44 protein-coding genes (2 of these 44 only partly in view) are annotated in these 57,671 nt (G+C 45.7%); 14 read left to right on the top strand and 30 right to left on the bottom strand.

Translation table 11 applies throughout. The annotated features are described in order from the left end of the window. Positions 1 to 943: the 5' portion of a stage II sporulation protein M gene (locus C1N53_RS10090; protein ID WP_137759189.1), read on the bottom strand. Its footprint begins 20 nt before the window's first position; the window shows 943 of its 963 coding nt (coding positions 1-943); its start codon is at positions 941 to 943; its stop codon lies off the left edge, out of view. 73 nt (positions 944 to 1,016) lie between these two features. Between C1N53_RS10090 and C1N53_RS10085 the strand changes: the two genes are divergently transcribed. Then, positions 1,017 to 1,739, top strand: coding sequence for an RDD family protein (locus tag C1N53_RS10085; RefSeq protein WP_137759188.1), 723 nt, complete (start codon positions 1,017 to 1,019; stop codon positions 1,737 to 1,739). A gap of 23 nt (positions 1,740 to 1,762) precedes the next feature. Here the strand turns inward: C1N53_RS10085 and C1N53_RS10080 are convergent, their stop codons facing one another. The 4 genes from C1N53_RS10080 to C1N53_RS10065 all read right to left on the bottom strand — a co-directional run bounded on the left by C1N53_RS10080 (position 1,763) and on the right by C1N53_RS10065 (position 4,016). After that, the gene (locus C1N53_RS10080; RefSeq protein ID WP_137759187.1) at positions 1,763 to 2,500 is read right to left on the bottom strand and encodes an EcsC family protein; all 738 of its coding nucleotides are present in this window, start codon (positions 2,498 to 2,500) and stop codon (positions 1,763 to 1,765) included. A gap of 31 nt (positions 2,501 to 2,531) precedes the next feature. After that, positions 2,532 to 2,942 carry a DUF6157 family protein gene (locus C1N53_RS10075; RefSeq protein ID WP_137759186.1) on the bottom strand — a complete coding sequence of 137 codons (411 nt, stop codon included), beginning with the start codon at positions 2,940 to 2,942 and terminating at the stop codon, positions 2,532 to 2,534. A gap of 4 nt (positions 2,943 to 2,946) precedes the next feature. Continuing rightward, the gene (locus C1N53_RS10070) at positions 2,947 to 3,360 is read right to left on the bottom strand and encodes a GNAT family N-acetyltransferase (protein WP_137759185.1); all 414 of its coding nucleotides are present in this window, start codon (positions 3,358 to 3,360) and stop codon (positions 2,947 to 2,949) included. A 122-nt stretch (positions 3,361 to 3,482) separates the two neighbouring features. Further along, complete coding sequence (locus C1N53_RS10065; RefSeq protein WP_137759184.1) at positions 3,483 to 4,016, bottom strand: DinB family protein; 534 nt, start codon at positions 4,014 to 4,016, stop codon at positions 3,483 to 3,485. A gap of 237 nt (positions 4,017 to 4,253) precedes the next feature. On the opposite strand from C1N53_RS10065, the gene C1N53_RS10060 reads away from it, so the two are divergent. The 3 genes from C1N53_RS10060 to C1N53_RS10050 all read left to right on the top strand — a co-directional run bounded on the left by C1N53_RS10060 (position 4,254) and on the right by C1N53_RS10050 (position 6,437). Then, positions 4,254 to 4,967: a bifunctional 2-polyprenyl-6-hydroxyphenol methylase/3-demethylubiquinol 3-O-methyltransferase UbiG gene (locus C1N53_RS10060; protein ID WP_137759183.1), complete on the top strand. Its 714-nt coding sequence runs from the start codon at positions 4,254 to 4,256 to the stop codon at positions 4,965 to 4,967. Positions 4,968 to 5,097: 130 nt separating this feature from the next. Further along, positions 5,098 to 6,006: a YihY/virulence factor BrkB family protein gene (locus tag C1N53_RS10055; RefSeq protein WP_137759182.1), complete on the top strand. Its 909-nt coding sequence runs from the start codon at positions 5,098 to 5,100 to the stop codon at positions 6,004 to 6,006. Between the two features lie 59 nt (positions 6,007 to 6,065). Continuing rightward, the gene (locus tag C1N53_RS10050) at positions 6,066 to 6,437 is read left to right on the top strand and encodes a hypothetical protein (protein WP_137759181.1); all 372 of its coding nucleotides are present in this window, start codon (positions 6,066 to 6,068) and stop codon (positions 6,435 to 6,437) included. Positions 6,438 to 6,491: 54 nt separating this feature from the next. Here C1N53_RS10050 and C1N53_RS10045 read toward each other — a convergent pair whose 3' ends face one another. Further along, complete coding sequence (locus C1N53_RS10045; protein WP_240773450.1) at positions 6,492 to 7,811, bottom strand: glycoside hydrolase family 140 protein; 1,320 nt, start codon at positions 7,809 to 7,811, stop codon at positions 6,492 to 6,494. Between the two features lie 123 nt (positions 7,812 to 7,934). Beyond that, positions 7,935 to 10,874, bottom strand: a complete 2,940-nt coding sequence (locus tag C1N53_RS10040) for an FAD-binding and (Fe-S)-binding domain-containing protein (protein ID WP_137759179.1) — start codon at positions 10,872 to 10,874, stop codon at positions 7,935 to 7,937. Between the two features lie 273 nt (positions 10,875 to 11,147). On the opposite strand from C1N53_RS10040, the gene C1N53_RS10035 reads away from it, so the two are divergent. Then, complete coding sequence (locus tag C1N53_RS10035) at positions 11,148 to 13,400, top strand: PQQ-binding-like beta-propeller repeat protein (protein ID WP_137759178.1); 2,253 nt, start codon at positions 11,148 to 11,150, stop codon at positions 13,398 to 13,400. Between the two features lie 91 nt (positions 13,401 to 13,491). Here the strand turns inward: C1N53_RS10035 and C1N53_RS10030 are convergent, their stop codons facing one another. The 3 genes from C1N53_RS10030 to C1N53_RS10020 all read right to left on the bottom strand — a co-directional run bounded on the left by C1N53_RS10030 (position 13,492) and on the right by C1N53_RS10020 (position 17,827). After that, positions 13,492 to 14,193: a hypothetical protein gene (locus C1N53_RS10030; RefSeq protein WP_137759177.1), complete on the bottom strand. Its 702-nt coding sequence runs from the start codon at positions 14,191 to 14,193 to the stop codon at positions 13,492 to 13,494. A gap of 141 nt (positions 14,194 to 14,334) precedes the next feature. After that, positions 14,335 to 15,162, bottom strand: coding sequence for a Cof-type HAD-IIB family hydrolase (locus tag C1N53_RS10025; RefSeq protein ID WP_137759176.1), 828 nt, complete (start codon positions 15,160 to 15,162; stop codon positions 14,335 to 14,337). A gap of 163 nt (positions 15,163 to 15,325) precedes the next feature. Further along, positions 15,326 to 17,827, bottom strand: a complete 2,502-nt coding sequence (locus tag C1N53_RS10020; protein ID WP_240773449.1) for a penicillin-binding protein 1A — start codon at positions 17,825 to 17,827, stop codon at positions 15,326 to 15,328. A 388-nt stretch (positions 17,828 to 18,215) separates the two neighbouring features. Between C1N53_RS10020 and C1N53_RS10015 the strand changes: the two genes are divergently transcribed. Further along, on the top strand, positions 18,216 to 19,403 hold the full coding sequence (locus tag C1N53_RS10015; RefSeq protein ID WP_168194006.1) for an OprO/OprP family phosphate-selective porin: 1,188 nt from the start codon (positions 18,216 to 18,218) through the stop codon (positions 19,401 to 19,403). 81 nt (positions 19,404 to 19,484) lie between these two features. On the opposite strand, the gene C1N53_RS10010 is transcribed toward C1N53_RS10015, so the two are convergent. Together C1N53_RS10010 and C1N53_RS10005 are read right to left on the bottom strand one after the other, a co-directional pair. Beyond that, the gene (locus tag C1N53_RS10010; protein ID WP_137759174.1) at positions 19,485 to 20,900 is read right to left on the bottom strand and encodes a sugar MFS transporter; all 1,416 of its coding nucleotides are present in this window, start codon (positions 20,898 to 20,900) and stop codon (positions 19,485 to 19,487) included. Positions 20,901 to 20,982: 82 nt separating this feature from the next. Further along, the gene (locus C1N53_RS10005) at positions 20,983 to 21,372 is read right to left on the bottom strand and encodes a VOC family protein (protein WP_137759173.1); all 390 of its coding nucleotides are present in this window, start codon (positions 21,370 to 21,372) and stop codon (positions 20,983 to 20,985) included. Positions 21,373 to 22,129: 757 nt separating this feature from the next. On the opposite strand from C1N53_RS10005, the gene C1N53_RS10000 reads away from it, so the two are divergent. The 3 genes from C1N53_RS10000 (at position 22,130) to C1N53_RS09990 (ending at position 24,299) form a co-directional block, all read left to right on the top strand. After that, positions 22,130 to 22,516: a response regulator gene (locus tag C1N53_RS10000; RefSeq protein ID WP_137759172.1), complete on the top strand. Its 387-nt coding sequence runs from the start codon at positions 22,130 to 22,132 to the stop codon at positions 22,514 to 22,516. Positions 22,517 to 22,698: 182 nt separating this feature from the next. Beyond that, entirely contained in the window at positions 22,699 to 23,463 is a 765-nt protein-coding gene (locus C1N53_RS09995) for an oxygenase MpaB family protein (protein WP_137759171.1), read from the top strand. A gap of 80 nt (positions 23,464 to 23,543) precedes the next feature. Beyond that, positions 23,544 to 24,299, top strand: a complete 756-nt coding sequence (locus C1N53_RS09990; RefSeq protein WP_137759170.1) for a Mut7-C RNAse domain-containing protein — start codon at positions 23,544 to 23,546, stop codon at positions 24,297 to 24,299. Here C1N53_RS09990 and C1N53_RS09985 read toward each other — a convergent pair. Next, entirely contained in the window at positions 24,262 to 25,563 is a 1,302-nt protein-coding gene (locus C1N53_RS09985) for an NCS2 family permease (RefSeq protein ID WP_137759169.1), read from the bottom strand. The two genes, C1N53_RS09990 and C1N53_RS09985, sit on opposite strands and share 38 nt — an antisense overlap. A gap of 109 nt (positions 25,564 to 25,672) precedes the next feature. Between C1N53_RS09985 and C1N53_RS09980 the strand changes: the two genes are divergently transcribed. Further along, positions 25,673 to 26,449 (top strand): TIGR02757 family protein, encoded by a 777-nt coding sequence (locus tag C1N53_RS09980; protein WP_137759168.1) that lies wholly within the window; start codon positions 25,673 to 25,675, stop codon positions 26,447 to 26,449. 158 nt (positions 26,450 to 26,607) lie between these two features. Here the strand turns inward: C1N53_RS09980 and C1N53_RS09975 are convergent, their stop codons facing one another. The 3 genes from C1N53_RS09975 to C1N53_RS09965 all read right to left on the bottom strand — a co-directional run bounded on the left by C1N53_RS09975 (position 26,608) and on the right by C1N53_RS09965 (position 31,741). After that, the gene (locus C1N53_RS09975) at positions 26,608 to 29,970 is read right to left on the bottom strand and encodes a ThuA domain-containing protein (RefSeq protein ID WP_137759167.1); all 3,363 of its coding nucleotides are present in this window, start codon (positions 29,968 to 29,970) and stop codon (positions 26,608 to 26,610) included. Between the two features lie 255 nt (positions 29,971 to 30,225). Continuing rightward, positions 30,226 to 30,684, bottom strand: coding sequence for a YhcH/YjgK/YiaL family protein (locus C1N53_RS09970; protein ID WP_137759166.1), 459 nt, complete (start codon positions 30,682 to 30,684; stop codon positions 30,226 to 30,228). A 163-nt stretch (positions 30,685 to 30,847) separates the two neighbouring features. Continuing rightward, the gene (locus tag C1N53_RS09965; protein WP_137759165.1) at positions 30,848 to 31,741 is read right to left on the bottom strand and encodes an SDR family oxidoreductase; all 894 of its coding nucleotides are present in this window, start codon (positions 31,739 to 31,741) and stop codon (positions 30,848 to 30,850) included. Between the two features lie 352 nt (positions 31,742 to 32,093). On the opposite strand from C1N53_RS09965, the gene C1N53_RS09960 reads away from it, so the two are divergent. Continuing rightward, positions 32,094 to 34,499 carry an endonuclease MutS2 gene (locus C1N53_RS09960; protein ID WP_137759164.1) on the top strand — a complete coding sequence of 802 codons (2,406 nt, stop codon included), beginning with the start codon at positions 32,094 to 32,096 and terminating at the stop codon, positions 34,497 to 34,499. A 70-nt stretch (positions 34,500 to 34,569) separates the two neighbouring features. Here C1N53_RS09960 and C1N53_RS09955 read toward each other — a convergent pair whose 3' ends face one another. The 9 genes from C1N53_RS09955 to C1N53_RS09910 form a co-directional block, all read right to left on the bottom strand. Further along, on the bottom strand, positions 34,570 to 35,064 hold the full coding sequence (locus C1N53_RS09955) for a hypothetical protein (protein ID WP_137759163.1): 495 nt from the start codon (positions 35,062 to 35,064) through the stop codon (positions 34,570 to 34,572). A 208-nt stretch (positions 35,065 to 35,272) separates the two neighbouring features. Continuing rightward, positions 35,273 to 36,571, bottom strand: a complete 1,299-nt coding sequence (locus C1N53_RS09950; RefSeq protein WP_168194005.1) for a DUF4302 domain-containing protein — start codon at positions 36,569 to 36,571, stop codon at positions 35,273 to 35,275. 4 nt (positions 36,572 to 36,575) lie between these two features. Further along, positions 36,576 to 37,421: a putative zinc-binding metallopeptidase gene (locus C1N53_RS09945; protein ID WP_137759161.1), complete on the bottom strand. Its 846-nt coding sequence runs from the start codon at positions 37,419 to 37,421 to the stop codon at positions 36,576 to 36,578. 16 nt (positions 37,422 to 37,437) lie between these two features. Continuing rightward, on the bottom strand, positions 37,438 to 38,895 hold the full coding sequence (locus C1N53_RS09940) for a RagB/SusD family nutrient uptake outer membrane protein (RefSeq protein ID WP_137759160.1): 1,458 nt from the start codon (positions 38,893 to 38,895) through the stop codon (positions 37,438 to 37,440). A 15-nt stretch (positions 38,896 to 38,910) separates the two neighbouring features. After that, a complete protein-coding gene (locus C1N53_RS09935; protein ID WP_137759159.1) occupies positions 38,911 to 42,342 on the bottom strand; it encodes a SusC/RagA family TonB-linked outer membrane protein in 3,432 nt (1,143 codons plus the stop codon). A 267-nt stretch (positions 42,343 to 42,609) separates the two neighbouring features. Further along, positions 42,610 to 43,212: a collagen-like protein gene (locus tag C1N53_RS22525; protein WP_168194004.1), complete on the bottom strand. Its 603-nt coding sequence runs from the start codon at positions 43,210 to 43,212 to the stop codon at positions 42,610 to 42,612. 447 nt (positions 43,213 to 43,659) lie between these two features. Continuing rightward, entirely contained in the window at positions 43,660 to 44,112 is a 453-nt protein-coding gene (locus C1N53_RS09920) for a copper resistance protein NlpE (protein ID WP_137759156.1), read from the bottom strand. Between the two features lie 95 nt (positions 44,113 to 44,207). Continuing rightward, positions 44,208 to 45,224: a UDP-N-acetylmuramate dehydrogenase gene (gene murB, locus C1N53_RS09915; RefSeq protein ID WP_137759155.1), complete on the bottom strand. Its 1,017-nt coding sequence runs from the start codon at positions 45,222 to 45,224 to the stop codon at positions 44,208 to 44,210. A 233-nt stretch (positions 45,225 to 45,457) separates the two neighbouring features. Further along, positions 45,458 to 47,215 (bottom strand): sodium:solute symporter family protein, encoded by a 1,758-nt coding sequence (locus C1N53_RS09910; protein WP_137759154.1) that lies wholly within the window; start codon positions 47,213 to 47,215, stop codon positions 45,458 to 45,460. A 234-nt stretch (positions 47,216 to 47,449) separates the two neighbouring features. On the opposite strand from C1N53_RS09910, the gene C1N53_RS09905 reads away from it, so the two are divergent. Next, positions 47,450 to 48,622 (top strand): class I SAM-dependent RNA methyltransferase, encoded by a 1,173-nt coding sequence (locus tag C1N53_RS09905; RefSeq protein ID WP_137759153.1) that lies wholly within the window; start codon positions 47,450 to 47,452, stop codon positions 48,620 to 48,622. A gap of 78 nt (positions 48,623 to 48,700) precedes the next feature. On the opposite strand, the gene murA is transcribed toward C1N53_RS09905, so the two are convergent. The 3 genes from murA to C1N53_RS09890 form a co-directional block, all read right to left on the bottom strand. Beyond that, on the bottom strand, positions 48,701 to 50,005 hold the full coding sequence (gene murA / locus C1N53_RS09900) for a UDP-N-acetylglucosamine 1-carboxyvinyltransferase (RefSeq protein WP_137759152.1): 1,305 nt from the start codon (positions 50,003 to 50,005) through the stop codon (positions 48,701 to 48,703). Between the two features lie 3 nt (positions 50,006 to 50,008). After that, positions 50,009 to 50,662, bottom strand: a complete 654-nt coding sequence (locus tag C1N53_RS09895; protein WP_137759151.1) for a DUF4290 domain-containing protein — start codon at positions 50,660 to 50,662, stop codon at positions 50,009 to 50,011. Between the two features lie 215 nt (positions 50,663 to 50,877). Then, a complete protein-coding gene (locus tag C1N53_RS09890) occupies positions 50,878 to 53,118 on the bottom strand; it encodes an ATP-dependent helicase (protein WP_137759150.1) in 2,241 nt (746 codons plus the stop codon). 325 nt (positions 53,119 to 53,443) lie between these two features. On the opposite strand from C1N53_RS09890, the gene C1N53_RS09885 reads away from it, so the two are divergent. Then, positions 53,444 to 55,264, top strand: a complete 1,821-nt coding sequence (locus C1N53_RS09885) for an ankyrin repeat domain-containing protein (RefSeq protein WP_240773448.1) — start codon at positions 53,444 to 53,446, stop codon at positions 55,262 to 55,264. Between the two features lie 48 nt (positions 55,265 to 55,312). Next, the gene (locus tag C1N53_RS09880) at positions 55,313 to 55,891 is read left to right on the top strand and encodes a DUF3109 family protein (protein ID WP_137759149.1); all 579 of its coding nucleotides are present in this window, start codon (positions 55,313 to 55,315) and stop codon (positions 55,889 to 55,891) included. 156 nt (positions 55,892 to 56,047) lie between these two features. Here C1N53_RS09880 and accC read toward each other — a convergent pair whose 3' ends face one another. Continuing rightward, a complete protein-coding gene (gene accC / locus C1N53_RS09875; RefSeq protein ID WP_137759148.1) occupies positions 56,048 to 57,394 on the bottom strand; it encodes an acetyl-CoA carboxylase biotin carboxylase subunit in 1,347 nt (448 codons plus the stop codon). A gap of 128 nt (positions 57,395 to 57,522) precedes the next feature. Further along, positions 57,523 to 57,671, bottom strand: partial view of an acetyl-CoA carboxylase biotin carboxyl carrier protein gene (accB, locus tag C1N53_RS09870; RefSeq protein WP_137759147.1) — the final stretch only. It continues 355 nt past the right edge of the window; only the last 149 of its 504 coding nucleotides appear in the window; its start codon lies beyond the right edge, outside the window — the gene reads right to left on this strand; the stop codon is at positions 57,523 to 57,525.

Genomic DNA, 57,671 nt, shown 5'->3' with positions numbered 1-57,671 from the left:
GAGAATTTCTGTTAAGCAAAAGGCGAGGGTATATGATAAAGTAATATAGAATAAAAACTGCAGAAATAAGAATGATTCCTATACTCAGGGGCATAGGCATTTCGGTATGTCTGGTAACAAAGCCTTCCAGAAAGCCTGCAGTAATGAAAATGGGGACCAGGCCTACCACTATTTTTAACCCGTTTCTGGCTCCCTTTTTAAAGGAAGTAAGGCGGGAGTAGGTTTTCGGAAACAGGAGGCTGTTACCCATCACAAAACCGGCACAACCTGCCAGTATAATGGCCGATATTTCGAGTGTGCCGTGTATCCAGATGGTAAGCACAGAGGTTAGCAGCAAGCCCTGCTTGTAAAAGAAATACTGGAAAGCACCCAGCATAATGCCATTCTGAAAAATTACCCAAAAGGTGCCTATCGAAAAAAAGACTCCGAATACAAAGGCAAGAAAAGCCACCTTAATATTGTTGAAGGTTATCATCAGGAACATTTCTGTTTCACCGGACTGCTTGTACACAGCCATCGGGTCGCCGCTTTCGATGTAGGCGAGGGTGCGGTTTACATACTCATCTCCCAGGATCAGGCGCACAAACGTATCGTCTAGCGCTGCGGAAAGAGCACCTATAAAACAGGCGACTGCAAAAATCAGGAAAGCGTAAAGCAACTGGCGGTGATGTTGGGCTACCAAAAAGGGCAGGCGGTACTTCCAGAACTCCGCAAAGCGGTTTCCTTTCTCTTTTTTGTTTTTGTAGATGGCCTGGTGAAATTTACCTGTCAGGTTGTTCAGGTAAGCTGTCATTTCGGACTCAGGGTAAAAGGTGCGGGCATAGGAAAGATCATCGGTAAGTTCGATAAACCTCTCAGCCAGTATATCGGGATTAGAAGTTATATCAGTCTCGTATAACTTCCACTTTGGCCGGTTTTGTTTTATAAAAGCTGCTTCCCGCACTGAATTTTATTTTTATTGTTTTCAAATATAGCTATCTTTCCATAATTAATAAAGTGTTTATTTTATATTAAATATGGATACGATTAAAGTCAGAACAACCCAGAATGTGGAGGTGGAGTACCAGGTGGCGAGCATAGGGGACAGGGTGCTGGCACATATAATCGATTATGCTATTTTTTTCGGCTGGGGTATTATTGCTTCTGCTATCGTGGTGGGTTTGCAATCCATTACATATTCTCCCATTGTGTTTTTCCTGCTTTTCCTGCCTGTTGTGTTTTATGATCCGGTTTGTGAGATTTTTCTGAACGGCCAGAGTATAGGAAAGAAGGCGCGTGATATTAAAGTGATCAAACTTTCGGGAGAGGCACCCACTGTTGTGGATTACCTGTTACGCTGGCTTTTCAGATTAGTGGATACTCTGCTTTCTTCCGGGATTATTGCTGTTGTTACGGTGGCCGCTACCGGCAGCGGGCAAAGGCTCGGCGACCTGGCAGCGGGCACTGCTGTTATTCGTACAAAACCTGTTACCAGGCAGCATTATGTGCGGGTTAAGGTCGAAGAAAACCATGTCCGCACTTTTGAGGAGGTAAGCCTGCTCACCGACAAAGACGTTGCCCTTATCCGGAAGTTACTGTACAAGGCACTAAAGTATCAGAACCAGGCCTTGCTGGATAAACTGGCTGATCGAACCAAAGAGGTTATGGGGGTGCAGACTACTTTGGATAACGCCACCTTTCTGAAAACGGTGATAAAAGATTATTACCACCAATCGCTGGAGCTGGAAGCAACTGTATAGCTAAACAGAAGGCGCTGCGTTTACTAGCCCAGCCTTTGCCGCTGCTCTTCCTGCCAGCGCAGGCGGTAGGCATTCATAGCAGTTTCACCAAGTTTGTTAATGAGCTTATAGTTCACCACAGCGCCTATCGGGGCACCAACCACCGGAATGAGCTGCACCAGTTTGGGCAGATCTATATAATCGCGGTATTCCTGCTGAAAGGTTCTCCAGTCGAAGGCATGAATATCATCTGGCAGATACTCTTTCTGTGACTCCCAGTCTATCATCTGCACGTAAACATGGTTGCGTTGTTCCTGGCTGCTAAAGGCCAATTGCATAATGTGGAGGAGGTAGAGGCGCTCTTTGTAGTCTTTTAAAGAGTAGCCGTAAAAGGCAGCAATATCGTATAGTAGCTTTAGTTTCAGGCCGAGCAACAGCGGGAAATCCGCAAAGCCCAGTAATATACCGCCAGCACCTGTTACACCTCCCTCAGCGGCGGCGGCTTTATTATAAAACCTGATCCGATCCCTTACCAGCTTCTCGCGCAGTTCCAGCGGAGAGTGCAACAGCGGCTGCTGTGTTATTTTTTCGGCACCGAATAACACGGCCCGTATCATCTGTTTTATGGTAGTTGTAATAACCTGGTGTACCTTCTCCGGAATATAACTGTTTACTTTATGCTGGAGCTTTTTGGTAAGCTGGTTGGCCAGCGAGGGCGAGCGCTGCATAGCACTTTTCCACCGTTCCAGTTCTACTAGAGCATTTTCTTCATAGGCAGTCATGGGAGGAGCGGGTTAAAGGTACAATCTGTTTTTACGCACGTTTAGAGCGCATGGCTTTTATATTTTTCAGGCTTATATCTTCTGAAAGTTTTTTGTATTCATCAGAATCTATGGCATAAATGGCAACTTTGCCTTCTGCATTGCTGTGAATACCCCAGCCATAGCGTTTCCCCAAAGGAGAAGATCGGAAACAAGCCTGCCCTTTTGAAAAATACTTTTCACGTTCCTCTTCCAAAGCCAAGCTGCTTATTTTGTTTTTAGCTGCATACACACCAAAAAGCACATCATCAGAAGTATAGGCATATGGGTTATTGTAAATCATCTCGAACTGCAGTGTGGCTACCGTTTTGTCCTCCTTTTTCTGGGGCGGCATTTCAGCCGCCTGCACAGGGCAATCTTCGGCTACCTGTATAAAGGTGTTGTAGTAGTTGGTTGTCTTCATTGTTTTACTCCTGACGATTTACAAGCTCCATTATAATAAATTCTACTCCTTCTTTCAAGAAAACATCCTTCGTTTTTACAAGACCAAATTTTTCATAGTAGCTGCTTTTGTCTTTTCTGGCATTGCACCAGATCCTGCCGATGCCTTTTTTCCGGGCTATACCCAAAATGTGCTTCAGCAGGTAGCTGCCACATCCCTGTCCCTGTGCTTCTGTTAAAGTTGCGAACTTACGGAATTGCATTTCCGATTCTTTTTCGAAACAGGAAATAACAGATGTTAGCGTGCTGTTCTGAAAGAGTCCGTAGTGAGTGCCCTGGTCATCCTCTTTAAGTTGAACAAATCCGAGGGGTTTATCCGGCCACATCACCTGCTGCCGGATAGGCCAGGTATTCTCTGGTTTAATTTTTTGTATGAGCAAGGTTTTCCTGTAAAAATAAAGGCTCTAAAAGCCAGTCTCCTAATGATTTTGTGGCAGCCTCATGCATGATTGCTGCCGAGCTGTTCGTAATGGAAGGAGCAGCTAAAATTGCAGTGTAACCCTTACCTGCTTAGTTTTTGCTTTTGGTTAATAATCTGAGGAAGGTGGTGGTGAAAGTGATCGTGCAGGAAAGAGAGCGTCTGCTGGACAGTCATAGGGCCGGCAATAGGATGCTTAAATAAATATTTGTTCTGGAACGTATCAGGTAGGTCGGTGAGAAGGTCTTCCAGCTTATAGCGGGTTTCATTCCATTGATGGCGCAGCGATGAGAAATTTGCTTTATCAGGTACCGTGGCAACCACAGCCGGCGCTTTAAATTTAAAGGGACTAAGCAGAGCAAGTTTAACGAGTGCCGTTTTTACAGTATTGGAGAAAAGGGAGGCCTCCAGTTCCTCTTCTTTCTGAATTTTTCGCTGTATATAGCTAACCGTAAATTGCTCTACCTGCAAAAGATGACTCAGCACCTGGTTGATAGACCATTTAGCCTCTGTGGCAGGTGTGTTCAGTAAATCATCGTCTAAACCTTCCAGCTCATCTAAAAGCTGGTTTCTGGATTTTTCCAATCTCAGATACTTAACTTCCAATCTGGGGTTCATAAGCTTAATATGGCTGAACGCAATTGAACTCATAAGGCTGTTTCTTAGTGGAGAACTGTTGTTAAAGCTACTAAATATTTTGTATAATCCAAGTATTTTGGCTTGTTATTTTTGTGTAAAGGCTTGTGAAACAGTTAAGTGATAGTGCTAAGTGTTCTATTGATAATTAGTTAAGTTCAATTGGTGTTTTAAATTAGCAGAAATTGCCTTTCTTTGTGATTTGGATTAATATAATATATGGTGAAAAATGATCCGATAGGCGCTGCATTGAAAGACTATATGCAAGGTGCCGCTGGTGTTCAGATTGTGGTAGAAAGCAATATAACCGAAGATGATACCATCCCGGTAAGCTATCTTTTCAGGGAGTACGAGGCGATGCCTGAACTGGAGCAACTGGCGCTGAAGGAGTGTAAGGGAGTGATACTCGACATAGGGGCAGGTGCAGGTTGCCATAGCCTGGCGCTACAGCGAATGGGGCTACAGGTAACAGCTTTAGATATTTCGGAGGGTGCCATAGCTGCCATGAAAGAAAGAGGCATACAGCAGGTGCTGGAAAAGAATGTTTTTGATCTGCATGACCTGCAGTTCGATACCCTGCTGATGCTCATGAATGGAATTGGTATTGCCGGTGACCTCTACGGCTTAACACGGTTTCTGAAGCATGCCAGAACCTTGCTTCGTGCGGGTGGCCAGATTTTGCTGGAATCGTCGGATATACTTTATATGTTTGAAGAGGAAGACGGTTCTGTACTGCTGGACCTGAATGCCGGCTACTACGGAGAGGTAGTGTACAACATGCGCTACAAAGAGCACGAAACAGGTTCATTCAAATGGCTGTTTATTGATGCTGCCATTTTACAGGATTATGCTGAAGAACAAGGCTTCGGATTCAGGCTGCTCTATGAAGGCGAGTTTGGAAATTACCTGGCACAGCTTACGCTTATCAACTAGCTTTTCTGGCCGGAATCATTTGATTTTCCGGTTGCAGGTATCATACAGGTACATGTTTCGTAAGAAAATGTGATGGCTTCTGTAAAAGGAAGGCCTCCTTTTCTTGAAACTATGTAAAAAAGATACTCTGATGCTTGAAAAGCTTAAACCTGCCTGGACATTAACCAAAAGTACTTTTCAGGAATTTTTCGATGACCGGCCAATGGATTATGCCGCCATCATCGGTTTTTATACTATTTTTTCATTACCGGCTGTACTCATTATCACCATTCGTATTGCGGGGGCTGCCTTTGGGCAGGAGGCTGTAAAAGGAGAGGTGGTGAGGCAGATAGGCGGTATAGTGGGGCAGAACAGTGCAGAACAGATACAAGTTATCATCGAAAACGCCAGCCAGTCAGAATCCAGCACTATTGGCACAGTTGTAGGCATTGCAACAATGGTTTTTGCGGCTACAACGGTTTTTGTAGCCATGCAGAATTCCATCAACTCTATCTGGAATGTAAAAGCAAAGCCGGAGAAAGGCTGGTTAAAACTGATCATCGACAGGGTGCTTTCGCTGGCGATGGTGGTTAGTTTAGGCTTCCTGCTGCTGGTTTCCTTATCTGTAGATATTGTATTGGGTGTTGTAAACGAATACCTGCGGCAGGAGCTTTCGGGGCTGGCTGTTTACCTGATGAACATCGCGCATATGCTTGTATCTATCCTGATCAGCGTTGCCATTTTTTCTGTTATGTTTAAAATGCTGCCCGATGCCGATATCAGGTGGCGCAATGTATGGGTAGGAGCTATCGTAACTGCCGTTCTTTTTGCTATTGGTAAGTATGTGCTTAATGTCTACTTCCAGTATAACTCGATGAGCGATACCTATGGCGCTGCGGGTTCTATGGTGCTGATCCTGGTTTGGGTTTATTACTCTTCGATTATTTTATTGCTGGGCGCTGAATTCACGCAGGTTTATTCCCGTATGCACGACAAGGGTATACGGCCATCCGATCATGCTGTTAAGGTAGAAACGAAAGAAATAGAATCAGATGAATAGCATTACCTTCCGGCTTAAATTCCCGTTTAAAACTATCCGGAACTAAAATTTAAAAACTCATGGGAAACAACGAAAGCACCGATATAACCATATTCAGGCAAATATGTGAAGTAAACGACCTCAATCCGGAAATGATTATGGAGGAGGTAGAAGCACGCTTTGCTGAAAAAGCAGCGGGAGATACCAAGGCAGAACTGCTGATCAGAACTGCTTTCGAACATAAAGCAAACCAGCTGTTAGAAAGTGTTATACAGGAGCACATTGCTGAAGACGGCAGCTATACGCAACGGAGTGAGTATAAGATTGATGCCGATCCTGTAGCCCCCAGCTTTTTGATTAATGAAGATTATATTCGGAGTTCTTATGGCGATGCCGAGGCCGAAAGAATTATTGAGGTACTTGGGCAGGTGAAGCTTCCGATAAGAGCATAAGCAAAGGTTTAGTGGTAGTGTATGAACACCTCAAAAGCATGGCAGTAAAAATTACTACGGTGCTTTATACCTTTGCCGGGCATCATCTAAAATAAGGACCCAGTCGTTGTCAGGGCCGCTGCCGGGTGGTGTGAAGGTGTGGGTGCCAGTGTTTTTAAATTTACCGATAGCTGTGGTTTTACCTGTGCGCGGATCATACCAGGCAGCTTTCAGCGTCTTACCGGAAATCCTGCCCAGGTTAGCTTCTATGGGTTTACCGGCGGTAGTATAAATAAAAGCATAGTCATGGCCGCGTGTTGCTTGTATAAGCTCTTGTCCTTCATACGCAGCATTTACCAAACTCTGGTCTGGTACTCTTTCAAGCATCGGCCTCGATTCCAGTAGCTTTCGTACATATTGCATTTGTGTTGCACCCGGAAGATCAAGGGCATCTTTCCAGTATGTTCTGGCGACACTGACCGGCTGCCGGCCTGGTGCATACATTTGCCAGATGCCGTGGCACCCGTAAGTATGGCCGTGAGAACCTGCAAACAGACTTTGATAAGCTGCGCGCCTCACATCTCTTGCTTCGGAATAGCCATTCTTCCGGGCATCGAAAGCGATGGGATGATCCTCGTAGATTGGCTCTGCATCCATGGTTGGTTTTGTCGGCTCTAACTGGTAATCGCCTGTAATTTTATCATAGATGTTAATGAAACGGTTATGACCGGTCTGGAACATGTTAAAATCTAACCAGTCGTCCTTGTGGAACCAGGTAGATGAACCCCCTTTTACCTGTGGCTGCGGATGAAAGGACATCAGAGCATTGTCCTGGCCTCCGACGCCTGCCACAATGCCAGCTGCCATCGCACGCCAGATCTCCACATCCTGCTCCCCCCGTGGATTACGATCGCCGCCAAGTATCCAGATCACAGGCTTGTTTTTGTACCTGCGCCCGATGTACTCTCCAAATACTTTTGCATTAGCCGTGTTAAAAATTTCTGGGCCCACTCCCCATGAATTCCTGTAAATTTTATCGCCCCAGGTAGGAAGCATGCCTATGTACAGTCCCAGTGCCTCAGCTTTATTTACAATGTAATCCACATGCTCAAAATAGGCTTCGTTAGGCTGTGCCGGGTCTTCATTCAGTAGCGGTAAATTTCCGTAAGGATTCGGATCGCGCAAGCCATTCAGCTCAGCCAGTACAACAGCCTGAATAACTGTAAAGCCCTTTTCTTTTCGGTTCTGAAGATAAAAGTCTGCTTCTTCGCGGTTCAGGCGGTGAAACAGCTCCCAGGCGGTGTCGCCGAGGTAAAAGAATGGTTTGCCGTTGCCATGCACCAGATAACGCTTGTTGTTACTTACTTTTAAGTGCTGAGCCTGCGCTTGTGCCATGCAAAATAAAAGTACCAGAAACCAAACATATTTTATGATCGGGTGCAGCATCATTTTTTTGTTAATTAGCCGGAAAAAAGACCTTTAAGCGTAAGCCCGCAGCGCCATTTGCTCCTTAAAAAATTACTTTAGCGCTTCATATAACACCTCCACCGGGTGAAGGGCCGTTCTGCTGGTGCCATCATGAATCTGATGGCGGCAGCTGGTGCCAGGGGCGGCAATAATCACCTCTTCCGGTTGCTGACGTACTGCCGGAAATAAAACCAGCTCCCCAACCTGCATAGACACATCATAATGTTCTGCTTCGTAGCCGAAAGAGCCTGCCATGCCACAGCATCCCGAAGGAATTACCTCCACTTTATAGTTGACAGGCAGTGTGAGCATCTGTTGCGTGTACAGAACCGACGAAAGTGCTTTCTGGTGGCAATGCCCATGTAGTTTAATCAGGCGCTGCTCCTCTTTGAATAGGCTTTGGTCGATGTGGCCATTGATAATTTCACGCGCAATAAATTCATCGAAGAGCAGGCAGTTGATCGAAAGCTTTTTAGCGTCCTCTTCCTGGTCTTTCTCTACCAGGTCCAGGTACTCATCCCGGAAGGACAGAATGCAGGAAGGCTCTATCCCGATCAGAGGTGTTTCGTTTGTAATGATGTCTTTTAACAGCGCAACGTTCTTCTGGGCCAGTTTTTTAGCTTCGCGCAACAGGCCTTTCGACATATAGGTGCGGCCACTTTCTTCGTGCTTTGGTATCTCTACCTGGTAACCAAGCTTCTCAAGCAGCAGCACGGCTTTTATACCAACAGGTGTGTCGTTAAAATTAGTGAACTCGTCGCAGAACAGGTATACTTTCTTTTTGCCGCTACCAGCCCTTTTGTTCCGGCGCTGGTGCTTTTTAAACCAGCTGCGAAGGGTGGTTTGGTGCAACAGAGGTAAAGAACGCTGCGGCGCAAAGCCCATCATTTTTTTGGCAATGGCAGCCGTACTTTCATTTTTAAACATGAAGTTATAGATGCCGGGGGCAATAGCGGCCAGGTTGTTGGCTTTGTTAAAGTTACTGATCATGCGGGTGCGGAATGGAATGCCGTTCGCATCGTAGTAATGCTGCAGAAACTCCGCTTTCAGTTTGGCCACATCTACATTAGACGGACATTCGGATTTGCAGCCTTTGCAGGACAGGCACAAATCCATCGTCTCTTTTATCTCTTCGTGATCAAATCTGTTTTGCTTTGGCGAGCGGGTCAGGAACTCGCGCAGCGTATTGGCTCGGCCACGGGTTGTGTCTTTTTCGTTTCGGGTTACCATATAGCTCGGGCACATGGTACCTCCCGTTAAATGTGTTTTGCGGCAGTCGCCGGAGCCGTTGCAGAGTTCAGCGGCCCGCAGAATGCCATCTTCATTTTTGAATCGGAAAACAGTGTCAAATGCGGGTGTTTCCTGCCCCGGTTCGTAGCGCAGGAACGTGTTCATAGAAGGCGTATCTACAATCTTACCCGGGTTAAAAATGTTGCCGGGGTCCCAAACCCGCTTCACTTCTTCCAGCAGCTTGTAGTTCTCCTCGCCAATCATAAAGGGTATAAACTCGCCTCTTAAACGGCCATCGCCGTGCTCGCCACTGAGAGAACCTCTGTATTTCTTTACCAGGCTGGCAATTTCTTCGGCAATGGTTCTGAATAACCTGTTTCCTTCTTCTGTTTTCAGGTTGATGATCGGGCGCAGGTGTAACTCACCGGAGCCGGCATGGGCATAATGTACACAATAGAGGTTATGCTTTTCCAGGGTCAGGTTAAACTCCCGGATGAAATCAGGCAGGTCCTGCACGTCTACTGCCGTGTCTTCAATTACAGCAACAGGCTTGGCATCTCCCGGAATGTTGGAAAGCAACCCTAAGCCGGCTTTGCGCAGGTTCCATACCTTTTTTGTATCGGGGCCAAACACCAGTGGGTAGTGGTAACCCAGTCCGGCGGCCTGCAATTCGTTGATCAGTTGCCAGGCTCGCTGCTCAATGGCTTCTCTGGTCTCAGCGGCGAGCTCTACTACCAGGATAGCACCAGGGTCGCCCTGCACAAAGAACCTGTTCTGGCTCTGCTCTATATTGGTTTTGGTGCATTCCAGCACATAGTGGTCCATCAGTTCGCTGGCGCTGGGGCTATAGTTCAGTGCTACCAGGTTTGCCCTGAGCGACTCATCCACTGTATGACAATGGATGCAAACAAGACCGATTTCTTTTGGCGGGAGCGGGTTTACATGCAGCTTTATCTCTGTCAGGAATGCAAGCGTACCTTCGGAGCCTGCTAATAATTTGCAGAAGTTAAAAGGTTCTGTATCCGGGGTAAAAGGCTCCGACTCAAGCAGCATATCTATCGCATAGCCTGTGTTTCGGCGCTGTATGCTGGGCTTCGGAAATTCGGCTCGGATACCGGCCTTGGTGGGGGCATGCGAAAGCATGGCTTTGGTAGCCTGGTATAGCCTGGTTTCCAATGGCCCGGAGGTGTTTACACCCTGGCATTTCTCCTCGAATTGCTCTGTAGTTAATGGGCCGAACTCTGTTTCGGTGCCATCGCTTAACAGGGCTTTCACCGAAATCAAATGTTCGCGGGTGCTGCCGTAAACCACCGAGTTGGAGCCGCAGGAATTATTGCCTACCATACCGCCAATCATGGCACGGTTGGCGGTAGAAGTTTCAGGACCAAAATAGAGTCCGTGAGGCTTCAGGAAATAGTTCAGTTCATCTCTGATAACGCCAGGCTGTACACGCACCCACTGCTCTTCAGCATTCAGTTCTAATATCTGGTTAAAGGTGCGTGACACGTCCACCACAATGCCGCTTCCGACAACCTGCCCGGCAAGCGAAGTGCCTGCGGTACGAGGGATAAGCGACGTTTTTTCTTGGCGGGCAAACGCAATAAGTTTCTTTATATCTGCAATGTTTTTCGGAAAGGCAACAGCCAGTGGCATTTCCCGGTAAGCCGAAGCATCTGTTGCATACAGGGTACGCATAGTGCTGTCGTAGTGTAATTCTCCTTCCAGTTCCCTGGATAGTTGATGCAGTTTTTCCTGATCCATATAAATTGTTCCGGCTACAGGAGTGGGTAATCGGTATGATACCGATTCCACCCGGCGGTCAAAAAGGCAATGCTAAAAATTAATTTATACGATCATCAAAATGAATTCTGATGATTAACAAATTCTTAACCCGAAGTTAGGATGTGTGCCTGTAATGTCAAAGAAGGTGGTGAAATAAACTGAATTTATAAATGAACGGCTTCCAAATAAAAGAATATTTATACCTGCCTTTTTATATCTTTAATAGCGTGTTACACAAAACTGATCCTGCTTATGCGACTCAAGCTTATCTGTACAGTATTTCCCTTGGCTGCTATGCTGTTGGCATGTGGTAGAAATGCAACAAAAGAGCCGTTGGATGTACGCAGTTATAACGACTGGACTGCCTATGCCGGTGCTAAAGACGGAAACAGATACTCTTCCAACGATCAGATCAGTACCCGGAATGTGGCACAGTTGGAGGTGGCATGGTCGTATAGTTCCAACGATAAAGATCCTGAGAACCGTTCTCAGATGCAGTGCAACCCGATAATTATTAAAGGAACCATGTATGCCACTTCGCCACAACTTAAATTACTGGCCTTAGATGCTGGCACCGGTGAAGAAAAATGGGTGTTTGATCCGTTTCAGAAGCAGACAGGTTCTAACCTGAATAGCGGAATTTTTAATGTTAGCAGAGGTGTTGTTTACTGGCAGGATGAAAGGGAAGAAAACGGACGCATACTTTATACTGTAGGAGCGAAGCTATATGCCATAGATGCTGCAACCGGTACTCCGGTAGAAAGCTTTGGCAGGAGCGGCTCCCTTGATCTAAGGGAAAACCTGGACCTGGAATGGGATGCCTCCACTGCCTATGCTGCCGGTACTTCACCAGGCATCATTTACAAGGATCTGCTGATTATCGGCATGCGGCTTTCGGAGGGACCTGATGCGCTGCCGGGGCATGTCCGGGCTTTTGACGTGCGTACCGGAGAAAGAAAGTGGATATTCCATACCATTCCACACCCGGGAGAATTGGGCTACGATACCTGGGAGAACCCTGAAAGCTGGAAAAGGATTGGCGGAGCGAATAGTTGGGCAGGTATGTCTTTAGATGAAAAGACGGGAACTGTTTATATTCCGACCGGCTCTGCTTCTCCTGATTTTTATGGGGGCGTGCGGAAGGGGCAGAACCTGTTTGCCAATAGCCTGATTGCTTTAGATGCTGCCACAGGTCGTTATAAGTGGCATTACCAGGTGGTGCACCACGATCTGTGGGATCGCGACCTGGCAGCTAACCCGAACCTGGTGCAGGTAAAACATCGTGGTAAAACTGTTGATGCAGTAGCCCAGATCACCAAACACGGCTATATTTTTTTACTGGACCGGGAAACAGGGCAGTCCCTCTTCCCGGTTAACGAGGTGCCGGTACCGGCCTCTGAACTGGCAGGAGAAGAAGCCTGGCCTACACAACCAATACCTACTTTGCCGGAACCTTTTGCAAGACAGAGATTTGAAGAAGAGGATGTGACAGATCTTTCTCCTGAAACGCATGCCTACATGTTGGAGCAGTACAAAAAAGTAAAGCACCGTACCATGTTTGCTCCACCCAGCAAAGCCGGCAGCTGGATTTTTCCGGGTTTTGATGGAGGAGGTGAGTGGGGAGGGGCCGCGGTAGACGTGGAATCCGGTATCATGTATGTCAACAGCTCCGAAATGCCCTGGGCACTCACAATGGTAGATGTTCCGAAGCATGCGCTTAAAGATGCCTCTCTGGCAGGTTTAGGAAGAGCGACTTATGATAAATACTGTATGACCTGCCATGGACCGGAACTCAAAGGGAATAGCCCCTCTTATCCTTCTTTGGTAGATCTGCACAAGAAGTACAAAAAGCAGGATTTAATGCGTGTGCTGGATAATGGAAAAAACATGATGCCCTCGTTTAGGCACATCCCCGCTAATGAAAAACAGGCTTTGCAGGTATTTCTGCTGCACCTTGACGAAACAGATGTTTCTGCACAGGTAGTGGCTTCCTCAAAACCGGGTGGTGCTGAAGCCAGTAATGCAAAAGAACCTTCTGCAGCGCAGGCAGGGGTAAGGAGCGTGCAGGACGAGGTGCATTATACCATGACAGGGTACAACCGCTTTGTAGACAAAGACGGCTATCCGGGTATAAAGCCACCTTGGGGTACCTTAAATGCCGTTGATCTTAACTCCGGTAAGCTGCTCTGGAAAGTACCCCTGGGGGAGTATGAAGAGTTAACCAGAAGAGGGATAGCACCGACAGGCACAGAGAACTACGGCGGCCCGCTTGTAACCAAGGGAGGAGTGATTTTTATAGGAGCTACAAAAGATGCTAAAATCAGGGCGTTCGATAAGCTAACGGGCAAGGTGCTTTGGGAGGCGCAACTACCGGCACCAGGCTATGCCACGCCAGCGACCTACACTGTTAACGGGAAGCAGTTTGTCGTAATTGCTTGCGGGGGCGGCAAGATCGGCAGCAAGTCCGGTGATCAGTATGTGGCTTTTGCTTTGCCGGAGAAGTGAGTGCATGTTTAATTTTGTTGCATTGCTGGCATTGCAACAAATAAAGGATACACAGGTTCTGAAGCAGACGCCGAACATGCCAGCTGGTTGTTTAGTTATTTATCTGAATAGTGATACCATGTGCATTGTCGCTGCCTGGCGACGGGAGAATGGCTCCGACAGATAGTTGCCAGTTACCCGGAAGCTGAAACTCTACTCCCAGGTTGAACACACTTCTTTCGTTGGTGCCAGAGGTATAGTCGCCAATAAGCTTAAATTTATCTTCAACAAGGGGTACGTCAAATCCAGCCATAAGGCCTATATTGTTACCTTCTCCCAAAAAGGTGCTGTTGCCATAGTAGCCACCCAGGATCAGCTTACTTTCACTCGGCAAAGCAGCCGAAAGATTAAGGTAATTAAAAGAAGACAAATTTACTTTACTGGCAATGTTGGTGCCCGACCAGGTGCCAATGCCCAGCTCAAAAGTTTTACTAATTTCAACGCTTTTCTGAAAGTTCAGTAACACATCAGGGTTTTCGGCAGGCGCTACCGAGTCATAAGGAAGTACGTTATGGCGGGAAGTGTAATTTATAGTGAGGTCGTTCAGGTTTATTCCTGCCTGAAATCTTTTGCCTAAGCCGTAGGTGAGAATGTTGCTCAGCTGTATATTATCACCGGTAATCTGAAAACCAGGTTGCAGGTACAGCTTGCCTCGTTCTACAGGTTCCGGATCGGGAATGGTAAAAATATTCTTCTGACTTACTGCAGAGAAACAGATAAAGGAAAAGAAAAAGAGTAAGTAAACTTTTTTCATTGTAAAACAGGAAATATAGGTTAATAGCTAAAACCGGAAACCGGCAGCTGAATTTAAATTTCCCTATTTTACTGTTTTGAGCAAAAAGAAGCTGAAAATTGCGCTATTTACTCTTTTCCTGTAACGGAAGGTATGGCAGGCTTACTTAAAGTATTTTTCTATTGCGATGGCTACACCGTCTTCTTTACTGTTTGCTGTAATCTCCTTTGCTGCTGCTTTAACCTCATCGCGGGCGCTGCCCACTGCTATGCCCATTCCTACTGCTTTCAGCATCTCGATATCGTTATAGTTATCGCCGAAAGCAGCCATGTCGGCCATCGTAATGTGGCTGAACCTTTCCTGTAGCAAACGCTCCAAGCCACTGGCTTTGGAGATACTTCGTGGGGCCAGTTCCAAGTAGGTTGATTTAGACCGGTAGATGTGAATCTGTTCACCAAACTTTTCTTCCAGCTCGTTCCCCATCTGCTCTATTTCCTGCTCGTCGCCCATGCACATTATTTTATGAGCTCCATTTTCAGTTTCACGCCACATGTTCAACACCTCCTCATTTCTCATAATAATCGCAGAAGCCTTGGTAATGCGTTCTTCTCTTTCCGTCCAGTTATCTACTTTGGGGGCGTACCAATTATCTTCTGAGAAAAGGCTGATGTGTAAGCTGGTTTCATTTGCCATGCCTATGATTTTAGAACAGATGGAAAAAGGGATCTTAACTGTTTCGAGTACGACAGGTGTGGGAGAGCTACTTTCGTAGTGGATGACATAACCACCGTTATAACAGATCATGGGATGATGCAGGATATCCAGTTCTTCCTGTAGATGCAGCATGGCACTTGGCATGCGCGACGAAGCCAGAATAACAGGTATGGTTTTGCCTAAATTTTTAATGGCAGCAATAGTTCTGGAAGAGAGCTGTCTTCTGCTGTCGAGCAAGGTTCCGTCTATATCGGTGCAAATACCAAGTAACTTCATGGGTGCTTATTTAATTAACAGAGATGCGGGTTGCAAACAACCGCTTTAGCCTGCAATTTAGGCAGAAATACGCAATGGAAAAGATCTGGCCTGTATTTTAAGCAGGCTAAGCTGCGGCTTAAAATACAGGCCAGACTTTATGGGTGTCCGGTATGGGCTTAAATTACCGTTGTCTCTGCCGCTTCTTGTCTTCACGGGCCCGCTTACGTTCTTCGCGTCTTTGTTTAGCCCGATCTCTCCAGTTTTCAAATGTCTGCACAGCTTTATCGGTGACATGATCTACGATGCGGTCCAGGAAATTCTTTTCAGCTTCAGGAGGCGGCGCGGCGCGGTAAGACTCGCAGTTCAGGTAACCCTGCAGTTCAGCCGGTAAGGGTTTAAAGCGACTGTTGTAGTAGCCTTTATAGTCCGGATCGCGGGCTATTCGCCTGATATAGTCGCCCCAGATAGGCAGCGCTGTGTTTGAGCCCTGCCCCAGTGCCAGTGTTCTGAAGCGAATGCTTCGACTTTCACCTCCAACCCATACGCCGGTTACCAACTCAGGGGTAATGCCAATAAACCAGCCATCGGTTTGATCCTGGGTGGTGCCGGTTTTCCCTGCTATGTCCATGGCCAGGCCAAATTCGGAGCGTAGTTTGGCCGCACTTCCTTCTTCCACCACACCCCGCATCAGGTGCAGCATTATGGCAGCATTGGCTCTGGATAAAGCCCGGCTTTTTACCTCCTCCGGCCTGTGCTGCCTGATAACATTTCCATTCCGGTCTGTAATTCGCTCAATGTAAACCGGCGTGGTTTTATAGCCATCGTTTGCAAAAGCGGCATAAGCGCCTACCATTTCGAAAAGAGATAAATCTGCTACTCCCAGGGCCAGTGCAGGAACTTCAGGCAGATCGCTCTGTATACCTAACCGCTGTGCCAGCCTGACTGTACGATCTACCCCGGCCTGCATAATAAGCTGTGCTGAAACTGTATTAACCGAATGTGCCAGGGCACCGCGCATGGTATACTCTCCTCCGTATTGCTCATTCGCGTTTCGGGGCGACCAGTTGTCGTTGGTAGGATAGGTTATGCGCTCATTCGGAAAAAAAGCACAGGGTTCCACGCCCTGTTCGAGGGCAGCTGCATACACAAACGGTTTAAAGGTAGAACCAACCTGCCGCTTCGATCTGACGTGGTCATACTTAAACACATGATGGTTTATGCCTCCCACCCAGGCCCTTACATAACCTGTGGCAGGCTCCATAGAAAGTAAGCCTGTGTTCAGGAAGCGCTGGTAATAGGCCAGCGAGTCGTAAGGACTCATATCTCGCCGTTTACTGCCGCCCCAGCTATACACAGTCATCGGCACTGGTTTCCGGAATACCTCCCGTATTTCTTCATCCGATTTTCCGGCGGCTTTCAGCTTTTTATATCTGTCGGAGCGTAACATGGCATTCTGAAGAACAGAAGCATTATTTCCCCAGGGGCTACGGCCTTTCCAGTGTGCATCAAACTGCTTTTGCAATGCGGCCATCCGCTGTGTTATTGCCCGCTCAGCATGCAACTGCATACCTGCATCAATGGTAGTGTATATTTTAAGCCCGTCGGTGTAGAGGTTATAGGGCTCTCCGTTCTTTTTTTTCTGTGATGCACACCATTGTACCAGCTCCTGCCGCAGCTGCTCTCTGAAATAAGGGGCCATGCCATCGTTGTGTGTAACATAGGTATAGCGAAGCTTCAAAGGTAGTTGCTGAAGAGAATCTGCTTCGGCCGGGCCTAAGAAGTTATACTTTGCCATCTGGCCCAACACAACATTGCGTCTGCGCCTGGACCGCTCCAGGTCGAGTCTCGGGTTATATGTAGTGGTTGCTTTCAGCATGCCTATCAACACGGCTGCTTCTTCTGTTTTTAACGAGTCGGCGGTAGTGTTAAAGAAGCGCCTGGAGGCACGTTCTATGCCATACAGGTTACCACCCATAGGCACTGTGTTCAGGTAAAGCTCCAGAATTTCTTCTTTGGTATAAATGCTTTCCAGTCGCCGGGCAATAATGATTTCCCGGAGTTTATTGATGGGCATATCCCAGAAGCGGTAATCTTTCCGGGGGTACATATTTTTGGCAAGTTGTTGGCTCAGCGTACTGCCCCCGCCGGAGCTTTCGTTCTGGAGTAGAAGCGATTTAACAAGAACACGGCCCATGCTTCGGATATCGAGGCCCTGGTGTTTGTAAAACCGCACATCTTCCGTAGCAATAAGCGCATTTACGGCCGAAGTCGCTATATCATCGAACTTAACGTTAGTCCGGTCCTGGATGTAGTATCTTCCAAGCAGCACACGATCGGCAGAATAAACTTCTGAAGCAGCGCTATTCTGTTTTGCCCGTAGCTCCCGGTGGGACGGCATATGACCGAAAAAGCCAAGGTATACGGCAAAGTAAAAGCATACCAGCAGAAGAATAACCACCAGCCCAATTTTATAAGCTCCTTTCAACAGGAAAATGAGATCAGCTTTCTGCCACTTTAGCTGCTTTATCCTGCTCCACTTATCTTTCCAGTAAGCTGCAGTAAATTTTGGTTTCTGGCTTTGAAAGAAATGAGAAAATTCTGTTTTGAAAAACTGCAGTACAGGGAGCACCATCCCGTACATCAACAAGCGAAATAATTTCAACAGGGCTCTTTTTATATTCATTTAATGGTTTTCTATGCTGCAAAATGCCAGGTGCCAATGCTCCCGACGCAGCCTTAATCTTTTGTTAGATACAGCTGTAAAGCTGCTTTTTCTCAGCCCGAAGGCCATAACATTACCTATATTCTGTCGTGTAAGTTACATACATTCCGGTTCTATATCTTGTTTGTTGTATTGCACGTTCATCTGGTGCAGGTGCCACGGCAAAAATGAGGCCAGTACAGCTGCTTGTTATCATTCAATCTTAAATGCATACTAGCCTGCCATGGCTGCATGCTTGTTTTAAAACTAATTGCCGATTATAGAGTAGTGTAAAGTGGTTCAGGCCTTGGAATTGAAGGAAAGGCAAAGGATTCTCTAACTAATCTGTATGAGGCGACAGCTACTATTAATGATTTTCCTGCAATTTATCAGTTTATCTCTTCTGGCACAGTCTACTGACCTGGAGGCGAAGTGGGACGAGGGGTTAAAGTTTGAAAGCCGCGACGGTAATTTTAACATACGGGTAGGAGGCAGGGTGCACTATGACATGGCTTTTTTACGACAGGCATCGGCACTGGATACAGTTGAGGGAGGGGCAGGAAGTAGTGTGGAGGTGAGGAGGGCACGCCTGGCATTTAGCGGTGCCATCAATAATCGGTTTGAATACGAGTTTGAATTTACGTTTGGTGAAACTGTATCGTATGCCGACCTCTACGTCGCCTTTTTACGGGTGCCTGTTGTGGATCGTGTCACCATCGGGCATTTTCGGGAGCCCTTTGGCATGGAAGAGCAGATAAACAGTAACTACATTGTGTTTATGGAAAGGTCGCTTACCAGCGCTTTGGGTATATCCCGGAATACCGGTATTATGCTGCAGAAAAAGCTCCTGAGGGATAAGCTTCACATTTATACAGGCATTTACAGAATCACAGATGAACTGGCCGAAGACCTGGAAGGAGATGGAAACCACTCATTGAGCACCCGCTTCGCATATAATCCTTTGTATGACAGTACCGCTAACCGGGCACTTCATATAGGTCTGGCTTTAAATACCCGCACGCCAAATGATAATGAATATGAAATTAAATCTTATAACGAGACTAATACCGGTGCCCGCTATATAAGAACCGGCATGCTGGAGCATGTAAAAAACGTGCGGCAGATCGGAGGTGAACTAGGCTATTCAGAAGGAAACCTGTGCCTGCAGGGGGAGTATGTGCATGCTTTTGCCCGCCTTTCTGAAATAGAAGATGAACTGACAGAGCAATATAACAGGGAGTTTAATGCTTATTACCTGATGGCCTCTTACTTTCTGAAGCGTGGCAGCCGGAAGTATAATGTTAACAGCAACGAATTTTCCTCTGTATCACTTGATGAGCACGAAAGGCTGAAAGGTGCCTGGGAACTTGGGCTGCGCTACTCCCGCATTAATCTACTACACACCGACAGGCAGTTTTCGTCTCTGGCTGATGTTACGTTGGGACTTAACTGGTATTTTAACGCTTCTACCCGTATGATGATGAACTATGTTTACAGCCGGATTAATGGTAATTATACGGCCAACTCGTTACAGTTCCGGGTGCAGGTGAGCTTTTAACGGTGGTACAAAAGCAAATGGCCCATGCGGCAGGTGAATTGCTGCATGAGCCATTTGCTATAAGGTTGTGCCAGTTGTCGGTTATTCTACGGTTTTAGGTTTAGAGCCGATAAAACCATAGTATAAAATGTACAGGTAGCAAAACAGCGGAATCAGGAATGAAAGCTGCAGGTTGCCTGTTACGTCTGCTACAACACCCTGCAGTGGCGGCACAATTGCTCCACCTACAATAGCCATTACAAGCAACGACGAACCCTGGCTGGTATGAATTCCCAGGCCTTTGATGGCCAGTGTAAAGATAGTAGGGAACATGATAGAGTTGAACAAGCCTATTGCTATAACTGACCACATGGCTAACTGGCCTTCGGCAAAGATGGTGATCAGCAACAAGCCCATAACGCTGGCAGCAAAGAAACCTAAAGTGCGACTCGGTATAAAGCTGCCTATCAGCAACACGATAAAGTTAACAGCTACCAGGCCAATGGTGATCAAGGCTTCGTTCATGCCATAGATACTGTAAACGGCAGCAAAAGTAATAGCACCAATCAGGGCAAAGATCAGGTATTTGTAAGAGTTGTTCTTAAACTGAGCAAGGGCAACGGCTCCAAAGAACCTGCCGATCATGGCGCCTCCCCAATAAAAGGCCAGAAAGTGTCCTGCTTCTGTTTCTCCTAAACCTGCTATCTGCGGTAATTTAAAAAAGTTGATCAGTGCACTACCGATAGACACCTCACCTCCAACATACATAAAAATACAGATGATACCCAGAACCAGGTGGCGGTGCTTCAGAGCGCCAGCGTCTGCAATAATTTTACCTTCACCGGTTACATGGGGCAGCTTCGCCAGTTTAATTAATACTGCTATCAGCAGCAAGGTTGCTGCAAGGCCCAGGTAAGGCATTTTAACAGCATCGGCACCAGATGCCTGTAACTCCTGTACTCCTTCAAAAATAAGATAACCTCCTATAACAGGTGCTACAGTCGTACCCAGCGAGTTAAGTGCCTGTGTCAGGTTCAGGCGGCTGGCAGCTCCTTCAGGTGCACCCAGGATGGTAACATAAGGGTTAGCGGCAATCTGTAGAATGGTGATGCCGGAGGCCAACACAAAAAGCGCCACCAAGAAGAAGGCGTAGCTCTCGAGGCTGGCGGCCGGGAAGAAAAGCGTGCAACCAATGGCCGCTACAATCAAACCAACGATAATGCCGTTTTTGTACCCGATTTTCATAATCGGGTCGCCTTTTGTTATGGAAAAAAGAAAGTAAAGCAGCGAAATAATAAAGTATGCTCCAAAGAATGCCGTCTGGATAAGCATTGCCTGCCAGAGTTGCAGGGTAAATACCTGCTGCAGCTTCGGTATCAGGATATCATTCATGCAGGTGATAAAGCCCCACATGAAAAAGAGCAGTGTTACAATAGTAAGAGGCCCGGAAAAATTTTGCCTGCTATCGTAGGGCGTTTCAGTAGGCGTGGGTTTGGTAGACGGAGAAATTCCAGCCATGGTATAAATGTTTAAAAATTATGAATAGTTTTAATTAAAAATTTGACTCAGCTTACCTGGTGCTATCGCAAAAGGTTGTGCTTCATCGTTCGTAAAATTCTATGGGTAACTGGTCAGGATCTGAAAAAAATACAAACTTCTTCTGGGTAGTCGGATCTATTCGTATGGCTTCCACGGGCACTCCTTTTTCTTGTAGAGCCGCTGCGGCTGTCTCTATGTTTTCAACTTCGAAAGCCAGGTGCCTGAGACCTGTCGCCTCTGGTTGAGATGGCCGTTGTGGCGGGTCAGGAAAAGAAAACAACTCAAGTATATAGGCACCATTCAGCGCCAGGTCCAGCTTATAGGACTGCCTTTCTGCGCGATAAACTTCCCTGATGATCTCCAGCCCAAGTACCTGAGTGTAAAACTCCTTCGATCTTGTATAGTCTGAACAGAGAATAGCTATATGATGGACCTTGTTAAGTTTAAGCATTGGTTAAAATATCCGAAGAAAAGTATGCAGGCACTTTAATTTTGCACTTACAATCTTGTTAAAGAAAACTATTTAAACCTGTTTTATCAGATCGGCATCTAAAGTATAAAAATTTACTTAACATAAAGTAAGTGGTTACACATTTATTTTAAGCGTTATTATGACATTTATCTTATTTTCCCATCCCAAATTCAGCTGACAGACTACTTTTTTTCAGCTTCTTCAATTACTCATTACTTTATAGTACAAAAGCATACTGGCAAGCATTTTTTGCGTATGCTAAAAAGCACTTAAACCTTATATTTTTTAAATCTATGTTTGGGTTTTGGCCTATAGAACTAGCCCTTAATGGTTTAAGAAGTTTTAAAAGAAAGTCTGTCCGTTTGAAGGAGATAATCTGAGAAATAGTTTAAGAAGCTGATATAAGATAAAGTGCAGAAATTATAAGTTTTTAATGATTGTTATAACGCTGTTTTTACTAAATTTGACGAAGCTTATATATTCGGAATAGCTAATTTATAGTGAAGGGTTATATCGGTTAATTTTAATAATGTTTTTAATATACATTTGTCAAAGTAAAACCTGAAGAAAGTAAACATTTTTACTTAATGTTAGTTGTTTTAGCCAAATCAGCTGTAGTAGTTGTACACTTGCAGAAATAAAGCCAAGCTTTATGCTGGCAGGTGAAGCAGGTAATTAGCAGGAACACAGGATTGAATTGCCTGCTGTTTTTAATTTAAAGGAGTAAGAATTTAGTATGCCTCAGATTAAGAATGTTTTACTGGTCGACGATGACTCTGCCAGCAATTTTATTGCACAGCGATTGCTAAAGAAGGTAAACAGTATAGAGCATATCAGTACGACCCTGAACGGAAAGGAGGCCCTTGATTTTGTAGAGAAGCATCAGGGGCAGGATACCTATCCGGATCTGATCTTATTGGATATTAATATGCCTGTGATGAATGGCTTTGAGTTCCTGGAGCATTTTCAGAGGTTTTCCTTCAGCGGTCCTGTCCGGATTGTATTGCTGACTTCTTCCATCTCACCTAAAGATGTGGAAACTGCCAGTTTGTACAATATCGGGGAGTTTATTAATAAGCCCCTTACTGCGGATAAGGTGCAACAGTTGGTGCTAGGGGCATAAGCACTAACGCTGCTGTACTTATCTTTTCAATTTGTTTGCCTACGATCTTTCTGGCAACTCTCTTGTTTCTAACTGGTTACTGCAGGAAATGTATCGGCGAATCTAATCTATCTGTACCTGCAGGTCCGGCTAAATTCTCTGGTTTGGTTGCACCGATTTCTATAAGTTGATGTTTAACAGGTATGGAATATTTTGTAAAGAAAGGCTCAATAGTTCGGGAAATATGGGGGAAAGGCGATACAATTCTGTTTATCTTTGCCGGAGCATCCGCAGAATTTGCGCTGAATAAAGCCGTTGACTGGCTTTACTTTACGGGGCGTTTGCCAGCCGATCCGCTTGGCAGGCTTTTTTCTACTGTAGCCTATGCCCGCCAGATTGTTTTCCTGGAAAAATCTGCTGCTAATAATGCGATTGATAAAATGGCGGCTATTCATGCTGGTGTAGAAAAAGCCAGAGGAGCCTCTATTCCGGATTGGGCCTACCGAGATGTGTTGTTTATGCTCATCGATTATTCCATCCGTTCTTACGAAATATTGGAGCGGAAACTAAGCTTTTCAGAAAAAGAAGAGGTATTTGAGGTGTTTTACCGTGTTGGGAGCCGTATGGGCTTAAAAGAACTGCCTGCTACTTACCCGGACTGGCTGAAGATGCGTGCCGAACACCTGGAGCAAAACCTACGGATGAGCCTTTATGCCACCGATCTGTACAAGCAGTATAAGAAGCACCTGGGTTTTATCAGGTACCAGCTGCTGCTGCAGGCGCAACTACTGGTCGTGCCGGGGCGTGTGGCTTCCCTGCTGCAATTGGGCAACATTCCGTTTTTAAAGCCTGTACTGGCAGCCTACAAATTTAGCCGTTATATCAGGCTGGATAACGTCATGAAATCCATCATACTGCCTTCCGCCTATAAATCAGAGATCAAGGAACTGGATGTAGCGCTTTCTTAAGATGTGCCTGTATGCTCTGGCTGTAGCTATAAGGTGGATCGGCACGTACTTACAGAAGAAGCAATAGTTTTCAGCAAAGCATGTGGCAGGAGGCGACTTTCTTTTTTCATGGTTCCCTGAATGATTTTCTTTCAAAGAAGAAGAAAGAAGCATGGGTGGCGTATGCCTTTACGGGCACACCGGCTGTAAAAGATGCCATAGAAGCGATGGGTGTTCCTCATCCCGAAATAGGTAAAGTTCTGGTTAACCAGGTGCCGGTTGGTTTAAACTATCTTCTTAAGAAGCAGGACCGGGTGGAGGTATACCCTTTTTCTACACCAGCTACTGTTCCCGGTATGCCCGCCTTTGTATTGGATGTGCATTTAGGCACCCTGGCTAAGAACCTGCGGCTGCTGGGCTTTGATACACTTTATCAGAATACTTATTCGGATCGGGAAATCGCCACTATAGCCGAAGCAGAAAACCGTATTGTGCTAACCCGCGATGTTGGCTTGCTGAAGCAAAAATCAGTAAAGTGCGGGTATTGGCTGCGCTCTCAACATTTGCAGGAGCAGCTGGAAGAGGTAATGCAGTATTACCACCTGAAAAACTACCTAAAGCCGCTCACGCGCTGCCTTGCCTGCAATGGCTTACTCAAAGAAGCCGCAAAAGAAGAAGTATTGGCGCAATTACCGCCTAAGACAAAGATCTACTTCCATGAATTTTACAGATGCCTCGATTGCCACAGGGTATACTGGAAAGGCTCTCATTATGAAAGAATGGAGGTTTACATCCGGCAGTTAAAGGAAAACAGTGATGCTAAAGAATCAGGGCCAGCACACAAAAAGCATCAATAACCAGCAGAGACAGGCTGATGTCTTCCCGTTTCCCTACTGCAATTTTGATGAACGTATAGCTTAAGAACCCCCAGATTATACCCTGGGTTATAGAATAAGTGAAGGGAATAAGGATGATGGCCAGAAAAGCCGGTATGGCATCATCCAGCTGAAACCAGTTGATTTTTGTAATAGGGCGTACCATAAATACACCTACCAGCACCAGGGCAGGAGCAGTTGCAATGGAGGGTACGATAGATAAAAGGGGAGCCAGGAAGAGAAAAGGCAGAAATAACAGCCCACCCACCACTGCTGTCAGACCTGTGCGACCACCTGCCTCTATACCAACTGCCGATTCTATATAAGCCGTTCCGGGACTTGAACCAACCAAGCCTGCCAGTGTTGTGGCGACGGCATCTGTTGCCAACGCCCGTTTCACGTTACGGGGCTCGCCATGCTCATCCAGTAGATTAGCGGCCTCGGCCAGACCTACAAAAGTGGACAGGCTATCGAACATATCCGTAAATACAAAGGCAAAAATAACGGGTACAATAGCCCACTGCAGCGAGCCCAACAGGTCCAGTTGAAAAAGGAGGCTGAAATCTGGTGCGGCCAGAAGTCCCTGCCAGTTTACAAGAGGAGTAGCGTCCAGCCCCCACCACCTGCCAATAGGATAGGCAGCCAGCGTCGTGAGTACTATCCCGATCAGGATCGCACCCTTCACCTGCCTTGTGACAAGAACAGCCGTTATAAGCAACCCAAATACGAAGGTAAGCAGAGCAGGTGTAAGCGGACCTATGCCTAAAATGGTGGAAGGATTGGAAACTATGAACTGTGCATTAGCCAAGCCGATGAGCGAGATAAATAAGCCTATACCTGCCGCAATGGCATAGCGTAATGTTCTGGGAATGGCTTTTACTATAAAGGTACGAATGTTAAACACAGACAGGAGCAGGAAAACTACTCCCGACCAGAATACGGCGCCTAAAGCTACCTGCCACGCAACTCCCATACCCATTACCGCTGAGAATGTAAAAAAAGCATTTAAGCCCATGCCCGGTGCTACCAGTATCGGGTTCCGCGCATAGAAACCCATCATCAAGCTGCTGAAAAAGCTTACCAGAACGGTAGCTGTAAGTACGCCTGCAAACGGCATTCCAGCCTGGCTCAAAATATTCGGATTAACTACTATAATATAGGAAGTAGCCAGAAAGGAGGATACGCCTGCTATAATTTCGGTCTGTACTGTTGTTCCGTTCTTTTTAAGTTCGAAGTATTCCTCCATTGGCTGGTTGCTCGGGTAAAATATGTATAGTTTTATGATCTGGCCGTTTAAGGCTGCCTTACCAAATGTAATAATTATCTTGCAGCTTTCTAATTACGTTTAACCGTTCATGAAACAAGACCTTGCTGCCATAAAAGACCTGCTGGATAACCGCTATGAAAAATACAACCAACCTGATTTCATACCCAACGATCCGGTTTCCATTCCTCATCGTTTTTCTAAGAAGCAAGATATAGAGATCAGTGGTTTTTTTGCTGCGATTCTGGCATGGGGGCAACGCAAAACTATTATACAAAACTGCCTCAGGCTTATGGCACTCATGGATAATGCTCCTCATGAATTTATGGTGCAGCACCAGGAGCAGGATCTGACTCGATTTTTAGGGTTTAAACACCGCACCTTCAACGATACAGATCTGCTGTACCTGTTATACTTTTTTCAGCAGTATTACCGCCAGCACGATAGCCTGGAGAAGGCATTTACCGGAGAAAATAATGAGGTAAAGTCGCAGCGGGAAAGATTAATTCATTTTCATGATACCATTTTCAGCTTAGAAGAGGCACCTCATCGCACTAAAAAGCATATTTCCACGCCTGCCCGAAAATCGGCTTGTAAGCGCCTAAACATGTACCTGCGCTGGATGGTGCGCAAAGACGACAAGGGCGTTGATTTTGGTTTCTGGAATACGATGCAGATGTCGGACCTGGTTTGCCCCTGCGATGTGCATGTGGAGCGTGTCGGACGCAGGCTTGGCCTCATTACCCGCAAAGGCATGGACTGGCAAACTGCCGAAGAATTAACCGATCACCTACGCGCATTTGATCCGCTGGACCCGGTAAAGTATGATTACGCTTTATTCGGTTTAGGAGTAGAGGAGAAGTTTTAGGAGCAGTATAGCATGAAAACAACTACTTTAAGTTACCCTAATCGGCTTTTTAAAATGGATTTTCCGACACAATATGAAAATGAACACAGCTTCTTAAAAAGGAGCTACCTGTTTAAAGTAGCTCCTTTTTTATGGTGTAATACATACTGAAACAGTGTTTATCTGCTTGCACTCGTATTGGTAGTGCCAAACTGTATCCAGTCCAGCACCATCAGGTCGCCATCTTTTACTTTGTCATTCTTAAAGACGAAGAACAGCTGCTGCATACCATTCTGGCCTGACACCTGCGCTGTTACCTGCCTCCATTCCCTGTTTTCCGGAGTAGGGTTAACAGCGGCTGCACCTAATAACTTACCTGTCGGGGAACCTGCTCTTACTTCTATGGTGCCACCATTTCTTGGCGCCATTACATTAAAAGTGAGCAGGTTGATGCCGGACAAATCTATAGCCTTGAAGGCAATGTAAGAACCGTTTTTAATGCTGCTCACAAACGAAGGCCCGTCGCCGTGCGGACTTTGCTGCCCTACATTTTTAAAGGAATCGAAGCTTTCGGCCTGCACCCTTGGATTTCGCAGGTAAACTACCTGACTGCCGGTGAGTGGGCCTGTGATTTTATCTCCTTTGTCGGTATACCTGGCTGATAGGATATAGGTGCCGGAACCGCTACCGCCTACATGTTCTGTTAAGGTATAGGAGCCGGACAGTGGCAGGCTCTGCTGACCATCACCCAGGGAAAGGATGTACTTTACCATTTCAGCGGTTTCTGCTTCTGTGTGCTGCGGATGAGCCGCCATCATGGTTTGCCCCCAGTTGCCGTTGCCACCGGTTACAATTTTCTTCGCTAGCATTGCAACTGCACCGGTGTTGCCTTTGTACCGCTCCGCTACAGCCACATAACTCGGGCCAATAGATTTTTTGTCCAGCGCATGGCAGGATTTGCAGTCGCTGTTATCAATCAGGTTTTTGCCTTTGATATACCTGGCTGAAACGCCGCTATTCTGGCTGTTGGAAGTAAGCAGCGCCAGGTCTTTACCTTCTGCCAAGTAATCTATGGCAAACTGCACCTGGCTTGGCGCAATTCCCTTGTTGAGCTGTCCGTCTTCTTTATCCTGCACCTGCACACTATAGTGAAGGGTGCGGTTATCAAAATAGAAGCTTCTGTTGCCGTTGATGTTGATGGTTACCTGTGGAATTTCATTCCCTACTTTTATCTCAATTTCGGCGCTAGCCTTGTCCCCGCTACCGTCTGTTACAGTGAGTTTAGGCCTGTACACGCCTGGCTTAGTATAGGTAAAGGTTGGCTCTGCATCTGTGGATTCTTCGCCTGCGCCGGAGTTCCAGTGGTATTTCAGCTCATCGTCCTTGTCATAATCGAACGATTCCTTACCAGAGAGCTTAACCTTAAAAGGAGCAGCTCCTACTGCTTTGTCGGCTTTTATCTGGGCCACAGGTTGCCTGTTCCCCTCTGCATACTCAATCCGTACCAGCTCTGCATCCGGGTTTCGGGAGAAGTAGTTGGCTCCGTACTGCAGCACATACATCGCGCCGTCGCGGCCAAACTTCATATCGATGGGGTGGGCAAACTTCTGGCTTGCCAGGAATGGCTCGATCTTCTGGAGATTACCCTCATCGTCAAAGGTAAGTACCTTTATCCAATCCCGTGCCCACTCATAAATGAACATTTTATTGTTGTAGTACTTCGGAAACCTGTTGCGTGACTTTTTGTAGTCATCCTGATAGTAGAAAGGGCCTGCCATAGCTGCACGGGAGCCGGTGCCGAGCATTGGGAACTCTTCAGAGGCGTCGTAAGGATACCAGATCATGGCTGGCTGAGCAGGAGGCAGTACTTTGGAACCGTAATTGTTGGGAGACTCATTTACCGGCCTTTTCGGATTGAATCTTGCACCTACCTGGTTTGTCTCGAAATTGAAATCGGCATACGCTTTATTGTTACCTACGAAATAAGGCCAGCCAAAATTACCGGCGCTTCTGGCCTGGTTCCACTCGTCCTGGCTTTTTGGTCCGCGTTCTGTAGCTACGCCACCATCAGGACCCACATCTCCCCAATATACAAAGCCTCTTTTGTCAACGGTCATACGATAGGCGTTGCGAGCTCCCATCACATAAATTTCCGGTCGCCCTTGTGAACCGTCTTTTGGAAACAGGTTGCCTTGCGGGATGGAGTAGGAGCCATCTTTGTTTACTTTAATGCGGAGTATCTTGCCCCTTAGGTCATGGGTATTGCCGGAAGATTTCTGTGCATCGAACGGACCACGGCCCGGGCGCTCGTCAATCGGTGTAAAACCATCTGATTCTTTGGAGCTGGTATTGTCGCCGGTGGTCAGGTACAGATAGCCATCCGGCCCGAAGTATACGTTTCCGGCTGAGTGGCAGCATGTCTCGCGCTGTACGGGTACCTGCAGCACGACTTTCTCTGAGCGCATAATCAGGCTGTCGCCACGAAGCAACTTGAAGCGGGAAAGGTTCTGAACGGCCTTATCTCCAACAGGAGAGTAATAGAGGTAGATATAGTTGTTCCGGTCAAAGTCGGGGTCCAGTTCCAGGCCCAGCAAGCCATCTTCGTAGTTCCCCTCCGTATGCACATCCAGGGTAGCAACTAACTTGGTTTCTTTTTTGGCAGGATCATAAAGCTTCACATTCCCGAGCCGTTCTATAAAGAGCACACGGCCATCGCTCATCACTTCCATTTCGATTGGCTCGTGCAGGTAAGTATCGAGCACTACCTGCAGGAAACGGTTGTCTTCCGGCATGCGTTCCGTAGAAGCCTGGTGGTAGTTAAGGGCAGAGCCGCCTAATGTATACTTAATGCCAGCAAAGATGTGCCTGAGGAAATTCTCGTTCCGGTAGCTTTCTGCGGTACCGCCGGCGCGGGTATAGAACATGCGCCCGCCATTGTACTCCCGGTACCAGGACAGGGGCTGCTTGTCGCCTGCCCGTGCCACCACCTGTACTCCGGGGTTGCTGGCGTGAAGCGTAATCGGCGCGTCGTTTTGTTTCCAGGAAGCTGGCAAGCCTTCTGTTAGTTCTTCTCTTCCTTCCTGCAACTGAAAGGTAAGCTCTGTTTCTGCAGCCAGACTGTCTGCCTGTTTAGTAAAAGAAGCGCCCAGCATCTGGTTGTACCAGGGCCATTGGTAGGTAGAGCTTCCGGCTGCATGCACTCCTACAAAACCTCCGCCTGCCTGCACAAAACGCTCAAAATCATTCTGCTGCCAGGTATCCAGTACATCCTGCGAGGTATTCACAAACACAACAGCGCCATAGTGCTGCAGGGAGTCCTCGGTGAAGTAGCTGCTATTTGTGGTCGTGTCGGCTGTCATGCCATGGCTTGTGGCATAGGCTAACAGTGCCTTCAAAGCCTGGTCAGAAACCTGCTGGCTTGTTTTGTTTTTAGAGAAGATAAGAATTCTCTCTTCTTTTTTCCCTGAGCAGCCAAGCGTGAACAGAAAGAGCAGGCTGAGGATTAAAGAGGAGCTAAGGTTATAAGGGCGTTTTAAGCTCATTTGGTTTTAGATATAAAGGGCAATAATATAGTAATATACAATGTAAATACTATTTTACTCAAGCCTTTTTTTGTAAATGAGCAATTACTTGCCAGCCAGCTTAAAGCAAAAAGTGTTTACAGGCTACAGTGTTTCGGTAAACTAAAACAGGATTTGTTCAGGCTGGCAAATTGCCAATAATTGTTTGTGATAGTATAGTACTATTTTAACCTTTTTACTTAAGTTTTTATTGTTTGCTTAAATACCGGTTGCCTTTTATGCGCCTGCTTCAACAGCTATTTTAAGTACAATCTTGCGTACTACTGTTTCTGTTACCATGGCAGCATGGGCATCATCCGGATAAAAAATAGTGAAAGAACCTGCTGGTACATCAAACCAGTTCTTCGTTTTATCCGAAAAGAAGGCTGCGTCTCTTTCTGCTGTATATGGATCGTTAGGAGCTTCGCAAAGCGCCAAGTCTTTCCAGCCCATGTGATCGGTGCCGGATACGATATACTGTATATCAATGTATTTGCGGTGCACTTCCAGCTTTGCTTCTGATTCGGGCACGCCCGTTCCTTCCGAAATAATGGCAAACAGGTTACGCCCCTCAATTTCCAACTGACCTAGTGGTAAAGTAGTCAGGTCGGATTCCTGCAAAAACTGAAAAGCTTTTGCAAAGCGGGGATGAAGGCTGTAGTAGCGGGTAGCGTTTTGTAGTTTATCTAGTATCACTTTCTTGAATTTTAGAAGCCCAATTTACGAGTTTGAGCTTCAGAAGCCAATACGTGGCCAGGAAAGCTGATTAAACACAAGCTTGCCTGGCTTTAGAAAAGCAGGGCACTATGCTTCTTCGCTCCCGAACAAGGGGAAAAAAAGATAGTGCCCCGTTTAATTATTAAATAGTCGGCTTACCGCCTGTAACAGGCACGGTGGCTCCGGAAATATAGCTGGAATCCTGCGACGCCAGCAGTACATATACCGGAGCCAGTTCGGCTGGCTGTCCCGGACGCCCCATAGGTACATTTTTCCCAAACTCCTTCACTTGCTCTTCCGGCATGGTAGACGGAATCAGTGGTGTCCATATTGGCCCTGGCGCCACACAATTTACCCGTATGCCTTTTTCAGCCAGCAATTGCGCCAGGTTAGCTGTAAAATTCTGGATAGCGCCTTTGGTAGCGGCATAAGCCAGCAGCGTAGGCGTAGGCTGGTAGGCATTTACTGATGTTGTATTCACGATGGTGCTGCCCGGTTTCATGTGCGGCTCTGCTGCCTTGCAAAGGTAGAACATCGCATAAATATTGGTGCGGAAAGTATGATCCCACTCCTCGCTTGGTATTTGCTGCAGCGACTCACGTGACATCTGAAAGGCCGCATTGTTTACCAGAATATCGATCTGGCCGAACTCCTCCACTGCACGTTGCACTATGGTTTTACAGTGTTCCTCTTCGCTAATATCGCCAGCTACCAGCACAGCTTTTCTTCCGGCTTCTTCTATATACTTAGCCGTTTCTTTGGCATCCTTGTCTTCGCTTAAATACGAGATAAGTACATCTGCACCTTCACGGGCAAAGGCAATGGCTACAGCCCTTCCGATACCGGAATCGCCACCTGTAATAATAGCTTTTCTGCCAGTTAATTTTCCGGAGCCTTTATAAGACTCTTCCCCATGATCGGCCTTTGGCTGCATGTCGGCCTCTGTGCCAGGCACCTCTTGCTTCTGCTCCGGGAAAGGCGGCTGATCGTACTGTTCCTTTGGATCCTGTTGTGCTTTGTTTTCCTGTTCTTCCATAGTTTTTTAGCGTATTTAATTTATTTCTTTCATCAGCACCGGGCTGACTGCTCATGTAAACAAGGTTCTTTACCTGAATGGTTACTGTAAAGAGCTTTATTAACTACGGTAGTACCTGTACTTAAGATAATGTTTAAGCATTAATTTAACGCAAAGCTATGGCGGAAGGAAGTATTGGCGGGTGTAAGGTAATTGTTTGAATGCCAGTATGGTATAAAAAGTTGATCAGGATAAAGGGTACTTTAGAAGAGAATTGGTATAAAGTAGTGCCGATGCGGGCCTGTAGCGAACGAAACGTATACCAAAACTTGTTATGAAAATGGCTAATTTTGCCATAAACTAAAATACAACATTGATCTATCCAGAAAACTTTGAAATAAAAATCGGGTTTACGCAGGTGCGTGAGATGCTCTCAGAACTATGTCTGAGTCCATTAGGACGCCAGTTCGTAAACCGCATGCAGTTTCTGAACAGGCATGACCTGGTGCAGCGACTGCTACAACAGACAGATGAATTTAGACAACTGCTGGAGTCTGAGGCAGAGATTCCGTTGCAGCATTACTTCGATGTTTCTGCTTACCTGGACAGAGCAGCTATACAGGGTGCTTACCTGGATGTAGTGGCATTTTATGAGATTAAAATGTCGTTGCGCACCATCCGCGACTCCCTGCGCTTTATTTCCGGAGCAGAAGAAGGCAAATATGAGGCGTTAAAGGCTTTAGGAACCAACGTAACCGTGGAGCGTTCGCTTATTGCCGCTTTAGATAAAGTTGTAGATGATACCGGCGTTGTGCGGGACGATGCTACGCCTGAGCTGCAAAGGCTTAAGCGCGATTTAATCTCTCAGCAGGGTATTCTGCGCAAGCAGATTCAGTCGATCATCAGGCATGCGAAGAATGAAGGCTGGACCCCTGCCGATGCAGAACCAACAATACGGGGTGGCCGTTTGGTGATTCCTGTTATTACAGAGTACAAGCGTCGCGTAAAAGGCCTTATTCATGACGAGTCGAGTACCGGGCTAACAGTATTTATTGAGCCTGAGTCTATCTTTGAGCTGAATAACGATATAAAAGACCTGGAGAATGCCTACCATCGTGAGCTGGTGCGTATCCTGATTGGGCTTACCAATACCTTACGCAACTATATACCGGAACTCAGGAAAGCTTATCATTACCTGGGCCTGCTGGACTTTATCAGGGCGAAGGCAGCCTTTGCACGTCGTATCGATGCCACTATGCCGCAGCTGCATAAGTTTCCCCATATCCAGTGGAAGGAAGTGTTGCACCCGTTGCTATACCTTTCACACAAGCAATTAGGAAAAAGCACAGTTCCCATGAACCTGAAGCTAGACCGGGAGCAACGCATGCTGCTTATTTCTGGTCCGAATGCCGGTGGTAAGTCAGTAAGTCTCAAAACGGTAGGCCTGGTGCAGTATATGCTGCAGTGTGGCTTGTTAATTCCGGCGGCAGATGGATCGGAGGGAGGTATTTTCCAGGATATCTTTATTGATATCGGGGATGAGCAATCCATTGAGAACGACCTGAGTACTTATAGTTCGCACCTCACCAACATGAAAAAGTTTGTGACCGTGGCCGATAGCAAAAGCCTGGTGCTGATAGATGAATTTGGTACAGGTACCGAGCCGGTTTTAGGTGGGGCCATAGCAGAGGCTGTTTTGCAAACCCTGAACTATAGTAAGGTGTACGGCGTCATTACCACGCACTATACCAACCTGAAGAACTTTGCAGAACGCACGCCGGGCATTGTGAACGGTGCCATGCGCTACGACCATAAAAACCTGCAGCCGCTTTATCAACTGGAAATAGGAAAACCGGGTTCTTCGTTTGCCATTGAGATTGCCCGTAAAATAGGTCTGCCAAAGCAGATCGTGGACAAAGCCAGCAGCCTGGTAGGGAAAGACAAGATCCGGTACGACCGCCTGCTTGAGGAACTGGAAACCGAGAAGCAGGAGCTGGAGAAGAAACTAAGTTCTGTGGCTGCCCAGGAGCGTAAACTGAAGGCATCGGTAAAAGAATATACCGATCTGAAGAATTATCTCGAAGACAGCAAGCAGGACGTACTGCGCGAAGCCAAAGGCAAAGCGAAACTCTTGTTGAAAGATGCTAATCAGAAAATTGAAGCTACAATTCAGCAGATCAAGCAGAGCCAGGCAGAGAAAGAGCAGACGAAACAAGCAAGACGCGAACTGGAAGAATTTGCCAACGAGGTACGCAAAGAAGAACCAAGACCTGCCTTCAGGCGCTCTGTTAGCGGTGGTGCTTTAAAAGAAGGCGATAATGTTTCTTTGATCGGGCAGGATTCTGTGGGCAAGATTGTGAGCCTGAAAGGTAAGAATGCCGAAGTTATGTTTGGTGGCTTAAAAACGTATGTTAAAGTGGATAACCTGGAGAGGGTGGAAGGACAGGTATCTACTAAGCAGAAGAAAGCTAAAGTAGAAGCGGTGGCCAGTGGCGGTTATTCTCAAGGCATGAACATGACACAGCGCATGGCTGATTTCACTACAACGCTTGATATTCGCGGTGAATATGCAGAAGATGCCTTAACCAGAGTCATGAACTTCACAGATGAGGCCATTATGTTGGGCATACCTGAGATTAAGATCATACATGGCCGTGGCAACGGTATTCTGCGCCAGGTAGTAAGGGATTATCTTTATTCGGTGAAGGAAGTGGCCAGCATTGGCAACGAAGCTGAAGAAAGAGGCGGTGATGGTGCTACACTGGCAGTGCTGAAGTAACAACTGAACTATTATTTAAACAGCAAAGGCTCCTATTATAGGAGCCTTTGCTGTTTATTTACCTTGCAGTTTATCTTTTGAAGCGAATTTCAATTTTCTCGATATCTAATTCTATTCCTTCCTCTTCGCCCTCAAGTTCTACCGGAAAATCATCTTTGTCCATTTCCAGGTATAGTTCTGTATCTGTCAGGCGATTGATTTTTGCAGTGAATTCTTCGGAGGTGCCTTTGGCGAAAATGATACTTTGCTGGTTGTTGGCAAATTCCCAGGTTGTATTGCCGCCCTCACCGTCAACCATCACATTGGCAGTGCCATTATCTTCAAATTTGAACTTCCAGGTACTGAAGTCAAACATTTCGTTAAAAATATCCTCATACTCCGGGAAAAGCTCTATAAGAAGTGCAATGTCCATGTTGTCAATTAAAATTGTTTCTGCGGTCCATTCGCCGGCAGTTAACATGGTTTTGGCAGGATCTGCTATTTCATCATCGTCTTTGTCGCAACTAACAAATGTAAAGGAAAACAGGCAGAGGATAAGCAGGCTTACTAAATGTAATTTTTTCATAGTTTTAAAAGGTTAAAGATTTATAATAAAATAAGATATAATATGCTTTTTTTGTTAGCAATTTATATGCCAATTTTCTATATAAGAGCAGGTTAATGTAATGTTCACTGCAAAAAATTAAAGTTAAAAGATTAATATTAAGTGGCTTGTATACAAAATCACCAGACTCTTCTGCCATAGCATGAGCCTGGTGCCCGGATAAGTTCATTTATCTGTATAAACTTAACCAGGCTTTTCCGTCTTGTGCACTTACCAGGTCATAGCTCGATTCACCTGTTTTAATCACATAATAGCCTTGTGAGATGGTCCATTGGTTCATAGTGGCATTTAAAACAGTATTGTGTGTTTCCGGAATTTCGCCAAGTGTTCCTAAACGGCTAAAAACAATTCTGCCATCGCTTGATAAAGTTGTAGTAGCTGCTGCACCATATTCAAGCTGCAGCGAATTGGTAGAAGGATCAAGAAAAACAAAACCCAGTAAATCATACGTTCTGTTTTGATATACATCATACTGTGGCCAGTAACCTATAAAGTAAAGGTTGGGAAGCGACCGGGTGTTCAGAGCATCTTCCACACCATTTACAGTAAAACCTGTGAGTGAGACCCAATACTCTACACCAAGGTTATAAAATGTACGCGCTGACTGTACGTCTACTTTTACAGGCCTTGCGGCTTCCTGTATGGTGGCTGTAGTGCTATTAATGTTCAGGTTAAATCTATTAGCTGCTGCATTATACTGCACGTTACTGAAGGCTGTAATCGTGATGTCACCGTACACGAAAGGCTCCTGCAGTTGAATGCCATTGGCCGTATAGTTAAAATTGGTGGTAAACATTCGTGCTGCATCACCCTCAAAGTAGTAAATGATCAGTGCCCGGTTTTCATGGTTAATGTTGATGTCAAAAGCTGTGGAGCCGATGGTTAGGCGTTTAAAGTAGGATGTAAACCGGCTGAGGTTGCCGATCGTAGCGGCACTTGCCTGTACATCTGTAATATAGCTGCTCGCCTCTTCCTGAGTGGCTCTGGTAAGTACAAGCTTGCTGCCCATCATGTTGCCTGTCAGAATAATCTGGTCGGGAGAGGCTTCTGTGAACGAAAACTCAAAGTCAGAATAGCGGCCTGCTCCGTAGTCGCCTCCGCTTACAGCTGCATCCGGATCGGAAAGAATGTGCAGGTAAGAATAGGTGTCGAACAGGAGAGAAGGGCGCTGCATGGTTTTAAGCCGGTAGGTGCTTTCCATAGCCGTAGTCGTGCTGCTGTTTATGTCGCTGGACATTACCACCCGGTCGCTCTCGGTGAATTTTAGCACAAAATTATAACCGCCGCCGCCAGCAGGATACAATACTGCTTTCCAGCCGTAAGGTGCTGATGTAAGTTGCGATTTATAGGCTGCCAGTGCTTGAGAGAGTCGTTCTTCTGGTCGTTCTCCGGGGGCAGGCTCTGTGTTTTTATCACAAGCAGTAAGTACGGCAAGCAGTAAGATGCTGATAAGGGCTAATTTTTTCATCTTTCTAAAGCGTATTAATAGCTGTTTGTGTTCTGGTTTGCAGGCTGTAGAAATCAATGTTCCAGGCATCTTTAAAGTACTGTACCACTATCTGTTCTTTCTGCCTGAGCAGTGGCTGTGCTTCAGCCGGGCTGCTATTCACAATAGCATTGAATCCTGCTCGGCCTTCAATCAGCATGATAGAAACCATCTCCACAAAATCTTCATCTGGGTTGCTTCGGGCATATTGCGAAATGAAACCTCTGGCCCGTGCCTCTGCTAAGGAGTAGTCGTTCCAACTGGCCGTATAACCGGTACTGATGGTCCGGTAAGACTGCGGGTACATCACAGTCTGGTGCAGGATGTGTGCAAACTCATGGTGGATAGTGTGGAGCATCTGCCGCACTTCACCTTTAGCCGTTTTGTCAAAATTGTTGATCACGAAAAGGACAACTTTGCGGCCGCCTTCGGCTGTACCCAGCGTTATAGTGCCGTTATCGTTATAAGAGGCACTCCCAACCAATACAAACTGTTTGGGAGACAGCTTTTTAATGAAAGTGGAGCCGCCTTCTGCTTCGTACGGATCAATCCAGGTATACTTAATGGTTTCCATAACCGGGATAACTTTGTCCTCCCGTACAGGTGCCAGCACTCTGTCGAGGGGAACTTCGTAGCGGTCGAAGCGATACTTTACTTCTATGTTATAAGGCACTACGAAATTACTGTGAAGCCATTTATCCAGTTCGCCGGATTCCCAGTTATTCGGGTTGAAGTCGATTTGTGAAATATCTAATTCTTCGTCTTCGGAGCATGATGCTGCCATGGCGGTACACATGAGCAGCAGAAATATTTTTATAAGCTTACGTTTCATCTGAGCTTCTCTGATTTTATCTTGGATTTCGTTGAATACCGGCAAGCGTTGCTTCCTGAGGGATCTGGATGACCCGGCGCAGGTCGCCTGGAGGCAGCGAGAGCACCTGTCCCTCAGCCGTTGGGTGCTGAACAGTAATGCCATGCCGGAGTATATCGAACCAGCGCATTCCTTCCTGCACAAATTCGGCAGCCTTGAAATCGAGTAGTGCTGCTAAAAGTCCCTGCCTGGCGTTGTTGGTGCCGTAGTAGCTGCGAAGCTTGGCATCCGTTATAGCATGGGTGCTGGCGTTGTAGTTCTCGATCCGATTTCTGGCATACATGTTTAGGTCGGCTCTTGCATCTTCTGTACGGTTCAGCTGAATATAAGCTTCAGCTCTGTTAAACAGCACTTCTTCTGCTGTAAATAGCGGAAATATGGTATATGGATAACCTATTTCTGCATTGGGATCGGTACGCACAAAATGTTCTCTGAATTTCAGGATAAGCCAGTGATTATCACCTTGGGTATAAGTAGGAAATACCCACCGCGCACCCGTAACGTTGTTGCTGCGGAAAAGGGCATTCAGAACGGCTGTAGACATGCCGTAACGATAGCGGGCATAATTGCGGGCCCATAGCGAAGCCGTTTCGACAAGCAGCAGGTTCGCATTTTGAGATGCCTGTGTATAAATAGCTAGTCCTTCATTGGCTGTCAGGTTACTGTATACACTAACCCAGGGCCGCAGGTTAGGCTCAATGTTTCCACCTGCGAATACCTGGTTTGCATGATCCACCACTTTCTGATAATCCCGCTTAAATAAATAAAAACGGGCAGCAAAAGCATGGGCAGCGGCTGTGTTAAAATGGTATTTAGGTACCCGATAGGCATTATTGTTGAGCAGGGGCAGACCTGTGGTAAGGTCGTTTTCAATCTGCTCATACACATAAGCCACTGTTCTGCGTTCGTACTGCGCCAGAACCACTTTTTCAGGTTCTGTTACATAAGGTATGCCCGGATCGGTGGCTGCTGTAGCCGGATCGTATACTTTCGAGAACAGCGTCACCAGCATAAAATGTGCATACGCTCTGGCTACCAGGGCTTCGCCCCGCTGTGCAGCATACGGAGCCGGGTCCGGGGCCTGTTCTATGGCTTCTAAAGCATGGTTAGCCGCAGCAATGGCAGCATAGCAGGCATTCCAATAGTTGTCGGGGGAGCCTTGTGCCTTGCTTTGCACATCCTGGAAATAATAAGGATTGCGGTTACGCTCATCTAATATGGCATTCGATACAGGGCCTTTGTCGAGAGCCAGATCAGACATGGCTTCTGTAAAGGTAGCATAGTCGGCTTTAGGATAGGCCGTAGCTAAGAGCTCACTGACGTTCTCTACCGAAGTAAGCTGCGTGCGTTGGTCTACTACCTGGTCCAGGTAATCTTCACAACCAGAGGCCATCACCATACTTCCCAGAAAGGTATAAAATAGTATCTTCTTCATGTTCTTTCTACAGAATTAAAAGCCTGCCTTTAGTGATAAAGTAAACTGACGTGGAATAGGCATGGCCACGCCACCTGAATTGAAAAATTCGGGGTCCTGGCCGTTTAAGCGTTTATCGGCATAAAGCAGTGCGATGTTGTTTGCCACCAGGCTTACGGAAAGGTTGCTCATACCTATGGCGCCGCTGTACCGTTGGGGCAGATTATACCCAAGTGTCACCTGTTTCAGGCGTACAAAATCACCGTTGGCTACACGCTCGGTAGAGTAATTATAGTTATTATAAGGATAGCCGCTTACAATAGAAGCTGAGGAAGCAGAAAGCAAGTCTAATATGGAGGGCACATTGGTTCGGGTTTCATCTCCGGGCATTAACCACCTGTACAGAAAATCATTAGGAAGTGCGTCAAAATCAGAGTAGCTGCTCCTGAAGGAAGGGTTTAACCTGATTTTGTTTCCGCCGCTGTAGGTAACAAGAGCAGAAAGCGTAAAATTTTTGTACTGCAGTGAGTTAAACCAACCTCCTGTGTAAATAGGATCCACCGGACCTTCGTACTTCAGGTACCTGATCTGATCGCTTTGTAGATACACGTTGCCGCCTGTTTCTCCTTCTTCGTTTTTAAACAGGGGATGTCCGGTTTCCGGGTCCAGTCCTTCGAAGCGAATTGAAAAAAGGCCCCTGTATGGATAGCCTTCTCTTGGGCCTCCTTCGGGTATCACGAGCGACCAGATATCCGGATTGCTTTTCAGGTTAGTAATTTTGCCCTGGTTGAAGCCTAATGTAAACTGAGTTCGCAGTTTCAGATCCTGGTTATTCAGGATGCCTCCTCCTAAGGTAGCTTCTATACCATAAGAGCGCATATCAGCATAATTGGCTACTTTGTATTCTTCTCCACCAATACCTGATGTACGGATACGGCCAATCAGGTCGAAGCCGTTACGCATATAGCCATCCACGGTTAACTGCAGCCTTTCATTAAATAAACCTGCATCCAGGCCCACATTCGTTTCATATTGCTTCTCCCAGGTTAACTCTGAATTTTCGAGGTTCTGGATAGTGATTGTGGATTCTACTTCTGTTAAATAAGGCCGGAGGCTGCTGCCACTCTGCAGTACCAGGCTAGAGTTCGTCGCATTGCCCATACTGGCCGTAAGGCCATAAGTGGCACGAAGCGTCAGGCGGTTCACCATGTCCAGGTTCTGCATAAATGGTTCTGTATCAATGTTCCAGGAGCCACTGATGTTCCAGGTTGGCAGCCACCTTGCTGTACGCGACTGCCCTAGCAGGTTAGAGCCATCGTAGCGAACGGTGCCGTTCAGGTTATACTTACCATTATAGGAGTAAGCAGCATTAGCCATGTACGCCAGGAAGCGCTCGTAGCGCAGGTTCATGTTATAATAATTAAAGTTGCCTTCCACACCTTGTTTAATGGCATTAGGATCGATAAAAGGCACACCACCTTTCTGGTACTGGTAACCATAGCCTGTAAACCCTTTATTCATGCGGTCTGCATAGCGCAACTCCTGAGACGCAAATAAGCGCACCTTGTGTACTTCGTTAAAAGTGTTTTCCCAGTCAAGGGTGTTGCGGAGGTAGTAGCTGGTCAGGTTATCGTCGTTGGTGATATAAAAACCACCGTAAGGTAAGACCGTAACAGGTTGTGCTTCCGGATCATCCGGGTCACGGTAAAGAAAGCGGTTCCGGTCCTGGATAGTGGCATCTACGCCGCCGCCGTAAACAGTACCGGCACGGTAGGCCAGCGACATATTTGCGTTTTCTCTTACTTTATGTTCCTGGCCGGTTTTAGCATAGCGTACTGCCCCGGAAAAATTGTAGGTTAAGTTCGGCTTTATTTTATACGACACATCCCCCTGCAGTTTCAGGTCCAGCAGCGAAATATCAAGCGTATTGTTTTCAAGTTCATTCAGGATATTGAAAGGAGCGAAGTTTCTCCTGAAATACTCCAGGTTTCCGTTCTCATCGAAAGGTGTGGTCGTCCGGCTGGTGTTCAATACATAACTGAACGGATTAATGTCAAAATCGCGGCTATACTCTCCTGTTACAGGATTGCTGATACGTGTAACCGTACCGGGAGCCTGCTGGTCGCGGATAGAACCTTGGGCAATCAGTCCGATAGACAGTCTATCACTAACATTAAAATTTGCCCGGGCATTTCCTGTAAAACGCTTCACCTGATCAGCAACCGTCCATCCATTATCCTGCAGGTAGCTGGTAGAAAAGTACATCTGAGACTTTTCGGTACCCGACGAAATGCTCAGCGAGTGTTCCTGCATAAACGAGTTTTTAAAGAGCACATCGAACCAGTCGGTATTGGTACGGGCGTAGCGTTGCAGAAATGCAGCCTTCGCCTGTGGCGAATTCTCAATGCCAAAGCCATCGTTTGCTTCGTTATAGGTATTTACCAGTTCTGCCCATTTGGTATACACCCCGCCGTTCTGGTTTCTGGACACATCGGAGTAGTTCAAAAAGCCTTTGCTTTCCATCTCGAGGTACAGCGCCATCTGATCGGCAGAATTCATGATGTCGAAGTTGCTGTAGCTTGGCTTCAGGTAGGTAGAGTAGTTGCCGGTGTATGAAACAATAGGCTTGCCGATGCGCCCTTTCTTGGTTGTAATTACCACCACGCCGTTCATAGCACGTGCTCCATATAGTGCTGTGGCAGAGGCATCTTTTAGTATTTGGAAGCTTTCTATATCGTTCGGGTTCAAACCTGCCACAGAAGATCCTATTAAGGTGGCAGGGTCGCCTGTCGAGAGTTGCTCGTTGGACACATTTACCACATCTTCTAGAATAATACCATCTACAACCCAAAGCGGTTTGTTATCACCAGTTATAGAAGTAGCACCGCGCACCCTTATTTTAGGAGCCGCGCCGAAAGTGCCCGAAACGTTTTGTACGCTTACGCCTGCCACACGCCCTTCGAGCATGCGGCTAACATCTGTAATACCTTCCCGTAGGGCATCGTCGCCCTTCAGCAAAGCAGCAGAACCCGTAAACATTTTGCGGTCGATGGTTTGGTAGCCTGTTACGACAACTTCCTGTAAAGCATTTTCATTTTCCTGTAAGGTGATATTTATAGTGCTTTGGTTGCCAACTGTTATTTCCCGAGGGGCAAATCCAATCATGGAAAATACCAGCACCGCATTTGCGTTACGAACTCTAATCTGGTAATTACCATTACCATCTGTTACCTGGGCATTGCTGGTACCTTTTTCTAAAACAGTGACTCCGGCCATTGTTTCGCTGGTTCCACCGTTTGCAGCTTGTACGCGCACGGTGCCTTTCACCAATAAGTTTTCCTGCGTAGAAGCTGAACCGGGTTTGCCGTATGCCATAGTGGGGCTTACCACTACAGCCGCGGATAACCCGATGGGCAGTACCAAAAGATACAGCCACTGTATTTTCTTTCGGTAGAAGTTTTCGATCATATAATTCTCATTACCTTGTCTATAAGGTAGTTTTGTCCAACATTTAAGTTAGTAATAAAATAAGAGTTCAGGAAGTATTCTGCTCGAAAAAAGAAGGCAGACAAAGAAGTTTTCGGAACAGCTAAGTTGAAGCCGCCAGATTTGTAATATAGAAGGCTAGTTAAGTGATCTTAAAAAATTATACGGTGCAGCTTTGAAGAGAAAAGCAGGTAGTGGGAGAGTTCAGGAAAAGAGGAACTGTTTTTAATACAGTTCCTCTTTGTGGGGTTATTTTAAATCTATGCGTTTGATATCTGATTCTTTGATGTTGTAGTATTCAGCTACTTCATCATAAGTCAAGAATTGCTCTGAACGCCTTCCTAAAAACTCACCTGGAATTATAATAAAGCGGAAAATTTGATTAGTTAAGTATTGTTCGGTATCGTTGGCTGATAATGTAGTTAAATTGAAATTCCTCTTCAAGTAAATGCCTAATAATTCATGGCTATGGAAGAAATCATATATTAATGTTCCTTGCGATAATAATTTAGTTTGTGGTAAAGGGCTAAATACGGGAATAGTTACATTGTTACTATTTATATATGCAGCTTCAAAACGATAAACTAAGATCACATCAGATTCCTGGACAGTTATGCCAGCTTGAGCTAAAGCTGTTAGATTGATTCCTAATGTGTCATCATCAGCAGTGAAGTTGAAGTCATCTAAATCAAAAACCTGTGCCGTTGTTCCAGTACCAGCTGGTCCGGCTGGTCCCTGTGGCCCTTGTGGTCCGGCAGGGCCTGGTGTACCTTCTGGCCCTTCAGGACCCTCGCACGCTATCTGGCCAACTGCTATAGCCAGGATCATAAAAAACTGTAGGAATCTTTTCATGTTTATTGTGGGTTGAGAGTGATAGTTATGTATTCGAATAGTATAATAGTAAATTTTGCTAATAATTGCTAATAATTAAAAATTAACAGCTACTAATTGAATATTGATTAGCTAAAAGCTGTATATAATATCATCTGTTTATGCCCAGCTTTTATACCGTATTCGGCAAAGGCAGCCCCTATGGTCAGTTTATTCAGGAAAAGTTTGTGCAGTTATTTCTAAGCGATACGTAGCAGCCAATCAGAGGGTAGGGCCAATGAATGTGGAGGCTAAATTTGAACAACAACTACACCTTTAAATTCTAATACTTTTAGGCGAAAAGGTTAGAATTTAATTAGAAATGTTATACGTTGGACTTATAAATAAGATATAGAGCCTGTTACAAAGCGCAAAGGCTTCTGCTTAACAAGCAGAAGCCTTTGCGCTTTGTAACACAGGATGCGGAGCCTAAGGTCTTACGAAATGTGCCTCTGTTTCAACAGTAACTCCGGCAGATCCTTCTAAAGGAACTTTGGTAGCCAGAATTAACTGGTTTTGTGTTATAGTTTTAATTTCAAGATCACCTATCATATCTATGCTGAGTACTTTGCCATTGTTTAAAAGTTGCCAGCGACCACTAATCGTTTGAGGGGTGTTGTTTTCTCTATACGTGGCAATATAGGTGCCGTCGTTATTGAAAGAAAGCGTTAATGTTTTAATATCAGGAAAAACTTCTCTTACTTCAGGTCTGGCCGATACATCCAGGCCCATAGCCATTACAGCAGAACCCTGCCACTCATCGGCTACCAGCATCTGTTCAGTAGAAGGAGTGGCCTCGTCTTCTTTATCTTTTTTACATGAAGTAAAAACAGTTAAAACCAATATTAACTGCAGAAATAAAATTGTATAGTGTTTACGCATAAGACTATTGTTAGAATATAGTCTTTATATCGTAAACCACTATGTTTTGTTTGATGAATTTAAACAGAATAAATAGAATTATCAGAATATAAGGCTTAAATAATGTTAACTTCAGGAGAAAGCCTGATGCCAAACTTTTCTTCAACCGACTGGATGATGTTTTTTGCCAGCTGATAAATCTGGTTTCCGTTGGCACCGCCATAGTTTACCAGCACCAGCGCCTGGTCTTTATGCACACCATAGTTTTCTATTACTTTGCCTTTCCAGCCGCTCTGCTCTATTAGCCAGCCGGCAGGTACTTTTACGGTATCTTGTGAAACAGGATAAGAGGGCAGGGCCGGATAATTCTGTTTTAGTGCCTCAAACTGACCAACAGGTATTTCAGGATTTTTGAAGAAGCTACCGGCATTGCCGATTACTAATGGGTCCGGAAGTTTGCTTTTCCTGATCTGGCAAACGGCTGCACTTATATCCTGTATGGTGGGCGATAATACTTGCATTTCTTCTAAAGTACTTGTAATGGCACCGTAAGAAGTATTAAGCTGATGTGCCTTATGTAGCCTGAAGGTAACAGAAGTAATAATGTATTGGCCTTTGAGCTCATTCTTAAATATACTTTCACGGTATCCGAAGCGGCAAGCCTGCTTGTCAAATACCTTTAGCTCACCTGTCTGTTGGTGCACTGCGTCCAGCTTATAGAATACATCTTTGATTTCTACGCCATAGGCCCCGATATTCTGAAGAGGAGCTGCGCCTACTGTGCCAGGTATTAAGGATAGGTTCTCCAGGCCCCCTACATTTTGCTGTAGGGTATACAGTACGAAATCGTGCCATATTTCTCCACCACCCGCTTTTAGATAAACATGCTCCTCGTCCTCCTTCACTTTCTCAATGCCTTTGATATGGTTTAGCAAAACTAGACCATCAAAATCCTGGGTAAACAATAAATTGCTGCCGCCTCCTACAATCAACTTAGGCTCCTGCTTAAAGTTCGGCATCTGCAGTAACTGCTGTAATTCCTCCAGGCTGTCAAACTGAGCAAAATATTTTGCCTTTACATCAATACCAAATGTATTGTAAGGCTTCAGGGAGAATTGGGACTGAATAAGCATAAACTAAATTTTGCCCAAAGATAGAGATTAGGAGTTAGAAATTTAAAGGGTTAGAACATTAGAAAATCAGTGAATTCCTTAATTAGTAGGAGACAGAGAGGAGAAGTATAACTCGGAAAGCCTAGGAGTTATAGAGTTAAAATAAAACAAATTGATTAATAATGTCTTATAATTAAGACAAAAAGTCACTTTCTCACCTGCTCACTTTCTAAGCCTTTAACTCCTGCTTCTGCTCAATCGTCGAAAAACTTGATGCGCTTTGAAATGGCGATCATTACAAACATAGAAAGCAGGGCAACACCTAGCCAGATAAAAAAGCGGCTATAGTTCTGGAATATTAAGTCTCCGATAAAGAAAAGCGTGGAGTAAACCATTACTACGGCAGATAACCAGGCAACCAGCAAATGGAAGATGCGCGTGCGGGGCTTTGGCAGCTGCAGCGAAATGCGAACAGGCCTCCAGGCGCCATCAGGCTGTATTTTCTGATAAAAGTCCTGCAGTACTCCCGACGGTACTGCCGGTGTTACATAAGTGGCTATGATCCAGGCAAGAGTTGTAAAGCCTACTGTCAGGAAGAAGCTGTTCGGGAATTCCCATGCCAGCACAAACTTAGAAAAGGCATAGGCAATGAATGGCGCAATAGTGGCTACAATTTCACTCCAGGCATTAATGCGCCACCAGTACCAGCGCAAAATCAACACTAAGCCTAAACCTGCGCCTGCTTCCATAATAAAAGCCCAGACACCTGAAATAGATGTAATTTGTGTGGTAATGGCTAGCGAAATGACCATGAGCAGGAAGGTCGTAATACGGGAGGCATTAACGAGTTGTCGCTGGCTTGCATCCTGCTTTACAAAGCGTGCATAAAAGTCGTTGATAATATAACTCGCGCCCCAGTTAAGTTGTGTCGAAACTGTACTCATGTAAGCAGCAAAGAATGCAACTAAAAGTAGTCCTTTCAGGCCGGACGGCAGAAAGTCCTTCATCGCCATTACAAAGCCCAGCTTCTTATCTTCAAGAGATAGCTCCGGGTAAAGTACCACGGCACTCAGGGCCACCAGGATCCAGGGCCAGGGGCGAACACAATAATGGGCTATCTGGAAAAATAAAGTTGCATAAAGGGCATGTTTCTCATTTTTGGTACTCATCATGCGCTGGGCAATATACCCCCCGCCACCCGGCTCGTTGCCCGGGTACCAGCTTGCCCACCACTGCACTGTGGTAAAAGCCAGAAAGGCACCCACCGATAAGGTTAAGGTTTCGGCAATGCCTGTTCCTCCGTCATCGGAGCCTATCTGCGGAAAGTAGTTTAACGACCAGCTTGGCAGTTTTTCCTTTAAACCTGCTATACCGCCTATCTGCTCGGAGCCTACTACCAAATAGGCTAGTACAATACAGCCAAAAATAGCTATGGCAAACTGCACAACGTCTGTTATAGCTACTCCAAGCAAGCCGGATAACGACGAGTAAATAACCACAATAATCATGGCTATGGCAACATATATCAGTTGCTCTGTCCGTGGTACCTCAAAAAACACCTCGATAATAGACATTAAAGCCACATTTACCCAACCTATGATGAGGCTGTTCATAAAGATGCCCAGGTAAATAGCTCTGAAACCTCTTAAAAAAGATGCGGCTTTGCCGGAATAGCGCATTTCGATAAACTCCAGATCTGTAATAATACCTGCCCTGCGCCAGAGCCTGGCAAAGAAGAAGGTTGTTAACAGGCCGCCAAAAAGCATATTCCACCACAGCCAGTTGCCTGAAATACCACTTTTCGCTACCAGCTCGGTTACAGCTAAGGGAGTGTCGGCTGCAAAAGTGGTGGCAACCATAGATGTTCCTGCTATCCACCAGGACAGGTTTCTGCCGCCCAGGAAATAGTTTGCCATTGTGCCACTGGCCTTGCCTGTATAGCTTATACCAATACCTAAAATTAATATGCCAAAAACGGCAATAACAATCCAGTCAATTACGTCGAGGTGCATGCAAAAAGGGGTTAGAGTTTATAGCAAGATACTAATTAGGACAATTGCTGTAGTATATACCTGCACAAAATAATGAATTGAATGTATAGTTAAAAGTTAATTTTAAAAATTATTATTTAAAAGCTTTTACTTTGGTAAAAAAATTGCAAAAGTTAAGTAGTACAATGGCATCTGACAATTTATCTTTTCTGAATTAAAACCTTAGCCGTACCTTTGCAGCTTATCACTATTCAAATGGCAAAATCAGATTCTTCCGGAAATTTTAACATGATTGCTACCACGCTGGCTGGTTTAGAAGAGGTACTGGCAGAAGAGCTTCGGGCACTGGACATGGATTATGTTAAAGTAGCCAATCGTGCTGTTACTTTTTCCGGTAGCCTTCGTCAGCTCTACGAAGCGAACCTTTGGTGCCGTACGGCTATTCGTATTTTAAAGCCATTGCGCAATTTTAAGGCCCGCGACGAAAAGGATCTTTATAACCAGGTTCAGAAAGTGAACTGGTCTGATTACCTGGGCCTGGAGCAAACCTTTGCGATTGATGCTGTTGTAAGTCATTCTACTTTTGAGCATTCCCTATATGTGGCGCAGCTAACAAAAGATGCCATTGTAGATCAGTTCAGAAAAGCAACCGGCGAGCGGCCTTCGGTAGACCGGGTTCGTGCTGATATACGAATCAATCTGCACATGCACGAGAACATGGTGACGCTCTCTCTCGATGCATCGGGTGATTCTCTGCACCGGCGTGGCTATCGCTTACAAACCAACGTAGCTCCGCTGAATGAAGTACTGGCTGCTGGTATTATAGCTTTATCCGGTTGGGATAAAAAGTCCACTTTCATTGATCCTATGTGCGGGTCAGGTACTTTTTTAATCGAAGCCGCTATGATGGCACAAAACATAGCTCCTGGTATTTTCCGCCGCGACCCGTACGGCTTCGAGAACTGGAAAGACTATAATAAAGAGCTTTTTGAGATGGTCTGGCGAACCGCAGAGGCCAAAGAGCGACGGGAACCACAGGCTACAATCATGGGCTACGACATTGACCCAGATTACATTGATGCGGCTTATGCTAATATTGAAAATGCTGGCCTGGAGAATATTATCAAATTAGAAGAGGCAGACTTCTTTAAAACTAAAGCACCGTCTGAAGCCGGTGTGTTGGTTATGAACCCGCCCTACAACGAGCGTATCGTGTCTGATGATATTAACCTGCTCTATAAACAAATAGGAGACACTCTAAAAAACAACTACCAGGGCTTTGATGCCTTTGTGTTTACGGGAAACTTGGATGCTGCCAAACATGTAGGTCTGCGTACTTCCCGCCGCACACCGCTTTATAATGGCGCTATAGATTGCAGGCTGTTGAAGTATGAGTTGTATAGAGGAAGCAGGCGAAATGAAGAGTAGGTTTTACAGAAAATACTATAAAAGACCAAAGGCAGCCCTATCAGAGCTGCCTTTGGTCTTTTATAGTAGATTTAAACATCAGATGCGTCTGATCTGAGCGCCTAAAGCATTCAAGCGTCCATCTATGTTTTGGTAGCCTCTGTCAATTTGCTCTACATTATCGATGATGCTTTTGCCTTCGGCAGAAAGTGCTGCAATAAGCAGGGCAACTCCGGCGCGAATATCAGGAGAGGTCATGCGAATGCCCCGAAGCGGAATGTCTTTGTTCTGACCAATGACTGTAGCCCTGTGTGGGTCGCAAAGAATGATCTGAGCTCCCATGTCGATTAACTTATCAACAAAGAACAGTCGGCTCTCAAACATTTTCTGATGAATGAGCACAGTACCTTTAGCTTGTGTAGCAACTACAAGTGCTACGCTGAGCAGATCGGGAGTTAAGCCTGGCCAGGTATGGTCGGAGATGTTCAGAATACTGCCGTCAATGTAAGTATCTACCTCATACCGGTCCTGCTCCGGAATAAAGATATCGTCGCCTCTGAACTCCATTTTAATCCCCAGGCGCTGGAATGTATCCGGTATCAGGCCAAGCTCAGGTATCTTACAGTCTTTGATGGTAATTTCGGAACCTGTCATGGCTGCCAGACCTATAAAAGAACCGATCTCGATCATGTCGGGCAGCATACGGTGTTCTGTGCCACCTAATTTTTCTACACCTTCAATTACCAGCAGGTTAGAACCTACGCCACTGATGTTGGCTCCCATGCGGTTTAACATACGGCAAAGCTGCTGTATGTAAGGTTCGCAGGCGGCATTGTAGATAGTGGTGGTGCCTTCTGCCAGCACGGCTGCCATTAGAATATTGGCAGTACCAGTTACAGAAGCCTCATCGAGCAGGATATAGGTTCCTTTCAGCCTATCAGCAGATACACTGAAGAAACTCTCGCTGGTTTCATAGCTGAATTTAGCTCCGAGTTTTTCGAACCCGATAAAGTGCGTGTCTAAACGCCTGCGGCCAATTTTATCACCACCTGGCTTCGGCATTTTGGCTTTGCCATAGCGGGCTAGCAGAGGGCCGACAATCATGACAGAACCACGGATAGCACGGCCTTGTTCTACAAAGCTTTCTGTCTCCAGGTAGTCCAGGTTTATATTATCGGCGCGGAAAGTATAAGTATCTGCTGAGACTTTGTCAATCGCAACACCTAAATCTTTAAGAAGCTCAATCAGCTTGTTTACATCCCGAATATCAGGAATATTGGAAATGGTAACGGTTTCAGGGGTAAGTAGAACAGCGCACAAGATTTGCAGTGCCTCGTTTTTTGCCCCCTGCGGGTAAATATCACCTTTAAGTTTATTACCTCCAATTACTTCAAAAGAAGCCATTTATTATTTATTTCGTTGGTTAGAAGTGGTTCTGGTATTTTTTCTGCCGCGGTTTTGCTGTTGCTGGTTACTGCGTTGCTGTTGTTCCTGCTGCGGCTTGCCGTTCGATTCAAACAGGTTGTTGCTTTCTACATAGTTCAGGTCTATGTTCAGTTTTCCTTTCGAAATCTGTCTGATATCCGACAGAATCACATCATCTGTAATGCTGTCTTTGTTATAAGAACGGTATAAAGTTTTCATGAGCTTACCGATTGAGATGATGGCAGCCTCACGCTCCTTGTCATCTTCCAGTTCGGTAGCCCGTTGAATAAGTAATTCTACATTTTTACCATAATGCTTAAAGTTGGGCGTATCCAGCGGATAATCCATTGGCTGTGGTTTATCGTTCAGATATTCCATAGCACTTAGTGGAAAAGGAGAATCTACATCCAGTTTGGAGCCTGACATCACAAAAAGGTGGTTCCAGAGCTTTTGCTGTGCATCCTGAATATCACGCAGCTGTGGGTTAAGCTTCGACATCAGGTTAATGAGCAAGTGTGACAAACGCGTGCGTTCTGCTCTGTCTTCTACTGAAAGAATGTAGTTAACAAGGTCTTGCACGTTTCTGCCATACTCTCGCAGCAGCAAATCTTGTTTAAAGGTGGTACTAGCTTCCATTATATCTTTTTATAAATTCAAAATTAGAAATTAAAAATTAGAAATTACCGTGCACCGTGTGCAATTACGAATTAAGATTAGGGCTATACTGGAAGTAAAGCAGGTAAAGCAGCTATAAAATATAATGACAGCGCCTAAGAGGCTTTAGCTTGTACTGTTGCTGCTAAACAATAGCCCCCTTTCTAATTTATAATTTCTAATTCATAATTACAGCTTTAGCTGTGTATGCGTAGCTTGGCAAAGCTCAGGAGCAGTGTTTTTTCGCCAACCTCTTCAAAGTTAATAATGGCTTTTACACTGTTTCCCTGCGTGTCCATCTTAGTTACTACGCCAAAACCGAATTTTGGGTGCTCCACTTTCATGCCCGCTGCCAATGCAGAGGTATCGCTCGGCTGGAAATCGCCTGGGGCTGTATATGCCGTTGCTACCTGCTTTTTAGGAGGCGTGGAAATTAAGTTGCTTTTGCGCTGTAGTACTCTTTCGAAAACACCACCGGCTGAACCACCATTATCTCCATATTTAAAGTTAAGGTATTTGGCATCAATTTCATCCAGAAAGCGGCTTTTCTCACAGGCACGCAGGTTGCCCCACTGGTAACGACTGGTAGCGTAGGTAAGGTATAGCCTTTTCTCGGCACGGGTAATAGCCACATAAAACAGGCGACGCTCTTCCTCCAGGTCTGCTCTTGAATTGAGCATCATCTGGCTCGGAAAGAGATTTTCCTCCATACCTACTATAAACACATTCTTAAACTCCAGGCCTTTGGCAGAGTGGATAGTCATTAACGTAACAAACTCACCTTCTTCGTCGGCTTTTGTGTCGGCATCAGTTATAAGCGCAATATCCTGCAGGAAGGCTGAAAGGCTTTTATCTTCTTTCTCCGGATCGTCTACGTATTCTTTTATACCATTCAGGAGCTCCTGTATGTTTTCGTAGCGGGCCAGGCCTTCAACAGTTTTATCCTGGTACAGATCATCTACGATACCGGAGTGTTTGGCAATATGCTTTGCTGCTTCAAAGGCATCGTTGTGTTCTGCAATACGGGCAAAATCACGGATCATGATAGAGAAGTTCTCAATAGCCGTGCCTACTCTGTTCCCCATGAAACTGCTGGCATTCTGCACCACTTCCCATACCGTATGGTTTGTTTCTTCTGCTGTTACAAAAATCTTGGATTCTGTTGTTTCGCCTATACCACGCTTCGGATAGTTAATGACACGGCGCAGCGCCTGCTCATCGTTAGGATTAACCGTAAGGCGAAGGTACGCAATCAGGTCCTTTATTTCTTTACGCTGATAGAAGGAGAGGCCACCAATAATCTTATACTTGATGTTCATGCGGCGCAAAGCCTCTTCCATTGCCCTCGATTGAGCATTGGTGCGGTAAAGTATGGCAAAGTCGTCGTAGGAGAGGTGGTTGTTCATTTTCTCCTCGTAGATGGTAGTTGCCACCAGCTTACCTTCTTCGTTATCTGAATTGGCTTTTATGACCTCTATCAGGGGACCCTGCTCGTTATCAGTAAATACTTCTTTGCGCAGCTGCGCTGTATTGTGCTTTATAACCGAGTTAGCTGCATGTACAATATTTTTTGTAGAGCGGTAATTTTGCTCTAATTTAAATACTTCCAGCTCCGGGTAGTCGCGCTCAAAGTTCAGGATGTTTTGTATATCAGCTCCACGGAAAGCATAAATTGACTGTGCATCATCTCCAACCACTACAATATTTCTGTTTTGAGCGGCCAGTTTCCGGGTGATCAGGTACTGCGAATAGTTGGTATCCTGATACTCATCCACCATTACAAACTTAAAGATGTTCTGGTATTTGTTGAGCGCATCCGGATGATCCTTAAAAAGCACGTTGGTGTTAAACAACAGGTCGTCAAAATCCATGGCTCCGGCAGCAAAGCAGCGTTTCTGGTAGGTTTCATAGATTTTGCCGATCTTAGGGCGCATGGCAGCTTCGTCGTCGGCCTGAATGGTAGGGTCGTTTAAATATTGTTTTACCGAAATCAGCTTGTTTTTGGCGGCTGAAATTCTGCCCAGCACAACATTCGGCTTATACAGTTTGTCGTCCAGGTTCATCTCTTTCACAATATTGCGGACAAGCGTTCTGGAATCGTCGGTGTCGTATATGGTAAAGCTTTTCGGGAAACCGATTTTATCTGCTTCGGAGCGTAAAATGCGCGAGAAAACGGAGTGGAAGGTTCCCATCCAGATATTCTTTGCTTCGTTGCCAATCACTTTTTCGATACGATGGCGCATTTCCTTGGCTGCCTTATTGGTAAAGGTTAAGGCCAGTATATTAAAAGGATCAACTCCCAGGCTGATCAGGTGTGCAATCCTGTAGGTAAGAACTCTTGTTTTTCCGGAACCGGCACCCGCAATAATCATGGCCGGTCCTTCTGTATGGAGAACCGCTTTGCGCTGCGACTCGTTTAATAAACTAATGTAATCCATTTCTTCTCTTCCGCGTGCTTCTTAAAAACTGATGCAATTTACAAATACAAATCCGTAATCTGAATGAGTAGATAATTTTTGAAGCAGGTATCTTTGTTTTTCCTGAATTTTACATGTTTTTCCTGAAACTGGCCTTTAACTTGCTCTAACACCTGAGGCCTTTGCCAAAGTTATCTATCTTAGCTACAGACAAATTTATGCCCTGTAAAAATCTGTTTTTGATATAACGGAACAGAATTAGTTAATTTACAGTTTGTTTTACTGTATAGGAGGTACTGAAGCTTGAACAACCATTTGAGGAGCCTCTTATATTGATTTACCAACCATGAAAAACCTGCTTCTGCTTTTATTTGTTTTGCCGCTTAGCTGCCTCTCGTATGTGCTGGCGAGCAGAACTTCCAGTGGCAACAACTATAGCGCTGCTGTAGGTAATCCTACAGCGCTTCCTGCAGATACAACTGTTTCGATACAGGATACCATTCATTTTGTATACGATTCTACTGTTTACATCAACGGCAAAGCTTACGTTTGGAACGACTCTATCGGCATAGAGGAAGACACCACTATAAAGGCTGTAGCTTTGGAACAAGCCTCAGATACCATTGTGCATGCAGAGGATAGTATCCTGGTGTTTCAGCCTGAAATGCTTGATTCTGCCAGAGCCGAAGTAAAGCCGGTAAAAGAGGAGCCTGTTTATGCTAAAGGCAAGATATGGCGAACAGCAGTGATGGAAGAGGCGATGAAATTATACACCGGCCTGAAGTATGACGAAGCTTTCTCAAAATTCAGAGAGGCGGGTTCGTATGGAGAAGGCGCTGCCTTTTACTTTATCGGGCGCATGTACCAGTATGGTGAGCTCAGAAGAAGTGCTGCCATGCCTGATAGCCCTGAACCCTCTAATCCGGAGCTGTATTTTATACAAAATGACGATTCCGCTAAATTTTATTTCCAGCAGGCACTCGACCACAACAGTTTGCTGGGCAACTTAGGTTTCGCCGAATATAATGTGGTGCGCAGCGAGGAAGATAAACAACGTTTTTTAAGGTTGATGCGCAGTGCTGCTGTTGAGATTCGGGAGAGAGCTGTGGAAGGGGATGCATTTTGTAACCGTATTCTGGGTAGTATGTACTACACAGGCTATGGCGAAATGAAAGACCTGGAATTCGCTTTTCTGTACCTGAGTAAAGCGGCAGAGAAAAAGGATGTAGTGTCTTATACTTCTCTGGCAAATATGTACTTATCCGGAGAGGGCGTAAAGAAAGACGAGAAAAAAGCTATTGAGTGGCTGCAAAAAGGTGTAGACGCCGGCGATAAAGAAGCACTTTATACGCTGGGACTGGTGTATGAAGAAGGGCTGGCCGGAACATCTGACTCTGAGCAGGCCAGAAAATTATACCATAAAGCTATTCAGAAAGGAAGCGCGATTGCATTTGAACAGCTGAAGTACCTGAACCAGACACCCGACCAGAAGCTGGTGATTGCCTCTTTTACCCGCAACAGCGAAATGATTAAAAAATCGCTGACGGCCGGGGCAAAAATTAATACGCGTGCTGTGCCCGAAGGCTACGACCAGGATTTCCGAAACCGCACTCCGCTGATGCATGCTGTTTATATTCCGGTACTGCTGGAGGACTTTGGGGTAATTTATGTGCCGGAAGTGCGGGGGCAAGCCATTAGTTTGCTTTTAAAAAACAAAGCAGATGTAAATGCAACTGATCAGGATGGCAGAACAGCGCTGCACTATACTTTACAAGGAGCCCGAATCAGCACAGACTTCTTTGAGCGTGAACAGGCAGAGCTCCTAGATACCTTATTACACTATGGGGCTGATCCGAATAAAGTGGATAAACAAGGCAACGCTCCGCTTTACTACGCCCTGCTTGCGACCAACGGGCAGCACGAAATGGAGCTTGGCAGGCTGCTGGCAGGTGGTGCGAGTCCCAATATCCAGAACGAAGAAGGAAAAACGGTACTGATGCTTGCCTGTGAGTTGAAAGCCAGTAACGAGGTTATCCTGCGCCTGATCCAGGCCGGGGCCAATACCCGCATGAGAGATAACTCCGGAAAGGCAGCTATTGATTATACCACTAACGAAGCAGTGATCAATATCCTGATGGCGGCGGGTTCACCTGAAGCACGGAAATAATCTAAACTTATTTTCTGCTAACTTTGTCTCCCTTTTAAAATAGCATACATGATAGTTTTACAAAATACCGTTATCAGCGATGATATCCGTGAGCAGTTCTTTGTTTGTAATCTGGAGAAGTGCAAAGGGGCCTGCTGTGTAGAGGGTGACCTGGGAGCACCACTGGAAGAAGATGAGCTTGCTATTCTGGAGCAGAGTTACGATAAAATAAAGCCTTACATGACAGGGGCGGGGCAACACGCTGTAGAAGAGCAAGGTTTGTATATTACAGATTTTGAGGGAGATTATTCAACTCCTACTATCGGGAACCGTGAATGTGCCTATGCTATTTACGACGAGAATAAAACTCTGAAATGTGCCATAGAGCAAGCTTACCTGGATGGTGTTATAGACTGGAAGAAACCTATTTCCTGCCACCTTTATCCGATCCGGATTACAAAGTATGATGGGTTTGAAGCCTTAAACTATGATCGTTGGGGCATTTGCAGCGCAGCCTGCAGCTTTGGCGAGAACCTGGGGGTGCGGGTTTACCAGTTTCTGAAAGAGCCGCTTATTCGGAAATACGGCGAAGGCTGGTATCAAGAGCTAACTAACCTGATTGTAGAGGAAGAAAAGGAGCAGGCATAAGCTGCTCCTTTTTTGTTACAGTAGAAATCGGCTGTTTTTTCTCCTGAAATAAACTGACGTAGGAACTACCAATCTATTGTTTCCCCTTTTCCTGCCTTTAAATAGAAAAACCTGACCAGAGGGCCAGGTTTTTCTATGGTGCCAAGATCTTGCAATCTAGTCTAATTTGCTGAAGTCGAAGGTTTCGAGATAAGCTGTTGTAAAATTACCTTCTTTAAAGCCTTCATCATCCATAAGTTTCAGGTGGAAAGGCAACGTAGTTTTAATGCCTTCAATGATAAACTCACTTAATGCACGTTTCATTTTCACCAGGGCTTCCTCACGTGTCTGTGCGCTAACAATAAGTTTAGCGATCATAGAATCGTAGTTTGGTGGTATAGAGTAGCCGGAGTAAACATGTGAGTCTACACGCACACCGTGCCCGCCTGGCACATGTAAATTGCTGATTCTGCCCGGTGAAGGACGGAAGCCGTTTTTAGGATCTTCTGCATTGATACGGCATTCGATCGCGTGCATTTTAGGATAGTAATTTTTCCCGCTTATCTTATGGCCTGCGGCAACTTTAATCTGCTCCTTAATCAGGTCATAGTCAATTACTTCTTCTGTTATTGGGTGCTCCACCTGAATACGGGTGTTCATCTCCATAAAGTAGAAGTCGCGGTTTTTATCTACCAGGAATTCAATAGTACCCACGCCCTCGTAGTTGATGGCAGCAGCACCTGCAATGGCTGCCTTACCCATTTTGTCACGAAGCTCATCTGTAATGAAAGGAGAAGGCGTTTCTTCTACCAGTTTCTGGTGACGACGCTGAATAGAGCAATCGCGTTCAGATAAGTGCGCTACCTGGCCATGCTGGTCACCAATCAGCTGTATCTCGATGTGGCGGGGTTCCTCAATGTATTTTTCTAGGTACAAGCCGTCGTTTCCGAAAGCTGCCTTCGACTCCGTACGGGCATCGTTCCAGGCTTTTTCAAAATCAGCCTCACTCTTCACAATACGCATACCGCGTCCGCCACCACCGGCAGTAGCTTTCAGAATAACAGGGTATTTGATTTTCTTTGCCAGCTTCAGGCCTTCTTCCAAGGAACTCAACAAGCCCTCGGAACCAGGTATAGTAGGCACGCCTGCTTTCTTCATGGTTGCTTTTGCCGAAGATTTGTCGCCCATGGCGTTGATCATTTCCGGAGAAGCACCAATAAATTTGATGTTGTTTTCAGCACAGATCCTTGAGAATTCAGCATTCTCGGAAAGAAAACCATAGCCTGGGTGTATGGCATCGGCATTGGTGATTTCTGCAGCTGCAATCAGGTTTGGTATATTCAGGTAAGACTGAGCACTTATTGGGGGGCCAATACAAACTGCTTCATCGGCAAAACGTACGTGCAGGCTTTCTTTATCAGCAGTTGAGTAAACAGCTACCGTTTTGATGCCCATTTCTTTGCAGGTCCGGATAATACGAAGTGCAATCTCGCCCCGGTTGGCAATTAATATTTTTTTGAACATTAGATCAATGTGCTAATTTATTAATATGATAATGTGCTATTAAATAATATATTACTCAATATGCTGATGTACTAATTGATATACTTCACAGTTACTTTAGCACATCAGCACATTCTATGATTAGCACATTAGCTAGGATCTACCAGGAAGAGGGTTTGGTCGTATTCTACCGGGCTGGCGTTATCTACCACTACTTTTACTATTTTACCAGATACTTCCGATTCAATCTCGTTGAACAGTTTCATCGCCTCGATAATACAGATTACCTGTCCCTTTT

The sequence above is a fragment of the Pontibacter sp. SGAir0037 genome, from assembly GCF_005491705.1.
In the GTDB taxonomy this organism is placed as follows: Bacteria; Bacteroidota; Bacteroidia; order Cytophagales; family Hymenobacteraceae; genus Pontibacter.
Note: the sequence above shows the minus strand (reverse complement) of the source record. Positions and strands in the feature narration are given on the sequence as shown.

Excerpts from the sequence above, each read along its gene's own strand:
- C1N53_RS09935 (WP_137759159.1), bottom strand. The coding sequence starts at position 42,342 with ATGATCGAAAACTTCTACCGAAAGAAAATACAGTGGCTGTATCTTTTG.
- C1N53_RS10045 (WP_240773450.1), bottom strand. The coding sequence starts at position 7,811 with ATGGCACAAGCGCAGGCTCAGCACTTAAAAGTAAGTAACAACAAGCGT.
- C1N53_RS10035 (WP_137759178.1), top strand. The coding sequence starts at position 11,148 with ATGCGACTCAAGCTTATCTGTACAGTATTTCCCTTGGCTGCTATGCTG.
- C1N53_RS10040 (WP_137759179.1), bottom strand. The coding sequence starts at position 10,874 with ATGGATCAGGAAAAACTGCATCAACTATCCAGGGAACTGGAAGGAGAA.
- C1N53_RS09885 (WP_240773448.1), top strand. The coding sequence starts at position 53,444 with ATGAAAAACCTGCTTCTGCTTTTATTTGTTTTGCCGCTTAGCTGCCTC.
- C1N53_RS09975 (WP_137759167.1), bottom strand. The coding sequence starts at position 29,970 with ATGAGCTTAAAACGCCCTTATAACCTTAGCTCCTCTTTAATCCTCAGC.
- C1N53_RS09890 (WP_137759150.1), bottom strand. The coding sequence starts at position 53,118 with ATGGATTACATTAGTTTATTAAACGAGTCGCAGCGCAAAGCGGTTCTC.
- C1N53_RS09955 (WP_137759163.1), bottom strand. The coding sequence starts at position 35,064 with ATGAAAAAATTACATTTAGTAAGCCTGCTTATCCTCTGCCTGTTTTCC.
- C1N53_RS09985 (WP_137759169.1), bottom strand. The coding sequence starts at position 25,563 with ATGGAGGAATACTTCGAACTTAAAAAGAACGGAACAACAGTACAGACC.
- C1N53_RS09905 (WP_137759153.1), top strand. The coding sequence starts at position 47,450 with ATGGCAAAATCAGATTCTTCCGGAAATTTTAACATGATTGCTACCACG.
- C1N53_RS09945 (WP_137759161.1), bottom strand. The coding sequence starts at position 37,421 with ATGAAACGTAAGCTTATAAAAATATTTCTGCTGCTCATGTGTACCGCC.
- C1N53_RS10005 (WP_137759173.1), bottom strand. The coding sequence starts at position 21,372 with ATGCTTAAACTTAACAAGGTCCATCATATAGCTATTCTCTGTTCAGAC.
- C1N53_RS09880 (WP_137759149.1), top strand. The coding sequence starts at position 55,313 with ATGATAGTTTTACAAAATACCGTTATCAGCGATGATATCCGTGAGCAG.
- C1N53_RS09965 (WP_137759165.1), bottom strand. The coding sequence starts at position 31,741 with ATGGAAGAACAGGAAAACAAAGCACAACAGGATCCAAAGGAACAGTAC.
- C1N53_RS10060 (WP_137759183.1), top strand. The coding sequence starts at position 4,254 with ATGGTGAAAAATGATCCGATAGGCGCTGCATTGAAAGACTATATGCAA.
- C1N53_RS09995 (WP_137759171.1), top strand. The coding sequence starts at position 22,699 with ATGGAATATTTTGTAAAGAAAGGCTCAATAGTTCGGGAAATATGGGGG.
- C1N53_RS10085 (WP_137759188.1), top strand. The coding sequence starts at position 1,017 with ATGGATACGATTAAAGTCAGAACAACCCAGAATGTGGAGGTGGAGTAC.
- murA (WP_137759152.1), bottom strand. The coding sequence starts at position 50,005 with ATGGCTTCTTTTGAAGTAATTGGAGGTAATAAACTTAAAGGTGATATT.
- C1N53_RS09990 (WP_137759170.1), top strand. The coding sequence starts at position 23,544 with ATGTGGCAGGAGGCGACTTTCTTTTTTCATGGTTCCCTGAATGATTTT.
- C1N53_RS09920 (WP_137759156.1), bottom strand. The coding sequence starts at position 44,112 with ATGCGTAAACACTATACAATTTTATTTCTGCAGTTAATATTGGTTTTA.
- accC (WP_137759148.1), bottom strand. The coding sequence starts at position 57,394 with ATGTTCAAAAAAATATTAATTGCCAACCGGGGCGAGATTGCACTTCGT.
- C1N53_RS09950 (WP_168194005.1), bottom strand. The coding sequence starts at position 36,571 with ATGAAAAAATTAGCCCTTATCAGCATCTTACTGCTTGCCGTACTTACT.
- C1N53_RS10020 (WP_240773449.1), bottom strand. The coding sequence starts at position 17,827 with ATGAATATAAAAAGAGCCCTGTTGAAATTATTTCGCTTGTTGATGTAC.
- C1N53_RS09940 (WP_137759160.1), bottom strand. The coding sequence starts at position 38,895 with ATGAAGAAGATACTATTTTATACCTTTCTGGGAAGTATGGTGATGGCC.
- C1N53_RS10025 (WP_137759176.1), bottom strand. The coding sequence starts at position 15,162 with ATGAAGTTACTTGGTATTTGCACCGATATAGACGGAACCTTGCTCGAC.
- C1N53_RS10015 (WP_168194006.1), top strand. The coding sequence starts at position 18,216 with ATGATTTTCCTGCAATTTATCAGTTTATCTCTTCTGGCACAGTCTACT.
- C1N53_RS10000 (WP_137759172.1), top strand. The coding sequence starts at position 22,130 with ATGCCTCAGATTAAGAATGTTTTACTGGTCGACGATGACTCTGCCAGC.
- C1N53_RS10065 (WP_137759184.1), bottom strand. The coding sequence starts at position 4,016 with ATGAACCCCAGATTGGAAGTTAAGTATCTGAGATTGGAAAAATCCAGA.
- C1N53_RS09910 (WP_137759154.1), bottom strand. The coding sequence starts at position 47,215 with ATGCACCTCGACGTAATTGACTGGATTGTTATTGCCGTTTTTGGCATA.
- C1N53_RS09895 (WP_137759151.1), bottom strand. The coding sequence starts at position 50,662 with ATGGAAGCTAGTACCACCTTTAAACAAGATTTGCTGCTGCGAGAGTAT.
- C1N53_RS10050 (WP_137759181.1), top strand. The coding sequence starts at position 6,066 with ATGGGAAACAACGAAAGCACCGATATAACCATATTCAGGCAAATATGT.
- C1N53_RS22525 (WP_168194004.1), bottom strand. The coding sequence starts at position 43,212 with ATGAAAAGATTCCTACAGTTTTTTATGATCCTGGCTATAGCAGTTGGC.
- C1N53_RS09980 (WP_137759168.1), top strand. The coding sequence starts at position 25,673 with ATGAAACAAGACCTTGCTGCCATAAAAGACCTGCTGGATAACCGCTAT.
- C1N53_RS10055 (WP_137759182.1), top strand. The coding sequence starts at position 5,098 with ATGCTTGAAAAGCTTAAACCTGCCTGGACATTAACCAAAAGTACTTTT.
- murB (WP_137759155.1), bottom strand. The coding sequence starts at position 45,224 with ATGCTTATTCAGTCCCAATTCTCCCTGAAGCCTTACAATACATTTGGT.
- C1N53_RS10080 (WP_137759187.1), bottom strand. The coding sequence starts at position 2,500 with ATGACTGCCTATGAAGAAAATGCTCTAGTAGAACTGGAACGGTGGAAA.
- C1N53_RS10030 (WP_137759177.1), bottom strand. The coding sequence starts at position 14,193 with ATGAAAAAAGTTTACTTACTCTTTTTCTTTTCCTTTATCTGTTTCTCT.
- C1N53_RS10010 (WP_137759174.1), bottom strand. The coding sequence starts at position 20,900 with ATGGCTGGAATTTCTCCGTCTACCAAACCCACGCCTACTGAAACGCCC.
- C1N53_RS10075 (WP_137759186.1), bottom strand. The coding sequence starts at position 2,942 with ATGAAGACAACCAACTACTACAACACCTTTATACAGGTAGCCGAAGAT.